We start from the raw sequence: 57,671 nt of genomic DNA, 5'->3' as shown, positions 1-57,671 counted from the left end.
TGGCATGCGCCCTACAGGAAAGCTTCATTTGGGACATTTAGCCGGGGCTCTTACTAATTGGGTTCGGCTACAGAATGAATATGAATGTCTTTATAGCATTGTAGATTGGCATGCTCTTATGTCAGATTATGCAGATAGTAGCAAAATAAGGGATAACAGTAAGGAAGCCCTTCTAGACTGGCTTGCGGCGGGCCTTGATCCAGAGAAAAGCATTATTTTTGTACAATCTCATGTCCCTCAGCATGCAGAGCTTCATCTAGCCCTGTCCATGGTGGCACCTCTCGGATGGCTTCAGAGAAATCCGACCTATAAAGAGCAAATTTTAAATATACAGAATAAAGATTTAAGCACGTATGCCTTCTTAGGCTATCCAGTGCTTATGGCAGCCGATATTCTGCTTTATAAAGCAGAAATGGTTCCAGTAGGTGAAGATCAAAATGCCCATCTTGAGCTTAGCCGAGAAATGGCACGGCGTTTCAATAATTTCTATGGCAACATTTTCCCAGAGCCACAAACACTTCTGACCCCAACCCCAAAGGTTCCTGGAGTTGATGGTCGTAAGATGAGCAAGTCTTATGGGAATGCCATTAATATTTCAGATACTGCAGAGGAAATGTGGGAGAAAATTCGTACCATGATAACCGATCCCGCGCGACAGAGACGTACGGACCCAGGCGATCCTGAAAAATGCCCCGTTTGGGATATTCATAAAGTGTTTAACAACGATATGGAACAGCGTCAGGAGATTATAAAAGGATGTAAAACTGCAGGGATTGGTTGCATACAATGCAAGAAAATGCTTATGGAACATATTAAGGAAATTATGGCTCCTATCCATGAGCGTCGACGTTACTATGAATCTCATGCAGAAAACCTTCGAGATATTGTTTTATCTGGTGCTGAAAAGGCTAAGGTAATTGCTCAGCAGACTATTGATGAAATAGTAGAAGCTATCGGGTTTGTTCCGAGAAAGTAGAGAACGTATATGGCAGGGAAAGGAACCTTTCCTCTCCAGGTAGAAGTAGAGGGGTTTTCAGGGCCCCTAGATTTGTTATGCTACTTGGTGGAGAGCCGTCAATTTCAAGCGACCCAGATTCGAGTTTCAGATTTAGTGCGGATCTATGGTAGTTACTTGGCTCGCTCACAAAAGACTTCTTTGTACGTTATTGCGGAGTTTCTTTCCCTTGCTGCAGGGCTTGTGTTAGAGAAAGTTTTGGCTCTCCTTCCGGAACAGGAGCAGGATGACTCTTTGTCGTGCAGTGAATCGGAAGAAGAGCCTCTATCAGAGGAAGAGCTTTTGCAACAGCTATCTCGATATCGCCCTTACAGACGAGTATCTTTTTGGCTTATGGAAAGAAAAGAGTATAGGGATCGTTTTTTTAGGAGAATGTTGCTTGAAGAAGCTCCAGTATATGATGTAGGTGATCTCTATAGCTTGTGTCGTTTGTGGTGGGAAATGCTCGCTTCTCATCAAAAAGAGGAGTCATTGCAGGCTGCTTTACGGGGAAGAATCGTTGAAGGTTGGCAGGGGATCCCTTCGGCTGTGCCGGAAGAGGTACAGATAGATAAAAAAATAGAGGAACTTTCTACGTATTTGAGGGATCATGCGAGCCTCTCTCTTTCAGTGGTTTTGGAAAAAACTTCTTCCGTGTCAGTGGTGGTAGTAACGTTGTTGGCTCTTCTGGAAATGTCTAGGACAGGGAAAATCGACCTGTTTCAAAAGGAGCTGTTTGGAGATGTTGTCATCTCTTGCCAAACAAATTGAAGCTCTTTTATTTGTAGCGACGACCCCTGTCTCTTCTGAAGAACTGGCTTGCTTTACACGTAGAGAACGAGGAGAAGTAGAGGGCGCGTTACAGGAGCTTTCATTTCATTATTCTGATGGTCATGGCCTCGTTCTGTGCAGAGTGGCGGAAGGCTGGGAGATATGTACAGCTCCAGATCTGGCCGGTATAGTTTCTGATTTTCGAGAGATAGTTTCTCATCAGAAGGTTCGTTTGAGCCGTGCAGCAGTGGAGTGTTTGGCGATTGTCGCTTACAATCAGCCTGTAACGCGAGCGGAGATAGAAGAGATTCGGGGAGTGCGCTGTGAAAGAGTACTAGAAACTCTTCTTTCTTGTGGGGTTATTCGTATTGCCGGGAGACGAAAAGGAACGGGCTCTCCTCTCTTGTACAGGACGACAGACGCTTTTCTAGAGCATTTTGGCCTATCGGCTATATCAGAACTTCCTACGCTAGAAGAAGTGGAAGAATTTGCCCCGCAAAAGGATGAAGGGGAATGAATAATAATGCGGTTAAATCGTTATCTTGCAGCGTGTGGGCTGACATCTCGCCGCAAGGCCGAGAATCTTATTCGTTCAGGGCGAGTGTCTATTAATGGTGAAATTGTTTGTGAGTTTTCCATAATCGTCAATGAGAATGACGTTGTTTGTGTAGATGGTACTCAAGTTGTGCCAGAGAAAAAAGTATATATTGTTATGAATAAGCCACGAGGGGTTGTTTGTGCGGTAGAAGACCCCTTCGATAGAACTGTTATAGAATTGTTGCCGAAAGAATATGAAGAGGTGAGGATCTTTCCTGTAGGGCGTCTCGACAAAGAGAGTGAAGGGCTTTTAGTATTGTCAAATGATGGGGATTTTGCTCATTTCCTAATGCACCCTTCGTCGAATATACCTAAAAGTTATGAGATTTTTTTGAATAAGAAGGTTTCTGAAAGAGATCTTGTATCTTGGAGAAAAGGGGTCACCATTGAGGGTGGTTTTGTTCGCCCGCTTCTCGTGAAAGTTTTAAAACGAGAACCGTTGGGGATGTGGCTTTTTATCCAGATCGGGGAAGGATTGAAACGAGAGATCCGATTAATGGCCGAAAAACTCGGATTCAGGGTAAGGGTGCTTATTCGTCGAAGAATTGGTAGAATGGAACTAAGAAACCTTAAAACAGGGCACATAGTTAAGCTGTCGCAAGATGTATTATTAAAAAAGATACAACAAGGTGGTTTTGTTTAAGCTCTTTCACATAGATACGGAGGGTGGAATTATGACCTATATGGACGATCGGTCCAGGGAATTGATCAAATCGCGAATAGTCAATCGTGTTAAAGAAATAAAATCATTCCCTCAGTTTGTTATAGAGACCCTCAGATTATTGAATGACCCTGAAAGCAACGCCAAAGATGTAGCGACAAGTCTGGCTCGTGATGAAGGGCTTGTAGTGCGTACTTTGCGTTTAGCGAACTCAGCAGCTTACGGTATGTCTCGAAGGATAAGCAGTGTTGCGGAAGCTATTTCTCTTCTAGGGTATAAAAATATAAGTAATATTGTACTTGCTGCTTCAGTATACTCTTTTATGGATAAAAGTCTTAACGGTTATGCTCTTAATCGGGGGGAATTGTGGCGGCACTCCCTTACTGTAGCTTATGCGTCTCGATATTTGGCCCAAAGGGCAGGAAAAACCACACCAGAAGAAGCGTATGTCGGCGGTTTACTTCATGATATAGGAAAGGTGGTTTTAAACGATTACGTTCGCTTTGGATATAGCCTTATCATGAAACTTATAGACGAAGAAAAAATATCGTTTCTTGACGCTGAAATTCAGGTGTTAGGTTTTGACCACGCTCTTGTAGGTTCGCTCTTGGTAGAGAAGTGGGGATTGCCTGAACAATATCAGTACGTTGCAGCCTGCCATCATACGCCGGATCGCCTTCCTGATGAAGTCAAGCAACATCAACCCCTTATAGATACTGTACATCTTGCCAATTCTTTATGCCTTATGTTAGGGGTTGGTATTGGAGCAGAAGGCCTTCAGTATCCTCTCTATCCGGATGTTTTTGATCGGCTTGGTATTTCTGATTACGAAGCATTACTTTCAGAGATAGTTGATTTTGTGACGGTTGCAACGCAAGAGCTGGAAGAGATGGGAGATTTGTAATCGATGAGAATGAAAAATCTGGTTGTTGCCATTGATGGGCCAGCGGGGGCTGGCAAAAGCACTGTAGCCAGACGGGTAGCGGAGGATCTTGGGCTGGATTATCTTGATACGGGCGCTATTTACAGGGCTCTTGCTTTTTACTTGAATACTATGGGGTTTGAGCCAACGGAAGGTGCAGAATTAGCCATCGTGCTTTCTAAAATTAAGGTTTCTTTAGGAGATGGCTGTGTCTATATTAATGGTGCCGACGTGACAGAACATATTCGGTCACCATGGGTAGATAGCATAGTATCGGGGTATGCGGCACTTCCCGCAGTGAGGGACTGTTTACTTGCCACGCAACGAGAACAAGCCGAAGAGACAGGACTCGTAGCTGATGGCAGGGATATGGGAACAGTTGTTTTTCCCGATGCTGCTGTAAAGATATTTTTAACGGCAAGTGACGTAGTTCGGGCAGAGCGACGCTATCAGCAACTTGTCGAACGAGGAGAGACAGTTACCTTCGAAGAAGTTCTTCGCCAGATTCGATGTCGTGATGAATTTGATACGAATCGTGCAACGGCTCCCCTTCGCAAAGCTCCAGACGCTGTGGTTATCGATACGTCTTATATGACTATTGAAGATGTTGTTGCTAAAATCATTCATATCGTGAAAGAACATACTCAACAGGTGGCTTTATGAACCATTTATTCTACAAGCTGGCAAAACTGTTTTGCTTCTTAGTGTTAAAAATATATAATAGACTTACTGTTATCTGGAAAAAATCTCTTATATCTACTTCGCCAGTAATAGTGGCGGCGAACCATTGCAGTAATCTAGACCCTGTGATTATCGGGGCTGTTTTCCCGAGGCGGCTGAGGTATTTGGCTAAATCCGAGCTTTTTACAATCCCAGGTTTAAGCCTACTTATTCGGATATTAGGAGCCATTCCAGTTGTAAAACAGAATAGTCAAAGTGCCGGTGCGGCATTAAAGGCTTTTTTAGAGCTCTTAGAACAAGGGGAAAATGTTCTTCTTTTCCCAGAGGGGGCTCGTTCCCGAGATGGGGGGCTTCAACCCTTAGAGGGTGGTGTCGCCTTGATAGCTATGAAGAGCGGTGCTCCTATCATACCAGCATATATCCAGGGGAGTTTTCAATCCATGCCTCCTGGCGCCCGTTTCGTTCGACCTACTCGAATTAAAGTAACGTTTGGGCCAGCTATAGTTCCAGCGGAGAGGACAATAGGACTCTCTTCCAAAGAGGGCCGACTCAAGTTATTAGAGGATGTTGAAGAGGCGCTGAAAAAACTTGAAGAAACTAATTGATACTCAGAAGAATCAAAGTTACAAGCGAGCTGTTGTGGCAGCTCTCGATTCTCCTGGAGCCCCTTTTGATTATCGAACTTTACTTGATGAACTTGCTATGCTTCTTAAGAACCTTGGGGTAATTGTTGTAGGAGAGATTGTTCAAAAAAAAGAGAAACCGGATCCAGCTTATATGCTGGGGAAGGGGAAGATTGAGGCTGCGGCTTTATTTTGCAAAGAAGTACAGGCCGATCTCTTTGTGTGTAATGAGCGGCTGACTCCAGGACAACGTTTTAATGTTCAGAAAATTCTAGGGCTGGATGTTTGGGACCGGCCTTTTGTTATCATGAAAATTTTTGAGAAAAGAGCTCGTACTACAGAAGCTCGTTTACAGGTGGAACTTGCTCTTTGTGAATATGAAATTCCACATTTGAAGGGGTTGGGCCGTCAAATGTCCCGACTGGGCGGGGGGATTGGAACTCGAGGGCCTGGAGAAACAGAGTTTGAACGGCATCGACGGAAGCTCGAAAGGCGTGTTCGAGGTATTAATGAGAGATTGGAACGTGTGCGTAAAAGACGAACGTTCCAACGGGATCGGAGGCAAAAGGCTGGGTTCCCTACTGTAGCGCTGGCTGGGTACACAAATAGTGGTAAATCTACCCTTTTGCGGCAGCTAAGTTCGAGTCGGGACCTTTTTGTAGCGGATCAGCTTTTTTCTACACTGGACACGTATGTTCGCAAAGTGTGGCTCCCTCAAGGCCATCAAATACTTTTTTCAGATACAGTTGGTTTTATTCGAGAGCTCCCTCCAGACTTAGTGGCAGCGTTCAGGACAACTCTTGAGGAAATATCTGCCTCGGCGTTGATTCTTCTTGTTCTTGATGGAAGCGCTCCAGATATAATGGAAACTCTTGATGTAGTTGAGGCCACTCTTGCTGAGATACAGTCGGGAGATATCCCTCGACTTATAGTGCTTAATAAAGTAGACAAGATGGATACAGATATAATTCCATATCTTCTGGCTCAGATCCAGGCACGAAGCTCCACCCCAGTGGTTCCTATTAGTGCTTTGAAAGGGGAGGGGCTTCCTCTTTTGCTTGAAGAGGTAGAGCGTTTGTTGTTTGATACGAACTAAAAAGGCAGAAAATGAAGGGGGATTCATCGTGCTCTTAAGCATGACAGGGTTCAGTAGAGAAAGTGAAAGTTTTAAGTGGGGGACGCTCTCTGTAGAGATATCCTCAATTAATCATCGGTACTTGGATGTTTCTATTCGTCTTCCCCGAGAATTATCTTTTTGTGAGCCTTCTATTAACGATCAAGTAAGAAGTTCCCTCAGACGTGGGAAAGTTCGTTTGTCTGTAGATGTCACATGGCCCTCTGATCTGTTGGCCGTGACCGTAAATTCTGATATCTTGAAAAATTATTATTATCAAATTCAAAAGATTCAAGAAGATCTCCACATATCTGATCCAATAAACATTGTTTCTTTGCTTCATCTTCCTGGAGTTACAGATTCTCCATCGAACAGACAAGATATGGAGAAAGAAGTAGAGCAAGCCCTTGAAGACATAGTGAGGAAGGCTGTGTCATCACTGCAAGTTATGCGTGAAAAAGAAGGAGCGCATCTGGAAGAGGATATAAATACGCACCTTTCTTCCTTTCATGGATTTCTAAATAATATTCAAAACAGATGGATAAATGCGCGAGATGAGGCTATGGTAGAAACTCGAGAGCGTATCAAAAAAATCTTAGAAGAAAACGGCCCAGATTTGGATGAAGGTCGCATAGCTCAAGAAATTGCTCTTATGGCGGATAAGTGGGATATATCTGAAGAGCTTACTCGAGCAGAGAGCCATATAAAAAAATTTCAATCTATACTGAAATCTTCAGAATCTGAGGGACGGAAGATGGATTTTCTTATCCAGGAGATGAATAGAGAAATTAACACTATAGGCTCTAAAGTAACGGATTCGGATATTCGTTGGCTAGTAGTAGAAGCAAAAACAGCTCTTGAAAGGATTCGAGAGCAAGTACAGAATGTGGAGTGATGGCCATGTCCTATCGATTAGTTCATATTGGGTTCGGAAACATGATTGTCGCTGAAAGGATCGTTGCGATTATTCATCCGAGTTCAGCTCCTATAAAACGTCTAAAAGAAGAGGCCAAAGATGAAGGGCGCCTTATAGATGCTACTCAAGGCCGAAAAACTCGGGCTATTCTCGTAACGGATAGCAACCACGTGGTCCTCTCCGCTATACAGCCGGAGACGATCGTTAACCGTTTTGAAGAAGAGCCAGACGATGAGGCAACAGAATAAGCGAGGAAGGCTCTTCGTCCTGTCAGGGCCAAGTGGAGCAGGAAAGGGGACAGTCCGCAAGAGGTTGTTTGAATCAATGCCGGACCTTATTTTTTCCATTTCATGCACAACACGAGATCCTCGGCCAGGTGAGGTGGATGGGGCGGATTATCGGTTCATAAGCGAGGGATATTTCAAAAGTCTAGTGGATCAAGGTCTTTTTCTTGAATGGGCTCATGTCCATGATCATCGTTATGGAACTCTGAAATCAGATGTGGATAAAGAGCTGTCCCAAGGAAGAGATGTCGTCCTTGAAATAGATGTGCAGGGAGCTCTTCAGGTTCGGTCCGCATGTCCTGAGTGTGTCCTTATCTTTATTATGCCCCCATCTATAGCGGAACTGGAGCGTCGACTTAAAAAGAGAGGGACGGAAGAGGATTCGGCAGTAGAATTACGGTTGCATAACGCAGTAGAAGAGATGAAGATGTCTGAGAAGTACGATTATGTAGTTGTAAATGATGAAGTAGAGCGGGCAGTTATGGAAATTCGAGAAATAATTTTAAATTACAGAATTAATCGTTAAAAGGAGGTTCCTCTATGAAATTTTATGACATAGATGACTTAGAGAAAAAAGTTGGAGTAAGTAACAAGTACCTCTTAACAGTCCTTGTAGCAAATTGGGCTCGCCGAGTAAGCGAACAGAAGAGCCGTGTACTTGAAGAAAACTCTGAGCAGTATCTTTCTCATGCAATTCGAGATTTTGAAAAAGCTAACATCAAAATTCATCTCCCTGAATCGCGCTCTGAGGGGTTTCTTTCAGGTGGTTCCAATGCTCAAATGGAAGGATAAGCGACGGATAGTATTAGGAGTTACAGGAGGTATAGCTGCATATAAAGCGCCAGAGATTCTTCGAGCCTTAGTAAAAGCTGGCTGTGAGGTAGAAGTTGTTTTGACAGAAAGCGCAGAAGCTTTTGTAAGCCCTATGGTGCTTTCAACCTTGGCAGGAAGACGAGTATGGAGACAAAGGGATTTCCTTTCAGATGAAAATGGTTGGAAGATCCCCCATATCCATCTTGCTGATTGGGCTGAAGTCGTTATTGTCGCCCCCTGTACAGCCGAAACCTTGGCACGTCTTATAGAGGGTAAGGGTGAAATGCTTCTTGATGCTCTCGTTTTGGCCTCAAAAGCTCCAATTCTTCTTTTTCCCGCCATGAATGTGCACATGTTAGAACATCCGGCTACGAAAAATAATGTAAAACGAGCGGCAGAATTAGGCTACAAAGTTATAGATCCGGAATCAGGAACGTTAGCCTGTGGTTATGAGGGGCAGGGGCGGCTGCCTGACACATCGGTTATAGTTGAAGAAGCATGGCGTGCCCTTTCTCCCCTCCGTGATTACGATGGAGTTTCTACTCTCATCACAGCTGGTCCGACATGGGAGTTTTTGGATCCTGTTCGCTTCATCAGTAATCCGAGCAGTGGGAAAATGGGGTTTGCTCTTGCTCGGACAGCTTGGTATAGAGGAGCACATGTACAACTTGTTTCTGGTCCTGTTTCCCTTCCACACCCTCACGGAATATCTTTTCGATCAGTGACGACTGCTCTTGAAATGCGTAATGCTGTAATAGAAGAGATGGAGAATATGGATGTAATCGTTAAAGCAGCTGCTGTAAGCGATTACAGAACAGCTCATACCTCTGAAGAAAAGATAAAAAGGGAGGGGAAGGATACTCTCAGTTTGGAGTTAGTTCAAAATCCCGATATTGCTGCAGAGGTGGGGAAGCGTAAAGGGCCACATCAGATTCTTGTGGGCTTTGCGGCAGAGAGTGGTCATTTAGTAGAACATGCCAGAGGAAAAATGGAAAGAAAGAATTTGGACCTCATCATAGCTAATGATATTACCGCTACAGATGCCGGTTTTGCCGCGGATACCAATCGAGTAAAAATCATTACTAGAGAGGGCGACATTACGGATTTTGAAGGCTCGAAAGAAGAAGTGGCATGGCATATCTGGAACATAGTGGCGGATCTTCGGCAGGGGAGACTGAGCCATTGACCTTAGTGGAGGTATCAGTTCCTGGTCCATGGTGGAACAGCCTTACTTATAGCAGTGAGAATGTGCTTCCAGAAGGAGTCCGTGTTTCTGTTCCCATGGGACCCTCAAAACGTATCGGTTTTTCGTTAGGCGTTGCTTCGGAACAAAAGAATTCTTCTAAGACGTATCGTATTCGTCCTCTCCATTCAGTGATAGATTCGGTTTCTCCTTTCCCCCAAGATCTTTGGCTTCTAAGTGAGTGGATTGGGGCTTATTTTTTTTGTGGGAGAGGAACTGCTCTTAAAGTAATGTCTCCATCTTTTCTCCTTAAAGGTGATTGTATAGACAGTAAGATTCTCGCGAATGGGGGGGGCATAAGACCTGTAAAACGTTATGCAGAAGAGTATTGTTATTTTCCGGAAGATGAGGGGCGTTATAAAAAATATATATCTCACCTCAAGGAAAACCCCGGTCCAGCCCTTCTCCTTTTCCCTGAAGGAAGAGTAGCCGAGCTTTTTTGTGCTCGTATGGAGGCTGAGGGATTCTCGAACGTCGTTTTTTGGCCCTCTAGTGGAGGGAAAAAACAGTGGGAAGCATGGCAGTTGGTTCGTAGCGGTGAAGTTAATACAGTGGTTGGGGGTCCTGGCGCTGTTTTTGCTCCCTTACCCCAGTTAAATACTATTCTAGTGGATGAAGAGAGCAGCCCTGTTTATCGCATGCAAGCTTACCCTCATCTTCATAGTCGTGCTGTGGCTATGCAGAGAGCTCGTATCGCTCAATGCTCTATATTTCTTGGAGGTCGTTTGCCCTCATCTAAAGTGTATCTTTACAAAAAGCTGGGGAGGAATAGCTACTCGCCAAAATCCAGACTTACTTTTGTTGATATGAAATGTTCCGGGCAAGCGGAAATTCCGGGTATTTCTCATTCGATACCTCTAAGTGAATCTTTGGTGAAGGGAACGTTAAACTGTGTTTCAGAGGGACATACGGCCCTTTGGATCCTTGACCGCAAAGGATATGCAGGGGAAATTTCCTGTGAGGAGTGCGGAGGAACACTGACATGTCATCACTGTGGAGTCCTTCTTCGTGCTGAAGAGAAAGCCTCTCGTCTTGTGTGTCCCTTGTGTGGGTATTCTGCGGCAGTGCCCGAGCGATGTCCTCGTTGTGGAAGCCTGCTGCTTATAGGTCGGCGTCCTGGGCTTGAGACCATAACGCCTATTGCTAAAGCCCTAGTTGGCGCCCATATCCCCGTGTTAGAATGGCATTCAGATAAGAATGTAAGCAAAAAGGCTCTTCGCGAAACGCTTTTAAAATTAAAAAAAGGTGGTATCGTTGTCGGTTCAAGGCTTGCTCTTTCTTTAAGTGATGAAGTAATGGTAGGTTTAATAGGCTGGATTGATGCAGATAGCGAATCACGAAAAGTAACGTACCGGTCCCGTTTTGATGCTTTTCGGCTTATATGGGAATCTTGTTGGAGGGGCATAGGAGCCGATGATCGTAAGGTTATTGTTCAGTCGCGCCGACCTGGTAAAGGTTGGCAGCGAGGGCTTATGAGGGGATGGGATATGTTTTGGCACAGGGAATTGAAAGAAAGAAAGGATTTTGATTTCCCCCCTTATAGCATGATGGCTGAGATAACAACTTCTTTGGCTATGAAAAAGCCATTGTTAGAATACATGCAAAACCACGAAGTACAAGTTATGGACCCAGGGGATAAAGATCCTTCTCTCTGGGTTTTTGTCCGTCACCCTAACGCGTTGATGGACATACTGAAACCTTGGTTTCATATTTCTCGATCTAAAGAGGGCTTTCCTAGCGTGGCTCTTTGGATTGACTAGGATATTTTTAAAGGAGGAGCGAGACTATGCCCATTGTTGCTATTGTGGGTCGCCCTAATGTAGGGAAATCATCGCTTTTCAATAGAATTCTTGGACGTCGAGAAGCTATTGTTGACGATATGCCCGGGGTGACTCGGGATCGAATTTATGGAGAAGTAGAGTGGAAAGGAAAAAATTTTTATATAGTTGATACGGGTGGTCTCCTTATTCGTGATGACCATCCACTAGTGGATGGAATTCGTAAACAGGTGACTTTAGCCATCCAGGAAAGCCAGGTTATACTTTTTGTTATTGATGGGATGGAAGGGCCAACGTGGATGGATGAAGATGTGGCGCAGATTCTTCGTCAGTCTGGCAAACCTGTTGTTGTAGTGGCTAATAAGCTCGATGATGGAGTGCATGAAGATCGTGTTTATGATGCCTATACCTTTGGCTTTGAACATGTAATAGGGATCAGCGCTCTTCATAAACGGTATATAGATGATCTTCTCGATATGGTTGCCTCTTTTTTACCAGCGGAAGAAAAAGAAATAGTGAACCCTGACGAAATTCGCGTTTCTATTGTTGGGAGGCCCAATGTAGGGAAATCGAGTATTATTAACGCTCTAGCTGGAGGCGAACGTGTTCTGGTCAGTGATATCCCGGGAACGACTCGAGATGCCACAGATACTGTTATAGAGACAGAGAAGGGAGACTTTCGTCTTATAGATACGGCAGGGCTTCGTAAAAAGAGCCGTTTTGATAGCGATCTTGAATATTATTCTTTTGTAAGAACTCTTCAGGCGGTAGATCGTAGTGATGTAGCTTTGCTTATTATGGATGCTTCCGAACCGGCTACTGATCAAGATAAAAAAATGGCAGCCCAGGTGATAGAAAAGGGGAAGGGAATTATTCTTGTAGTTAATAAGTGGGATACCCTTAAAGTGTCACCTAAACTTGGGGATGAAATGAAGAAAAAAATATATGAAGAGATGCCATTTTTAACATATGCACCTATTCTTTTTGTTTCAGCATTGACTAAACGTGGTCTTCACAAACTTTTAGAAGCTGTTGTTACTGTCCACGGGAATCGTAAGCGTCGCATAGGTACTACAGAATTGAATCGCCTTATGAGAGATGTTTTGGCCTTTCAATCGCTTCCTACCAATAAGCGTGGACGGGCCCTTAAAATTTATTATTGCACCCAAATAGAAATAGAACCTCCAACATTTGTTTTCTTTGTAAATGATCCAGAAATAGTTCCTCTATCTTTTAAGAGACATATAGAAAACAAAATAAGAGAAATGTCTACTTTTGATGGATCCCCACTGCGACTTTTTTGGCGTATAAGGCAATAAAATGAAATTCGGACTTGACCATATGCCATGTTACTGGTAATAATAAATCGTCGCAAAGCGTGTCTGTAACAAGACTTTATATTAAATCAAAAGAAAAGGAGGTAGTTTAGGGTGACAAAGACAGATCTTGTTAATGCGGTTGCCAAAGCAACAGGTTTGAATAAGCGGGAAGCTGGTGCCGCCGTGGGGGCAGTATTGGAGGCTATTGAGAATTCTCTTGCCAAGGGCGATAAAGTTCAACTTGTTGGTTTTGGAACCTTTGAAGTGCGAGAGAGAGCTGCCAGAGAGGGACGAAACCCTCAGGACCCCAAAAAGATTATTAAGATTCCTGCAAAGAAGGTTCCTGTTTTTAGACCGGGTAAGGCTCTTAAAGAAAAAGTGGAGTAGGAATTTTTAAATTTTTTTCGTAAAAATGGAGCCCTTTCTACAGAGAAAGGGCTCCATTTATTTATGTTATTTTTTTATAAAGAGATTTCCAAAGAGCAAGCCATTCTTCTCCTGTTAAATCCTCAGCTCTTAAAGTAGGTGGGAAATGAAGAGTGGAGAAACTTTCTATGAGACTTTCTTTATCAATGCCATTTCGAGCTGCTGAATTTATCAATGTCTTTCTTCTTTGTGCAAAAGAGGCGCGGAGAAGATTTCTCCAACTTTCTTGCCTGGGTAAATCAAAATTTTTCTCAACTTTTATATTTATAACGGCAGATTCCACATTAGGTTGAGGGAAAAATACCTGAGGCGGTACTTTTCGCAATATTTTTTGTACCCCCATCAATTCTAAGGTAATACCTAGCGGATATCTATCTTTAGTTTTAGGAGGAGCAATTAAACGTAAAGCAGCTTCTTTTTGAACCATAAAAAGCATAGACTGTAACCCCTTGCCTGAAAAAGCCTCAAGAAGACGCCATATAAGTGGAGTAGTAATGTGATAGGGGATATTTGCGACAACCTTATTAGGAATAGCCGGCAGATTTTTTTCGTAATCGAATGTTATGGCGTCCGCCCAAAATATGGAAAGGCGAGGTTTATATTGTTCTTCAAGTGGGTCGAGATATTCATGAAGTGTTTTATCTATTTCCAGAGCAAAAACAAACGCACAAGGGGACAACGCTAATTGTTGGGTTAAGACGCCTTGTCCAGCTCCAACCTCCAATATAATATCTGTCTCCTCAATAGAGGCCCACTTGACAATCTGAGCCAGAATGTTTTTGTCTTGTAGGAAATTTTGTCCTAAGCTTGATTTATGTTTAAACGTTTGGTCTTTCATTTTTCCTCCGCATCTATTTTCCTTATTCATCAACCGATTTCGTATTATGCCATAAATTATAGAGAGCGCAAACATTCTTAGAACAAAGAAGTAGGAAATATAGTAGACGCCATCTGCATCCTCCTGAAAAAGGGTCCTCAGAAGTATACTTTGCCTGTCGAATTTATTATCGCCGTTTTTATTGGTAACGGGAAAAAACGGAAAATTTTACCGCACTATTATCGAAAACAGATCTCCTGGTTCTCCTGCCAGGAACACTAGGCTTCCCCCAGGTACGAAGAGCTCGCTGCTGTCTATAATGCTGTCGTAAACTTTCTCCACCTGCCGTCCGGGAAAAACGATCACTCTGCCATTTGCAGGCTTTTCGATGGACATAATACCTCCCTGTTCGACCTTCCTCCATTCGTTTTCGCCTTCAGATCCGATCATTATGGTATTTTCCCCCGGTACTAGCGTTCCTGCGATATCCTCGCTTGAATAAACGAACTGGATTGCCTTCAAACGGATAGCTTCGTCTTTCTTATAGAGCTGGATATTGCACTGATCGCGGAAGCCTGTTGCGGCAATTGCCCCAAAGTCGGGGGTTTCCGCCCTGTTCACTCCAAAGAATTTCACATACCCGGGAAGATCGCCGTATACTTCGGATTTTACCAGCAAAACATCAGGAAGTTGCACATACTGAGAAGCGTTGCGTATCAGCCAAAACCTGCCGTCCATTTCCACTGACAGACTTTTTGTTTTTTCTACTGGATCGATCTTCTGGAACATGGGAATATCTGCCCCGTACCGCGGGATTTTTTCCGCGACAAGATAAACTGTCTTCTCTTTCGTTAGAAAGTAATATCGGTAACCAGTTGCAAAATCATGAAATAAGCCTCCGTTGTGAACCAGTGAAAGAATCGGCTTTTGTTTATTCTCTTTCGACTCTTCGTCTTCCGAAGGAGAAGCGAGGGAGTAGACGTTCAGCGTATGACTCTCATTGTCAAAGACCATGCGAACAGCTTGTTGTGTGTTTACATAGAATCCTTCGAGTTTCAAAAACTCATCGGGAATAGGCTCTGGCTTTTGAGGTTTGACGGGAAAAACCGGTTTCGGTTCGAGGAGCCCCCTGTCTTTCATGAGCGCCTCCATAATACGGAACGTAGCTTCCGCGGCGCTAGCTTGTCCGGAGTAAATCACTGCAACCGCCATCCGTTCCTGTGGAAGAATCTGGAGATTGGTTGAATAGAACAAGGTCCCGCCGCTTTTACCCAGAACCTGGTACCCATTCTCCCGATAGGCCGGAAGGAGTGCATAATCCCACCCAAAGGCGTCCAAAAGGGCATCCCCCTTCAGTAAAGAAGAAAAGGGGGTAGGCTGTCCCTTCAAAACATCCTTTAGCGAGGAATCTGAAAGAATGTTCTTTCCGCCGGGGGCAAAACTGTCCCCAAACCGGCAGAGGTCCTCCGGAGTGGAGGAGAGTCCGCCTGCGCCCAGCACCGTTACTACCTCGGGGGGATATTTATTCCCCTCTTCATCGTAGAATTCGGCAATCTTTCCTCCAGTAACGCCGACACTTTCACTCGAGTTCCACATCTCAAGGGGAGTAAATATTCTTTCGGTGACAAACGAGGCGAATGACTTCCCTGAAACCCGCTCAACGATCATCTCGGCCAGGGTGAAACCGTCATTGCAGTAAATACTCATTTCACCTGGGGTGTGCTTGAGATCCGCATTCTTCAGTGTTTCAAGCAATAGGGTCCGGTGATCCTTGTCAGCCTTGTACCCAAAAACAAATGTGGAGCCAGGCAGGCCTGAAGAATGATTGAAAAGCATCCGCACTGTAATGTCCCGGTATCGGGGATCTTTCATTACGAATTCAGGTATATGCTTTACCACAGGGTCTTCGAGGCTTAATTTACCCTCATCTGCCAGCAGCAGAATTGCCACGGCAGCGAACATTTTGCTCGTTGAGCCTATATTGAACCGAGTGTCTTTGTCCACGAGACGGTTAAGTGAGCGGTCTGCCGGTCCAAATCCCTCCGAATACACTATATTGCCCCTGTCCATCACTGCTACCGATGCGGAGTTTCCCCCTCCAGAGATAATAGTTTCCCATATTATTTCTCTTGCGGCCGAAACTGTGTTCGGGTAATTAGCGACATTGCCAGAACACGGCAGGATGAAGATGATAAGAATTAATATAACACACGGAAGACTCATAAGAACAGGCAACGCTTTACGGGTTCTCATTAATGTTTCCTCCCTTTCACACGTTTTACTGCTTCAAGTTTGAAATCCGGTGTGTAATATTTGCCCATCTTCTGCGGCACCTCTCTGATCTCCAGTATATCGTCTCTTTATACTGTCCATTAATTCGGGGGCGCTACGATCAGGTGTGCACGTAATCCGAGTTTTCGCATTGAGCGCTTTTTTGTGATAGGAAGTCTATAGTAAACGCACCTTGTTTTTTCTCCCAACGTTGACCACCCAACAACGAGGTGTATTACTATCGAGCAAATAACATAATTGTCAATATTGTTCAAACGATCATAGCACCTTCTTGCAGAAAATGTAAGATTTGTGTCTTGTTTGGGGGTGGATGGGAAGGCAAGCGATCAAAAGTAAGCGCAAACAAGCAAAGACGGAGATACAAATGATCGCGTTACCCTTGGGGATATGGCGTAATGTTGAGCTTCAGCGAAATGGGACTTTCCCCCGCCTTATGAGACACAGTATGAAAAAAAAGCGTAAGATCTTTAAACGGACATTGTATGCATTCCGCCAAGTTTTAGGCGGAAATGACTTAATGTTACCCACAGTGGCATATCCCATGTCATCAACCCCCTTGAATGTAAGGCTTTGACATTGAAAATCCGCTTGTTTTTGACCCCCTGCTGGGGGCTTTTTAGCCCTTGGAGAGAAAAAACTAGAGAATGGTTAAAAGACACAAAAAAGGGACGCCTACTAGATTTAGCGCCCCTTGTATATTCATGGTCGGGACGAGAGGATTCGAACCTCCGACCACCTGCACCCCATGCAGGTGCGCTAGCCAGGCTGCGCTACGTCCCGATGACTTGGGTATTGTACCTAATCTTCCTCTCGTGGTCAAGAGTTGAGAAGGTCTTTCTATTAGAAATTGTCCACGTGTTCTGGAGGATAAAAAAGAGGCAGTCTCTTAAGAAGACTGCCTCTCACGTTTCATTTACGTGAAGCTATTTACGCTTCAGTTTTTATTGTTTCCTTACCCATTTCAGCTAACTGCTTGTAGGTTTCATACCTCTCTCTTGCTTCTTTGGCTGCTTTGTCAAAGAGCTGGTCGGCAATGTCGGGGAAGGATTTCATCAAAGAAGAGTATCTGACCTCGCTCATCAAGAACTCTTTGAAATCGGCCTTAGGTTCTTTAGAGTCGAGGATAAAGGGGTTCTTACCCTCCTCAGCAAGAAGAGGATTATAGCGATAGAGATGCCAGTAACCAGCTTCTACAGCTTTCTTCTCCTGAGCCTGAGATTTGCCCATTCCTACTTTAATTCCGTGGTTGATACATGGAGCATAGGCAATGATCAGAGAAGGTCCTTTATAAGCTTCAGCTTCAGTTATAGCTTTCATAAGCTGGTTCTTATCAGCACCCATTGCTACCTGGGCTACATAAACGTAACCATAGGTCATGGCAATACGGCCAAGATCCTTCTTCTTAACTCTCTTGCCGGATGCAGCAAACTTCGCTACAGCAGCTGTAGGTGTGGACTTAGATGACTGCCCACCAGTATTGGAGTAAACTTCTGTATCGAACACAAAGACATTCACGTCTTCTCCAGAAGCCAACACATGGTCAAGGCCACCGAAACCAATATCATATGCCCAACCGTCTCCGCCGAAGATCCAGACAGACTTTTTCACAAGATAGTCTTTCTTTTCAGCTACTTTGGCGAGAAGCTCATTTGCTTCTTTGCTGCCAAGATCCTTATTGAGGATGGAATATATTTTCCCAGCAGCCACTTTAGATTTCTCTCCGTCGTCTTTGGAAATTAGCCACTCTTCAAAAATAGCCTTTATATTAGTAGGAATATCCAGAGCGAGAAGCTCTCGTACAACCGCTGTCAGCTGCTTTACTGTATTTTTCACAGAGAGATACATTCCAAAACCATGCTCAGCATTATCTTCGAAAAGCGAGTTAGCCCAAGCTGGCCCCTGGCCTTTCGCATTGGTGGTGTATGGCATGCTTGGAGCAGAGCCTCCCCAAATGGAAGAACAGCCTGTAGCATTAGAAATGAGCATTCTGTCTCCGTAAAGCTGGGTTATTAATTTTGCGTAAGGTGTTTCTCCACAGCCAGCACAAGCACCAGAGAACTCAAGAAGAGGCTGAGCAAACTGGCTGCCTTTCACCGTGTTTTTGTTTGTGAGATGGGATTTGTCAGATACTGTTATGGCAAAATCCCAATTAGGGACCTCTGCTTCAGTCTGAGAAGCGATAGGTTTCATCTCAAGAGCGCTTACAGGGCAGATATCTGCACAGTTCCCGCATCCTAAACAGTCAAGGGAGTTGACCTGCATACGGAACTTCAGCCCGGCAAACTCTTTCCCTTTAGCGTCTACTGTGACGAAAGTCTTGGGAGCTTTTGTTGCTTCTGCTTCGTCAAGAAGCACGGGACGAATGGCAGCATGAGGACAAACCATGGAGCACTGGTTGCACTGAATACATTTATCTTTCAGCCATTCAGGAACGTTGATGGCCACTCCTCGTTTTTCATAAGCAGCTGTGCCGGAGGGGAAGCTGCCGTCTTCTCTGCCAACGAATGCACTTACAGGAAGTTTATCTCCTTCCTGTTTGTTAATGACATCGCAGACATTTTTAATGAAGTCGGGTCTCTCTTCGCCACAGCAGCAACACTCATCTTCCGCATCTTTCCAGCTTGCAGGGATATCGATTTTTATAAGAGAGTCCTTACCCGCATCTACGGCTTTATTGTTCATCTGGACAATTTTTTCTCCCTTTAGACCGTAGGTTTTCTTGATAGCATCCTTCATATATTTTACTGCGTCATCAATAGGAATGACATTAGCGAGCGTAAAGAATGCGGACTGCATAATCATATTGATTCTGTTACCCAACCCTATTTCTACGCCAAGATCAACTCCATTGATAATGTAGAACTTAATATCATTCTGAGCAAGGAATCTCTTTACATTTCCAGGTAAATTTTTCTCCAGCTCATCTATAGTAGTCCACTGGGTGTTCAGAAGGAAGGTGCCTCCTTTTTTCAAACCCGCCAAGATGTCATAGAGATGTACGTACTCCTGCTTATGGCAAGCAATAAAGTCAGCTTCATCTATGAGATATGTAGAGCGGATGGGTTTTTTCCCGAATCGTAGGTGGGAGATGGTGACTCCACCAGACTTTTTCGAGTCATAGGCAAAATATCCCTGAGCGTACATATCTGTGTTGTCTCCAATGATCTTAATGGAGTTTTTATTAGCGCCAACAGTACCATCAGATCCAAGCCCCCAGAACTTGCAACGAATGGTTCCTTCTGGAGCTGTACTAATGTTCTCTTTTACCTCAAGAGAAGTGTGAGTTACATCGTCTACTATGCCAATAGTGAAATGATTTTTAGGTTCCTCATTCTTAAGATTATCGAATACAGCTTTAATCTGGGAAGGAGTGGTATCTTTAGAACCAAGACCATATCGGCCACCGACAATAATCGGTTGATGGTCTCTATCGTAGAAGAGTGTTCTTACATCTTCATAGAGAGGCTCACCAAGAGCACCTTGTTCTTTAGTACGGTCAAGAACAGCTATTTTCTTTACAGAAGCGGGCAGGGCCTTAAAGAAGTATTTAGCGGAGAAAGGACGATAAAGGTGAACTTCAATGACGCCTACCTTCTCTCCCTTGGCATTGAGATAGTCTACAACCTCTTCTGCCGCCTGACAGGCCGAACCCATAATGACTATGACGCGATCAGCATCGGGAGCTCCATAATAGTTGAAGGGATGGTACTCTCGACCAGTGACTTTTGTGATTTCCTGCATATATTCTTCCACCATGTCAGGAAGATCAGTGTAAAATTTGTTCGCTGCTTCTTTTGCCTGGAAATAAATATCAGGGTTTTGTGCCGTACCTTTCTGATAAGGCCGCTCGGGGTTTAAGCCGCGGGCTTTAAATCGTTTTACAGCATCCCAATCTACTAATTTAGCGAGATCTTCATACTCCATAACCTCTATTTTCTGGATTTCATGAGAAGTTCTGAATCCGTCGAAGAAGTTAACAAACGGGATGCTTGATTTAATAGCTGCAAGGTGAGCCACTCCGCTAAGGTCCATTACTTCCTGAACACTTCCAGAAGCAAGGAAAGCAAATCCAGTTGCTCTGCAAGCTGTTACGTCACTGTGGTCTCCGAAAATGGACAAGGCATGTCCGGCAACAGCTCGTGCAGATACATCAAAAACACCGGGCAACAGCTCTCCTGCTATTTTGTACATATTGGGGAGCATTAATAAAAGCCCCTGAGATGCAGTAAAGGTTGTAGTAAAAGAGCCTGCAGAAAGAGAGCCGTGAACTGCTCCCGATGCTCCGGCTTCTGACTGGAGCTCAACTACATCGACAGTTTGTCCGAAGATGTTTTTCCTTCCATGAGCTGCCCATTCATCGATAACCTCTGCCATAGGTGAAGAAGGCGTGATCGGATAAATTGCAGCAACTTCTGTGAACGCATAGGAAACGTGTGCAGCTGCTGTGTTTCCATCCATTGTTTTCCACTGCTTAGCCATTCATGTACCCCCTCTAAGTATTTTCAATCATGAGCTTTTTCACTACTGGTCCAACCAATAAGTATAAGCCCTTCTATTGAAATATAATAATAATTAAGTGCTAAAAAAGAAATAGGTATTGATAAAGGAAAAATTTTGACAAGAGATGGACATTTTTCACACAAGTGCATTGTTTTTGCATTTTTTACTCTAATCAATTTTTTCTAAATAGAGAGATAAAGGCTCCCTTCTTTGGGGTCATATTATCACAACGAAAGGAGCTGTCAATGTTATTATATTAACATTCTATTCGTGGTTTATCATTGTTATAATAACTAATTCCCAAGGGATTATGAAAGGCTGTTATAATCTATCTGCTTTATTTTTCACGGCGAAGAGAGATGTAAGAGGAGGAGGCGTTTTAGTGATTTCCTTGCCTTTGGAGAGCGTTATATTGCGTCCAGAAATAATGAGCATCCCTTTTGATCTTTCCTCTTTTGGGAAAGGGCAAAATGTTGTTGAAATAGGTTTTGGGAATGGAGAATTTCCTGTCCATATGGCTCGGACATATCCGGACGATACGTTTTTTGGTATTGAGGTTTCCCAAACATGCGTTTTGAAAGCGGCAAAGCGTGTACGACAGTTAGGACTTGAGAATGTATATCTTATGTGTGGAGATGCCCGATTTCTTATGAGGGAATGTTTTGAGAATGGATCTATCCATAAAATATATATGAATTTCCCTTGCCCGTGGCCGAAGTCTCGCCACTCTAAGCGAAGGGTTACTGCTCCGGGCTTTTCTGATGTGCTTGCAGGAGTCTTGGCTCCTAATGGAATTTTTGAGCTTGTTACCGATGAAGAGTGGTATGCTTTGGAAGTACGGGATGTTTTATCTGTTCACCCAGCATTGGTTCTTTATTCTTATGTTAAAAATCCTGTCCGGCCTGTTACTACAAAATACGAACGAAAATGGTTGGCGCAGGGGAAAGATATTTATAGGATACAGATTCGCAAGAAAGAAACATTTTTAATGGAGCGCCTGGTAAAAGAAGGTGAGAGGATGCATACTAAAGTTGATGTTATAGATTGGAGTCGCTCTTTTTTTCAAACAATAAAAGGAGAGAGCGAGAGTGAAAACGAGTGTCATTGGACATATCGAAATTCCTATTTTTCTCCCGAAGGAGTTATTTTACTCGAAACAATTGCTACGGACGGAAATTTTGAGCAAAAATTCTTTTTGAAAATAGTGAAAGAAGAGAAAGAAACTCTTATTAAGCTTGATGGAAGCTGCTTGGTGTATCGTACGCCAGCAGTCAAGAAATCTATATTTTACCTTGCCGAACGATTGCGTCGTGAGGGGTTGAGACAGTGAAGGGGTGTACTTTTTACCCTATAGGGGTTGTTCATTCGCCAGTGAAAGACCCGGTTCACCCTGATCTTTTGAAAGATGTAGAGGCTAAGATCGAGATTAAACCTTTTTATGAGCTGGGATTAGATGACCTTAGGGAGGGACAGGAGATCATAATAGTTTTTCGTTTTCATAGATCTTCGTCTTTCCACTTCCACGTTCATCCCAAAGGAGATCTGGCGCGTCCCTTAAAAGGGGTTTTTGCCACGTGTTCGCCTCGACGGCCTAATTTCCTTGGTGTCAGTCGATGTGTTTTAAAGCGCAAAGAGGGGTGTTGTCTTCACGTCTCTGGCCTTGATGCTATAGATGGAACGCCGGTACTCGACATTAAGCCTTTTGCTCTATATGGAGGAAGGGGATAATGAAAGATGTACGGCCCACATCTTCAAAGGTGCTCCAAGCGTTGTTTAATATCCTTGACTCCCTTAATGGAAAGGCTTTTCTTGACTTATTTGCTGGATCTGGCCGCGTAGGGCTTTATGCTTATGAAAAAGGTGCCAGACCTGTTGTAGAAGTAGAATTGCTGAGAAAAAGAGCAACTGCTATTAGACAAATGTTTCGAGGAGAGGATACAGATTTTATTGTTCTTTCTATGGACATCCGTCGAGCGCTTGGGTGGTTAGCGAGAAGAGAGTTTTCTTTTGATATTGTTTTTGCGGATCCACCTTATGAGGAGGGGTGGCCCTCTAAAATTATCGAACTTATGACCGAATACGAAAGATTATTGAAGGACGATGGAGTGTTAATTATAGAGCACTCAGTAAGAGAGTGTGTTGAAGTGCCATTACATTTATTTGTGCTTGATGACCGTCGTACGTACGGAGATACTGTCCTGACATTTTTAAAAAAGGAGAGGAAGGAGGACTCCCGATGAGGCGCCCTATTAGGGCTGTATACCCAGGGTCTTTTGATCCAATTACTAACGGGCATATTTATATCGCAGAGAGAGCGGCAGCCCTTTTTGATGAGTTGGTAGTCAGTGTTTTATTGAATCCTCAGAAACAGTCTGCTTTTACGGTGGAAGAGCGCCAAGCAATGGCTCGTGAAGCTTTGAGTCATCTCCCCAACGTGAAGATAAGCTCTTTTAATGGGCTGCTTGTTGATTTTTTGCGTCAGGAGCGGAGCCGCATTATTATTCGGGGACTTCGTGCCCTTTCTGATTTTGAGTATGAATTCCAACTTGCTTTAATGAATCGTCAGCTAGCCCCGGATATAGAAACGCTCTTTATTGTTACTGACGCTAAATATTCTTATCTTTCAAGCAGTGCCGTGAAAGAGATTTTCAATTTTGGGGGGCCAGTACAGGAGATGGTTCCACCTGGAGTTTACAGGAGGCTTCGAGAGCGGTTTCCTCGTCCCATCCAAAGTCAGAGGTAAAAAGGATACCCTAAAAGCGTAAAGGGGTGGCTTTGATTTCGTGGTTAACTATAGAGTTGGGAACTAGGTTTTCCCATAAAATCGAAGCTTTATTTTCTATCTGGAGGAGTTGGGCTGCTGGCCCTTTGGATGAAGGCATATGTCCCCTCGTTATAAGAGGGATGGAGCCGTGTTTCTTTATTTCTCGTAGTATATCCTGTCCACGATCTGAGAATCCTAATATTCTGATATATTGTGGCCCCAAACGTTGAAAAGCTCGATTTTCCCAATGAGTCAGCCCAAGAAGGAAATGAATGGCTAAGCGTTGCAGAGTACTTCTTGTGTAACGTCGAGATGTTGCCCTTGAGAAAAAATCATCCCAAGAGGAACTAGTGAAGGCCAGTTTGTAGAAGAGATTTTCCAGCCCTTCCCGCATCTCTGCGTATTTCGCTATTTCCTTAGGGGTAGATCTAATAAGGGATACTTGAAGAAAACGCCATAGGTTTTCGAAAGAAAGAAGACACCGGCCGCTTTTAAGAGACGTATTAATGATCTTTCTGGAGAATTCTGGAATTCCTTTCTCTCCCTGTTTGTAGTTACCGCTCCAGTAAGCTTTTCTGATAGCTGTTGCGCTGGCCCATGTTCCTGAATGGGGATCATGATAACCATACCCCACCCGTTCTATGGCGAGAGGATATAAAGGGTATTTTTGGGTTTTAATGCGGCGGAGATAGGCCAGAGCTAGAGAATTATTAGGTAGAGAAATGAATTGTCCGCCCCCGGCTACAATGCTATCCAGAGCCATAGCTCTAGCCTGGACATAAGAATATCCTTCATCCATGAGGTTGCGGAGTTCTCTCTTGAAAGGTTCGGGTTCGTGAATTAGAATGTCAAGGATTGTGGAGATATGGCAGTTGCTGTTTTCCATACCAAAAGCAAGGTGAGTTACGCACTTGCAAGCAGCGAGAATGTCTACAGCTCCTGCTGCAAAAATGCCGGCATTATGGCACGAAAAGAAAACTGGAAGTTCTATAACGACATCAGCTCCGGCTTCAAGAGCAGAAGCAGCTCTTTGCCACTTATCGATGAAAGCCGGTTCTCCTCGTTGTGTGAAATGAGAGGAGAGAACAACGACAACCCCTGAAGCTTCTGTTCGCTTCACGGCTTCTTTTAAATGGTAGAAGTGTCCATTATGGAACGGATTATATTCAGCGATGATTCCCACAATTTTGGGATTCATACGTCATCACGCTTTCTTTGATTATGATCCATTTAAGATACCTTGTAGAATACTATCAGGTCAAGAAGAGGGAGGAATCTAGAAATAATGAAAGTCTTAGTTATTAACTGCGGCAGTTCTTCGTTGAAGTACCAACTTTTTGATATGGAGACAGAGGACGTACTGGCTAAGGGGCTTGTAGAGCGTATAGGGATAGAGGGATCTCGTATTAAACATACGAAAGTTGGCATGGATCCCATCGTTCAGAACGTAGATATTCCCAACCACAAGGTTGGTATAAAGTTAGTTCTCGATGCCCTTCTCGATGAGAAACATGGTGTGCTCAAGAGCCTTGACGAGCTTGGAGCCGTAGGCCATAGAGTGGTACATGGTGGTGAAAAATTTGCAAGTTCTGTCTTGATCGATAAGGCTGTTGTTGATGCGTTGCAGGAATGCGTGCCTCTTGCGCCTCTTCACAACCCGGCTAACCTTATGGGAATTGAAGCGATGCAGGAAGTACTCCCCAACACGCCTCAGGTGGGGGTATTTGATACGGCCTTCCATCAGACGATGCCTGGCTATGCCTATATGTATGGTGTCCCCTATCATTACTATGAAAAATATAGAGTTCGCAGATATGGTTTCCACGGTACGAGCCACTATTACGTTTCTCGCAGAGCTGCTGAGTTCCTTGGGAAGAAAGTGGAAGATCTTAAAATAGTTACCTGTCATTTAGGTAACGGGAGCTCTATTGCGGCAGTAGATAAAGGTAAATCTATCGATACAAGTATGGGCTTTAGCCCTCTTCCTGGAGTTATAATGGGAACACGAGCTGGAGACGTTGATCCTCTTCTCTTGACGTTCCTTGCCGAACAGGAAAATATTGATCCTAAGGCAATGAGCCATATTCTCAACAAGGAAAGCGGCCTTCTTGGCATCTCTGGAGTGAGCAGTGATCTTCGTGATATTGAAGAAGAAGCTTCTAAGGGAAATAAGAGGGCAGAGCTTGCAGAGTCCATGCTTTACTATGGCATTAAGAAATATGTTGGTGCCTATGCAGCAGCTATGGGCGGTATAGATGTACTTGTATTTACTGCTGGAATTGGTGAAAATAGCGCAGCAGCCCGAGAAAAGGTTTGTAGTGGCTTGGACTTTTTGGGTATTTCTATTGACCCGGAAAAGAATAATGTTCGAGGGAAAGAAACTCTTATCAGCACCGATGACTCTCGGGTCAAAGTGCTTATTATTCCTACGAACGAAGAGTTGGTTATCGCCCGAGATACTCAAAGCATCGTAGAAACACTTAAATAAGGAGTATTTTAGGGGCTGTATGAGGAGGGTTTGCTGTGCCTATTAGTGATCTGCCATCTGACTGGTCGCTGCGAATGCAAATTCCAGAGCAGGATGTGCATCTCGGTACCACAGAAATGGATTGGGACGTGGCTATTCGAGATACAATCTCTTATGTGGGGGAGCTTTATTCTTTTAAAACGCCCCTTCATGTACACGCCGAGTCTCGTTGGGCTGATGAGTCGTTGATGGTGGATATATATTTAGATTCGACTATTTCAGTTCCCTGTATTCGATGTCTTGAGATGACAGATATTGCATTGAAGACACATTTCATGTATCTTTACTCTTTGCGAGATAAAGAAACTGCTGCTGGAAAAGATGACGAGCATCTTGTAAGGGTTGATATGCTGGAGAAGCAATTGGATATTACGCAACAAGTGTGGGAAAGCTTGATTTTAAGTCTCCCCACTAATCCTTTGTGCAAAGAGGACTGTCGAGGACTTTGTCCTATTTGCGGAGCTTCTCTGAACAAGGGCGATTGCGGTTGTCGCCAAAACAATATCGATCCACGTCTCGCGGACTTGCTGAAGTTTAAAGACGAAGATTCTGAAGTTTAAAGTAAAGGAGGGAACTGACATGGCAACACCTAAAAGAAAAGTATCACATGCGCGTACACATAAACGGAAGGCTGTTTGGCTTGGTTCTGCTACTGCTCCAGGGCTTACCACATGTCCTCATTGTGGGGAGATGATTATGAACTATCGTGCTTGCCCCGAGTGCGGATATTATCGTGGCCGCAAGGTTGTCTCTACATCTGAAGAAGTAACGGAAGAAGCATAAGTTTGCTACAGTAACGAATATAAAAGCAAAAATGATGGCGGAAGGCATTTATAGTGTAAGCCTTCCGCTTTATTCTTTTTCTGTCCTTGATAGTTGCTCATGGTGAGGTATATGCACGCTAACTGCGAGCTTTCGCTTTGTCCTTTTCTGCCCTCTATAGGCGAAAATCTTCTTGACCGGCAGGAAGAAAAATATTATACTGACCCAGTCATCAGATCAGATGTTGATACCTGGTCTTAAAACTGGAGGGAGTTTGTTATCCGTTCAAAAAAAAAGAAACTCAGGCAGGAAAAACTATTGAAACTCCTTGAACAAAATCCGCTTTATACAGACAAAGAACTGGCACAAGCCTTAAAGGCTAGTGTCAGCACTATTCGCCTTGACCGGGCATTGCTTGGCGTTCCAGAGTTGCGAGAGAGGACCAAGCATATGGCGCAGCGGGCAACAAGTAAGCTCCGTTCTTTAAAACAGAGTGAGGTTGTAGGCGATCTCCTCGAGCTCGAACCTAATAAATGGGCTCTATCTGTTCTTCAGACGAAAAAAGAAATGGCGTTCCGTCACACGGATTATGTTTGCGACCACTATGTCTACTCTCAAGCCAGCTCTATAGCTATAGCTGTAGTGGAAGCAGACATGGTTATAATCGACTCTATGAGAGGCGAGTATAAGAGGCATGCCAAAGTGGGCGATGTGTTAATTGCTCGGGCAAAAGTCGGTGTTCATAAAGACAATAAATATATAGTGAGCGTAAGAACTCGGGTTGGCGATCAGGAAATTTTTGTCGGCCGTTTTATTGCTGTTGCCATCGACTCCCTCGAGCCACAAGATTAGAGGGGAGGACTTTTTATAATGTTGCTAGCTCTCGATGCAATGGGGGGCGACAACGCTCCTCGTGAGCTTTGTAAAGGTGCTTTGTTAGCCTGTAAAGAATTTGAGGATCTTGAGATTATTCTGGTGGGGAATCAACGCCAAATTGAACCCTACGTTACTAACGCTGAAAATTCGGTACGGAAAAGAGTATCTATTGTTCATACTGAAGAGTATATTGCTATGGATGATCACCCTAGTCAAAGTATTCGCAAGAAGAGGCATTCTAGTTTGCGTCTTGCCATGGAAATGACGAGAAGTGGCGAAGTGGGTGGCTGTGTTTCTGCAGGAAATACAGGAGCCATAGTGGCTGGCGGTGTTCTTGTAGTAGGACGTATTTCTGGAATTGATAGGCCTGCTCTGGGTGTTGCTCTTCCCACTCTAAATAAATATACCTTTTTGCTTGATGTAGGCGCCACAGTGCGGGCAAAACCAGTAAATCTTTTCCAATTCGCTCTCATGGGAGATATTTATTCAAAATGTATTCTAGGTGTTACTTCTCCAGAAGTGGCGCTTCTCTCTAACGGATCAGAAGATATAAAGGGCGATGAAGTTATAGCAAGCGCAAGAGAAATGTTAAGAGCGAGCGCTTTAAATTTTACCGGCTATATAGAAGGAGACGAAATCCCCTTTAGTAAGGCCGATGTAGTTGTTTGCGATGGGTTTTCTGGAAATGTTGTCTTGAAATTTGCTGAAGGTGTTATCCAGGCAGTGTATTCCATCGCTAAAGATGAGATCGATCGGAGGATGTTGCCTAAAATAGGACTTCTTTTTATGGTTCCGATGTTAAAAGATCTCTGGAGTCGTTTTGATTATGAAAAGCATGGAGGGACACCCCTTCTAGGCGTAAATGGAGTTGTAGTGAAAGCCCATGGACGATCAAAAGCTCCGGCTGTGGCCAGTGCTATACGAGTTGCACGTAACTTTGTGCTTCAGAAAGGCGTTGATCTGATATCTAACGAGCTTAACAGGGAGGTATAACAAATGGGCCTGTTTAGTGGACGTGAGGTTTCAATTTTGGGGGCAGGCATGTATGTCCCAGAGCGTATTATGACTAACGACGATCTGTCGAAAATGGTGGAAACGAGTGACGAGTGGATACGAGAAAGAACTGGCATTCGGGAGCGTCGTATAGCAAGAGACGATGAACTAACAAGCGATCTGGCATATAATGCCTCCCTGGTGGCGTTAAAGGACAGTGGCGTCCTTCCATCAGAACTAGATATGGTTATTGTAGCTACCAATACTCCTGATACTCTTTTCCCTGGAGTAGCTCCTAAATTGCAGGGAAAACTTAAAGCATCTCGGGCCGGCGCTTTTGACGTGCAGTCGGGATGTACCGGATGTATTTATGCCATAACGGTGGCGGTTTCCGGGATAGCATGTGGACTTTGGAACAAAGTCCTTGTGGTAGGAGCAGAGGTGTTATCCCGTATTATAAACTGGCAGGATCGCAATACCTGTGTTCTTTTTGGGGATGGAGCAGGAGCTCTTGTCTTAGGCCCTTCTTTATCGGGGCAGGGGCATTTTATATCAGCAGAACTCCGTTCTGATGGTGCGAGGTCGGATCTTATAACTCTTCCAGGAGGTCTGATAGAACATCCTGCCTCAGAAGAGACTCTCCGTGAAGGGCTTCATTATGTTCATATGAAGGGGAATGACGTCTTTAAGTTCGTGAACAGACTGCTCCCTTCTTTTTTGAAGAAAATGGTACAGACTGCTGGTTATCAGTCCGATCAAATTGATTGGTGGCTTTTCCATCAAGCGAACCTCCGAATTGTAGAGGGCGTTTTGCGACGTCTGGATGTGGACATGGATAAAGCTTTCGTTAACCTTGATCGTTATGGAAATACATCAGCAGCATCTATATTTTTAGCATTGGCGGAGCTTTTTGATAGTGTAAATTTGGTAAAAGGCCAAAAATTAGTTTTATCGAGCTTCGGGGCAGGCATGACTTACGGAGCGATTTTGTACGAGATGTGAGGTGAACATATTTTGGTTTGGAATAACAGAGTAACTCAACTTCTCGGCACCAAATATCCTCTTATTCAGGGGGGGATGGCATGGGTTGCAAATTCTACCCTTGCCGCAGCGGTGAGTAATGCTGGCGGCTTGGGACTTATAGGGGCAGCCAATATGCCTCCTGAGATACTAGATCAAGAGCTCCAGAGAATAAAGACGTTAACTGATAAGCCTTTCGGCCTTAATATTATGCTGATGTCTCCTACGGCTGATGACGCAGTAGAATTAGCAGCTAAACATAAGGTTCCTATAGTCACTACAGGGGCTGGAAGTCCAGGTAAGGTAATAGAAAAGCTTAAACCCATGGGAACTGTAATTATACCGGTTATTGCTTCAGTAGCTCAGGCTAAAAGGGTAGAAAAGCAAGGTGCAGATGCTGTAGTGGCAGAAGGGACAGAGGCAGGTGGCCATATTGGTGATTTAACGACTATGGTGCTTGTCCCACAAATTGTGGATGCTGTGCAACTTCCCGTTATTGCGGCTGGTGGAATTGCAGACGGGAGAGGGATAACTGCGGCTTTTTGTCTTGGAGCAGAAGGAATTCAGATAGGGACTCGTATGGTGTGTTGCACTGAGTGTACGGTCCATCAAAACTACAAACAAGCAATTATCAATGCAAGAGATCGTAGCAATGTGGTTACCGGACGTAGCACGGGACATCCAGTTCGTTGCTTGCGCAATAAATTGACAGCTCGGTTTGAAGAACTAGAAACAAGCGGAGCTTCGGTTGAAGATATAGAAAAGCTGGGAACAGGGCGACTTCGCGCCGCAGTGGTAGATGGAGATATAGAGTGGGGATCTCTGATGGCTGGCCAAAGTTCAGCCCTTATTCATGATGTGAGGCCAGCTGCCGAAATTTTGCAGAATATGTTCGCAGAGGCAGCTGATGTTATTACTCGATTACCCCGTTTTGAGAGCTAGAGAGTCGAGGTGACCGTATATTGAAATATGCATTGGTTTTCCCAGGTCAGGGAGCGCAGGAAGTTGGTATGGGGAAATCCCTTTTCGATATGTTCCCAATAGCAAGAGAAATCTTTCAAAGGGCTGATAGTTCTTTGGGATTTCATTTAAGCCAGTTGATATTTGACGGACCTGAAGAGAAGTTGACACTGACAGCTTATACTCAGCCAGCTATTTTGACAGTAAGTGTGGCAGTCTATGAGATTCTTTCTCAAGAATTTGGGTTGCACTTTTCTCCAGCCTATATAGCGGGCCATAGTTTGGGAGAGTATACAGCTCTTGTTGTGGCAGGAGCTCTATCTTTAGAGGATGGAGTTCGTCTTGTCCATCTCCGAGGTTCTCTTATGCAAGAGGCGGTTCCGGAGGGAGAAGGAGCGATGGCTGCCTTGCTTGGTTTAGAGTCAGATATAGTAGAAGATCTGTGTAAAACTATCGCTCCTCATGGAGAATGCCAGGCTGCAAATTATAATTCCCCAGGGCAGGTTGTTATTTCTGGAGCAACGGCCTTTGTGGAAAAAGCGGTTGAGGAAGCGAAGGAAAGAGGTGCTCGTAAGGCAGTGCTGTTGAAAGTGAGTGCTCCTTTCCACAGCAAAATGATGAGGCCAGTGGCAAATAAATTGAAAGAGGCTTTTAACGGCTGCCAATGGGAAGCCCCCCAGTGGCCTGTTGTGGCTAATGTTTCCGCACAACCTGTTTCCACTGTGCGGGAAGTGCAGAATGCATTGTTCCATCAGACATATATGCCTGTTTTATGGGCAAAATCTGTTGAATATATGGCATCTCAAGGAGTTGATACTTATTTCGAACTCGGACCGGGAACGGTTCTAGCCGGTCTTATCAAGCGCTGCCAAAAAGGGTCTAAAACCTATTCTGTAGCTACAGAAGAAGATATAAAGACCATCACTTCTCTTTTTAAGGAGGTGGTAGAGTGATGGGTATGGGTCGAGTTGCTCTCGTCACTGGTGGGGGGAGAGGAATAGGCAAACATATTGCGCTGGAACTTGCTGCCCGCAGATATCATGTGGCTATTAGCTATAACAAGAGCGGCACAAGTGCTATGGATGTGTGCGATATGATGCAACATTTGGGAGTAGATGCTTTCGCTGTACAATGTGATGTAACGAATCCGGAGCAGGTAGCAGAGATGTTTGTGCAGATAGAGGGGAATCTCGGGGCGGTAGACATTTTGGTTAATAATGCAGGTATTACTCGAGACAACCTCCTCATGAGAATGAAAGATGAAGAATGGCAAGACGTTATAGCTGCTAACCTGACATCAGTTTTTTATTGTACAAAGCAAGCTATTAAGAAGATGGTAAAAGCACGATGGGGAAGGATTATTAACATCTCATCAGTGGTGGGGCTCATTGGCAATCCAGGACAGTCTAATTACTGTGCTTCTAAAGCGGGTATTGTAGGTTTCACGAAAGCTGTTGCCAGAGAGTATGGCGCTAGAGGGATCACTGCAAATGCCATTGCTCCTGGATTTATTGAATCTGATATGACTTCGGTCTTGAAAGATGAGATTAAACAGTCTATGCTGGCTCAGATTCCTCTTGGTCGGGCAGGGACTCCTGATGATGTGGCCAGAGTTGCGGCTTTTCTAGCTTCAGATGATTCTGCATATGTAACTGGTCAAGTTATTGCCGTAGATGGCGGAATGACCATGTGTTAAGAAGAGTAGTGGAAGGGGGTGAAGGAGAATGAAGAAAGAAGAAGTTGTTGCTCGCTTAAAAGAAATTATTATGGACAGACTTGATGTTGAAGATGGCCAGATTGTTCTCGAGGCTTCCTTCGTGGAGGATCTTGGTGCTGATTCTCTTGACATCGTTGAGCTCATTATGGGTATTGAAGAAGAATTTGATATTGAAATACCTGACGAGGATGCTGAGAAGCTCACTTCCGTAGGGGAAGCTATGAAGTATACCCTCGAAAAGCTTGGAGTAGAAGAGTAATTTGGAATAAAGGCATTTCTGGGCCGGAGGAATATAGATCCCCCGGCCTATTGCAACATCGCGGTGCCCTATCCCTGAACGGTGAGGAGTGACGTGATTTGAGAAGGGTAGTTATTACAGGGCTTGGAGTAGTGAGCCCAATCGCGAATGGAAGAGTAGATTTCTGGAAAGCTCTTGAAGAAGGACGAAATGGCGTCGGTCCTTTAACGACCTTTGATGCCTCTGACCTTCCTGTAACTTTCGGAGCTGAGGTCAGAGACTTTGACCCAACTCATTGGCTTGACAATAAAGAGGTAAAACGCTCCGATCGGGTGATCCATTTTGCTGTAGCTGCTTCAGATATGGCTCTTGAGGATGCCCATCTGGATGTAAAAAGCCTGGATTCTAATAAATTTGGTGTTTATATTGGAACTGGACAAGGCGGCATAGAGACGACTTTTAATAATTTTCAGACCCTTATTGAAAAGGGCCCAAGACGAATAAGCCCCTTTTTCATTCCTATGATGATCAGCAATATGTCTACGGCTTACGTAGCTATTCGGTACGGCGCAAAGGGGCCCAATCTATGCGTTGTCACAGCATGTGCTACAGGAACCAATAGTATAGGAGAAGCTTATTACGCCATACAGCGAGATGACGCAGATGTTATTTTAGCTGGGGGCACGGAAGCTGCTCTTCGTTCTATCAGCATAGCTGGCTTTGCTGCTATGAAAGCTCTTTCGACCCGCAATGATGAGCCTCAGCGAGCATCTCGTCCTTTCGATCTGGACCGAGATGGCTTCGTAATGGGCGAGGGTGCGGGCGTTCTCGTGCTGGAAGAACTGGACCATGCTCTTCGTCGTGGAGCCCATATATATGGCGAAGTTGTGGGATATGGATCTACGTGTGACGCTAGCCACATTACAGCGCCAGATCCAAAAGGCGAAGGGGCAGTACGAGCGATGCGCCAAGCAATAAGTCAGGCAAAATGGCTTCCAGAAGATGTGGAATATATTAACGCTCATGGAACCTCTACCGGTCTAAACGATAAAATGGAATCTATGGCGATTCGTACCGTCTTTGGAGAATATACACCCAAGATTTTGGTTAACTCTACAAAATCTATGATTGGACACTGTCTCGGTGCCGCTGGAGCTCTTGAGACGATAGCTGCAATTCAATCTATTGTAGAGAACGTTGTCCATCCTACTGTTAACTATGAAACGCCAGATCCGGAATGTGATATTCATGTGGTAGGGCCTCAAGCGGTGCATAAACCAGTTTCTCGAGTGCTCGTCAACAGTTTTGGTTTTGGTGGGCACAATGCTGTTGTTGCTGTCCAGAAGTACGAGAGGTAAGAGGTCCTGTGAAGAATAGTCCTGAAAAAGAACAATGGTGGAATCAGAGTCTTCTCTCTTTTCAGGAAAAATTAGGATACTCTTTTTTAAGAAGAGAACTTTTAGAAGAGGCCCTCACCCATGCTTCTTATGCTTATGAAGAGGGCCTCCCTTATTATAATGAGCGTCTTGAATTTTTAGGAGACGCTGTGTTAGAGCTTGTGGTTTCAGCAGAACTCTATGGTGAGTATCCTGATCTTGACGAGGGGAAGTTAACTCAATTTCGCTCAAATCTTGTTCGAAAAAAAGCTCTTTTTATATGGGGGAAAAGTATGGAATTACCCCGACTTATTCGGGTGGGGAAAGGAATAGAACATCAAGGCATTAACTCTTCTATTATTGCTGATGCAGTTGAGGCAGTGTTTGGTGCTGTTTTTTATGATGGTGGATTTCAGGTAGCACAAAAAGTAATACGCAGATATCTTTTTTTCCAGTCTACTGTTAATCCTTATGAAGAAAATCAGGATCCTAAATCTCTTCTGCAAGTTGAAACTCAAAAAAGAGGAATGGGACATCCTGACTATGTAGTGGCCTCCTCTGAAGGGCCTTCGCATTTACCTAAGTTCACCGTACATTTAAAAATAGATGGAGTTATCTTTGGATGTGGAACGGGGCACTCGCGAAAACTAGCGGAGATTCAAGCAGCTGCCCAGGGGTTGGGCAAAATATCCCTCCTCAAAAGAGAGGGTATAGAGGGGGGGGAGGAAAAGGAGATTGACCATGGATCTTATGCAAAAAGCAATTATAATGACCAAAGATGATATAAAAAGAGTGTTAAAGAGGATTGGCAATGAGATCATAGAGTGGAACAGGGGAACAGAAGGGATAGCATTACTCGGAATACAAAGGCGCGGAGTGTATTTAGCTAAGCGACTTCAGGATGTGTTACTCCAGCAAGAAAAAGTAAAAATTCCCACAGGAGAACTTGATATAACCTTGTATAGAGATGATTTAACGTTGCTTCACGAGCAACCTATGGTCCATAGCACTTCCATTCCTTTCGATGTCAGTGGCATGAATCTTATTTTAGTAGACGATGTGATCTATACGGGACGGACTGTGCGGGCGGCTTTGGATGCTCTTATGGATCTTGGGCGTCCTTCCTCTGTGCAACTTGCAGTATTAATAGACCGAGGACATCGTGAGCTGCCAATACACCCGGATTTTTGTGGTAAAAAGGTTCCAACTTCCTCTGATGAAATTGTGGAAGTAAGAGTGGAAGAGCTTGACGGCGTAGATGATGTGGTTATTTGCGAAAAACAAAGTGAATGAAAAATTCTCCCCCACGAGAAAAGTGAGGTTGTTTTTTGCCTTTTTGCTCCTATTGTTCCTCGTCCCTTGCAGAGCTTTAGCTATGGACTTGTGGGTATCATCTCCATGGTTGTCTGTTATGTCCAATTTTATGGGGGGCGTATATGTAACAGTCCATCCTATGGTAGTGTGGTCTGAAGATGGATTGGAAAAAAGAGTGGCGCCAAAAAAAATGTCAGAAGATCTCCCCTTACTGGTATTAGATTATTCAGACGCTCAAAAATATGGAATATCTGAAAAAAGGAAGAATCTGTATGTTCTTTATCGAAATCTTCCTTTCCCTAGAGAGAAGTTAGATAGCTATTTTGCCGATCCCTCAGTGCTTCCCTTTATTGCTCAACGAATTTTGAATGTTTTTTCCAGCCTCGACACAGAGCATTATTTTTTCTACCAACGGCGACTAGCGGAGTTTCAGGGGCGTTTAGAGAGCACAGTCCTTCTTGGGAGACAATTACTGCAAGGTAAAAAAGTCTACGACCTCTCAGCTTCATATGGGGAGCTTTTACGGGCAGCCCGATGTGAAATATTGCGTCCTTCGGGGGAGAATGTAACTCTTTGGAAAAATGGAGAGTCTTTGGATAGCTTCAAACAAAAAGTAGAGGAAATTATAAAACAAGGTATTCCAGTAGTTTACGATGCACAAACACCTCGATGTATGCAAGATACGTTGCTAAAGATCAAATCTTCTCAAATTATTCTCCTTAAGCGACCTACTATAGAGGAAGATCTTATTATTTCTTTATATGACCAATATCTGTCTATATGGAATATAGCAGCTTTTTCCGCTACATCTAATTAGCTTTTAACAGCGGATTCTTTACACCGTCTCGACTGTCTGTCCCTTTTATCTCACAGGATTTCTAGTTAACAGCAGATTCTTTACCGCTAGCTGTCTTTTTAGGGAAAAAGAGGAATGGAATTGTAGCAGAAAAGATCATAAAACTTAAAATATGAAAGGGACTAACTTTTAGCCCAGACTCTACTACAAATCCGTCAAGAATTGGGCCAGTCATCATTCCCAGACTAAAGAAAATATTAAAAATACTCATAGTTCTCCCACTTCCGAATTCAGCGCTGTTTTCTGCTGTGATGGCAGCTAAAGAAGGAGAGGAAAGAGCGTGTCCGACCCCGAAAATGATACTGGCTACTGTAAGCCCTAAAAAGCTGCGGAAATAGGGTATAACCAGGAAAACAACTCCAGATAAAATGCCACCAAATACAATCAGACGATGTCGTTCTATGGTATCGGAAAGAGGGCCGAAAAACCGCTGCAGAGCTCCAGTTGCTATGGAGTTAAGAGAAAGTATTATCCCAATTTGGGAAAAAGATAGAGAGTATCCTTGAGCTAGAAGAGGAATAAGCATAAGGATGGTTCCCCGGCACATGGCAAAACAGAATTGATAGTAAAAACAAATTCGGAGTGCCCAATTTCGTAGCATTCCTTTTATAGCAGGGAACATCGTTTGACCAGTAGCTTGGGCTCGAGTAGGTATCCTGTGAGGAAGTTTCCGTATAACCATAAACAGAGCAAGACTTGTTAGGACTGTCATGAAGTAAAAAGGGAGTTGCCATCCCCATCGATCGGTGAGTATGCCGCTGATGAGAGGACCAAAGCCTACTCCTAAAAAATGAGCTCCTTGCAAAGTCCCAAAAAGACGACCTTCATTTCCCTCTTCAGCAACGTCGGCGCCAATAGCCATAGCTATTGGTATAACAAAAGCGGAACCCAAGCCGTGAAAGAACCTTATGGCTACTAATGCTACTGTATTGTCGGCTCTTACGTAAGCGAGAGATGCTAAAGAGTAGACCAATAGGCCTGCACCAAGAAGGAGTTTTCGATCAAAGCGCTCAGCTAACTCACCAGAGATGAGCATCCCTCCGGTTCGGGCAAAAGAAAAGGTTCCAAAAACAAAGCCAAGAACAATACCACTGGCGCCAAGTTTGGAAGCATATATAGGTAAAATAGGACTAATGACGCCTACTCCAAGCATGGCGCAAAAGAGAGAAAGAGAAAGTGTTAACAGAATATAATTATGAGATGTTTGAGAATTTGTCATGAGTTGCCCCTTCAAAAGATCCCCTCGCATATGTGAGGGGATCTTTGGATAACTTTATTGTACTAAATATTATCAACGATTTCAATCATACCTTCTCCCGGTTTGAATCTACCTATACATATACTTCTTTCAAAACCAGCATTTTTTAAAGATTGTATTATCCCTTCTGCCTTGTCAGGGCTCACAGCCAACAAAAACCCACCAGATGTCTGAGCGTCATAGAGGATATCTACTTCCTCATCGGGGAAAGCCTGCATTCCATGAACCATATCTTCGTATTGAATGCGGTTATTGTATGTTCCTGCTGGAATCAACCCGCTCTCTGCCAGCTCTATTACACCTGGAAGTAAAGGAACATTGTGAAGTCCAAGAACTAAATTAAGATTCTTCAGGGAAAGCATATCCAATGCATGTCCGATCAGACCAAAGCCTGTGACGTCGGTACAGGCATGGATAGCTATTTTTTGGTCTTCTGAAAGAATCATAGGAACATTGTTAAGGGTTGACATCCATCGAATGGCCTCTGACGGGCCTTGAGGATCTTCAATCATGTCAGCTTTAATGCCAGTAGCTATAATTCCTGTCCCAACAGGTTTTGTAAGAATAAGAAGATCTCCAAGCTGAGCTCCTACAACTTGCCATGGGTGCTCTCGTGCCACTTCTCCATATACAGCGAGCCCATATTTAGGTTCTTCGTCTTCTACGCTGTGTCCTCCCACTAGAAAAGCACCGGCTTCTCTTACTTTAGAATACCCACCTTCTAAGATTTCCCTTAATATTTCTATATCGAGTTTTTTTACAGGGAATCCTACTATGTTCAAAGCTACTATTGGATGTCCTCCCATAGCAAAAACATCACTGATAGAGTTACATGCAGCTATTTCTCCCCACTTTCTCGGATTATCTACGATTGGCGTGATAAAATCCAAAGTGAGAATACCGAGTCGTTTTTCATCTATAATCCAGAGAGCAGCATCTTCACCAGAAGCCCAAGTAGAAATGATCCTTTCATCATGAACTGGAGGAAGATTTCGTAGTATTTTTTCCAGGTCCGCCGGACCTATTTTAGCAGCTCACCCACTTGTTCTTGATAGTTCAGTTAATCGCATGGTCGATCCTCCTTTTCTTCGAAAGAAATTATAACAAATTTCAATCGAAATTATTCGATGAAGCTATGAGATACCACAAATAATTTACAGCGGAATTATTAGTGTTTTCCCTTATTAGGTCGATGAGAGAAGGGCTCTGGATGATATAATGAAACACTTGAATAAGAAACTGAGGGTTGTATATTGATGAGGAGGCTCATTATTTATGGTTAATATCCCGAACTCTACAGTATTGGAGGAACTGCGTTCCCTTAAAGAAGAACTGCAGGAAAGCCTTTGACCTCGTTTTTTTGGAATTTCGTTTGCAAGAGCTTGAAAAAAAGACAGTTGCTCCTTCTTTTTGGGGGAGTGGAGAGGCACGAGGCATAACCCAGCAATTGTCTTGGATACGAGACAAACTAGGCTCATGGAGTCAGGTCGTCTCTGAGTTTCAGGATTTAGAAACATTGGAAGAGATGTTACGAGAGGGAGATGATAAGGAACTCCAGAGTGAATTTGATAGTCGGTCGGTGGCTTTGAAGAAAGAAATAGAAAGGATGCAACTTTTGGAGCTTCTTAACGAAGATTATGACCATGGTAATGCCATTCTTTCGATTCATGCTGGTTCAGGAGGGCTTGATTCTCAGGATTGGGCCGACATGCTTTATAGAATGTATGTTCGATGGATAGAACAAAAGGACTTCCACATAAAAATCTTGGATTTGTTGAAAGATGCGGAGGCTGGAATTAATAGCGTTACACTGCTTGTGGAAGGGAACTATGCCTATGGGTATTTAAAATCAGAAAAAGGGGTACATCGTTTAGTCCGTATATCTCCTTTTGATTCAGCGGGGAGACGACATACAAGTTTTGCTTCAGTAGATGTGGTTCCGGAGCTTCCAGAGGATGTGGATATAGAGATTCGCCCTGAGGATATTCGTATCGATACATTCAGATCTAGCGGGGCTGGTGGGCAATATGTGAATATGACCGATTCTGCAGTGCGAATAACTCACTTCCCATCTGGAATTGTGGTCAGCTGTCAAAATGAGCGTTCTCAACATATGAATCGAGCAGTAGCCATGCAAATTTTAAAAAGCAGGCTTTATCAGCGGGCTCTTGAAGAACGCCACAATGAATTAGAAACCATAGGAGGAGAAAAGAAGGAAATTAGCTGGGGAAGCCAAATTCGGTCATATGTGCTCCATCCATATACATTAGTTAAAGATCATAGAACTGGCTGCGAGACTGGAAATGTCCAGGCAGTTTTAGATGGGGAGTTGGAAGACTTCATTATGGCCTATCTACGCTGGAAGAAACAAAGCCGCAAATAAGTAAGAGGAGGATGGTTCCGATGGAGAGAAAATATAGTTGGCACATTTTATACGTTCCTATCCTAACCTTTTTAATTGTTTTTTATGCAACTGCGGGGATAGCCGCTTCGGCTCCTTTTCCTCCAAAAACTCCCATTCTTCCTTTACAAGAACTTCGTCCGGGTATGAAGGGTACAGCGTTGACGGTTGTACGTGGGGAAGAAGTAGTTTCTTTTCCCGTGGAGATTGTTAGCATTGTCCCCCAAATGGAAAGTCGGCCTCGCCACCTTATTATGGTTCGGGTCAGCGGTAACGTCATAGAGAAGACAGGTGGCATAGCCGCAGGTATGAGTGGAAGTCCGGTTTATATTAATGGGAAATTGATAGGAGCTATTGGTTACGGGTTTAATTTTAGTGAGCACAACATAGGATATGTGACTCCTATTAAAGATATGGAGTCTATCTGGGCGTGGCCGGAGGACCCCCCCTCTTTTCCTCAGCCTCTATCCTTGAAGGAAGATGGAAAAGATGCAGAAAAAGGGGTTGAAGAGGAGGAAGCAGAAAACAACGAGGAAACTGCGGAAGAGAATAGTGTTGAAAATGAAAATACGGAAGAGACTACAGAAGGAAACGCAGAAAATACGAATTTATCTTCAGGTAGTGAAAAACGAGCTCTTCCTCTCCAGGTAGGAGGAGTAAGCCAGAGGATAGCGAATCGGGTAGGGGAACGTCTGGGGGAAAAAGTGTTTTTGGCAGGTGGCCTCAACGGGAATGAGCAATTGGTGGATTATAAAGGGACCTTTGCGCCTGGAGAGGCCATAGGAGTTTTGTTAGCGTGGGGCGATGTTACCATAGGTTCCATTGGCACCATCACATCTGTTGATAAGGATGGTCGATTTCTTGCTTTTGGGCACCCTTTTCTGGGGAAAGGAGCTGTGGCGTTCCCTGCTGTGAAGGTGAAAGTCCATAATGTAGTACCCAGCTTAGAGTCTCCCTTTAAAGTGGGGAGTTTTTCTCATATTGTCGGAACAGTAACCCAAGATCGTGCTGAGGCCATAGGGGGGCGCTTAGGATATTTTGCTCCGTCCATTGAAGCATCCCTACGCTTTAAAGATATAGATAGAAATGAAAGAGATATGAAACGCTTCCATGTCGTACAAGATCCTTTCCTTGGCATGGATCTTGCCAGTACCCTTTTCACAGGACTTATTGACAGGTTATGGGGGCGAGTAGGGGAGGGGACGGCCCGGATTTCTCTCCAGGTAGAAGGGAAAGAAATTTATAAGGGCTGGACGAGAAGTAATATGTATTTCTCCGAAACTGACGTAGCTGATGAAGCCTTGCAAGAAGTGAGAGATTTAATGAAAAACATAGCCATGAATCCCTTTATGGAAATTTCTCCGATGGGAATCCATTTATCTGTGGAAATTACCCGCCAACCGAAGCTTATTTTTATAGAGGGATTGAAAATAGATGGAGAAATCTTTGTTCCCGGCCAGAAAGTACCTGTAGAAGTTACCATCAGGCCGTACCGAGGTAAGCAGTCGAAGAAGAAATTAGAGCTTACAGTACCCCAAGATGCTTCTGGGCCCGTAGAAATAGTTGTTCGAGGGGGAAATATAATGGCTCTTGAAGAGGATGCTATTGTACAGGGCTGGAAAACTATAGATAATTTTGATCAAATGTTGAAAGAAATGAGCTCTTTGGAAACAAATAATGAGGTTATAGTAGAACTAAACTATGCAAAAATTCCTGATAGTCCTGAGGATATGATACCCACCAAGGAAGACACGGAGCTTTTGAGCCAGGTTAAGGAGAGGCGCCTTAATGAAGGAACAATGCGTATCTTTAAGACTGATTCTGTGGTGGAAGGGCTCTTAAGGAAAATAATACAGGTTCAACCTTCTGATGGGCAAGAAGTGGCTGTAGAAAAGGAAGAAGGTTAGAAATGTTTATTACCCTGGAAGGCATCGATGGGTGTGGCAAAAGCACTCAGGCCGCCATTTTGAACGAGAAAATAGCAGCGTCTACGGGGAAAAATGTTTTTGGGACCCGAGAGCCTGGCGGATGGGCACAAGGAGGGCTTATTCGTTCTCTTTTACTCGAAGAGGATCTTTATCACCCCTTGAGCGAATTATTTCTTTTCGTAATTGACCGCTGCGAGCATGTGAGGCAGGAAATAGTACCGGCTCTTTCACGGGGAGATATAGTCGTATGTGAGCGTTACTCAGATTCAACGCGAGCTTATCAAATTTGGGGGAGAGGTATTCCGGAAGAAAAAGTAGAAACTCTTTTTTCTTGGTGTGAATTTCCTGAGCCAGACCTAACGTTATGGATGGATGTTCCTCTGGAAATGGCTTTTGCTAGGATAGAGTCTTCTAGAAGTTCTCTTGATCGCATAGAGTCAGGGACAAAAAGTTTTTTAGAGCGTGTATGCCGTGGGTACGAAGAATTGGCTCTTCGCTATCCTAAAAGAATTGTTCGCATTGATGGAACGCAATCGTTAGAAAATGTTGCCAATCAGATTTGGAACTCTCTGGAGGTGTTTCTGAACCAGTGAAAGTACGAAGGAGTTCTGATAGGAAATTAGATACAGGGATAGATAAATCTTTGACAGGCCACTATAAGGTGGAACGGCGGGCAGATGAAGTTTTCCCTTGCTTTGACGAATCTTTAGAAGACGCAGAAATTCAGGAACTTTTTGATCGTTTAGAGAAGCTGGGGGAACAGCTATCTCGTTTCCCTGCGGAAAGGCTATTAAGCACCTACAGAACTGTTGTTAAAGAACTGCTTCGCCGGGCTACTGGTCGACTACGATTGAAGAAAGATCTTCGCTGGAGACGATATGATAAAAATATTTTTGTTTTGATGGAAAAAACAGAAACAGATTTACAGGAGCTCTCTGCGGTTTTAAGCAGAGAGGGAAATCGTATGAGAGCTTTACGATTAGTGGAGGAGATTAAAGGATGTCTCATCTCCCTTTTTTTATAATATCAAGTATTATGTGGGCAGAACTATCAAGGGCTCTTGAGGCAAACCGATTCCCTCAAAGTTTGGCTTTACGTGTACCCCAACAGTATCATTTTACGGTGGCGACCGAACTTGCCCATTTGATTTTATGTGAGAAGAGATGTAACTGTGGAGTATGTGATGCATGTTTAGCTTGGCATGAAGGCGTCCATCCAGACCTTCTTTTGGCTGGGACAACGGATAAAGCGCCTCGCATTGAGGCTTGTCGGCAATTGACAGAGGAGCTTACCCTTCGTCCCGTGGCTTCCCCCCGTCGTTTAGCTGTTGTTTTTGCTGCTGATACCCTTCCGTTAGGTGCAGCTAACAGCTTGTTAAAAGTGGTAGAGGAGCCTCCGAGTTATGCTGTCATTCTTTTTATACATGAAGGAGAAGGGCTGCTACCCACACTCAAAAGCCGGTGCTGGAACCTTTCAACTATACATGAATCAGTGCCTGAACAAGAAGTCATGCCAAACTCTGAAGAGTCTTGGTTTGCCTGGGTTCGAAATAGCGGGAAAATTTCGGTAGAAGAGTTAGAAATGCAACTTGGTCGGTGGGGTTCTTGGGCTTTGGCAGAGGGGCATTTTCATCTTATAGAACCTATTGAACGTCTTCGTCTTTTAAGCCAGACAGGGCGTCTTTCTCAGTCCATGCTTTTGGATTATATAGTATTAGTACTCAAGGAGGGTTTTGCGTTTGAGCATATATTTGACGATTTTCGGTAAGCCTAGATATTTAGGACTTGTAGAGATTGAGACCCCTTCTCCCGAAAGAGGATCCCGTATAGTTGCCGAAACCATGCGAGGGCTTGAGTTGGCCGTTGTTGGAGGGCCGCTCTCATTGGAACAAGAAGATCGTTATAGGAACACGTGTACGGAAGATACTTCAGAGGGCCAGCCTAAGGGCGGAGAGCCTATGCTTCAGAATATAACTTTTGTCCGTATGGTTACAGTTGAAGATTTAGAAATAGATCGGAACCAGAGGGTTGAGGAAGAGCTCGTGCTTATAAAAGCCAGAGAGATTCTTTCGCAACACGATCTTCCTATGAAGCTTGTAGATGTCGAGTACCTTCTTGATCGAAAGAAACTTTTCTTTTATTTTACGTCTGAGCAGCGAGTAGATTTCAGGGCCTATGTTCGAGATCTTGCCCGTGAATTCAAAACAAGAATCGAATTGCGTCAGATAGGAGTACGTGACGAAGCCAAAACAGTAAGAGGGCTTGGTCCCTGTGGTAAAGAATGTTGCTGTGGATACTGGCTCCATAAATTTGATCCTATTTGTATCAAAATGGTAAAGGAACAGAATTTAGCTCTGAACCCTACAAAAATATCAGGGATTTGTGGGCGTCTTATGTGCTGTATGGCCTATGAGCATGAGACGTATGGTTCTATTTGGAAAGACCTTCCAAACCCAGGCTCGAAAATTAAGACCCCTACTGGTAACTACGTTATTCTTGGCGTTGATTTGCAGCATGAGGCTTTTCGGGCTAAGACTCCTGAGGGGACGGAAATACTAGTTCTAGCCCGAAATTTTGAAGCTTTTAAAGAGACGGTAATGAGAGGGGAAGTATGGGATAGTACCATTGGTGAGAGCGGTATACCGGCCCTTCCTGTCTTGGGAGAGGACGAATCTGGCGAGTCCCTTGTTTTCTCTGAGAACGATGTTATGGCAACAGCCATAACGGATGTCTCGTCAATTGGGATATTGAAAATTGAAGGAGAAAATGATCATTCTGTCTTAGAAAATTTGGAAGATGTTCCATGCCCGCCTTATCGTGAATCGGAAGAAAAGAAAGGCGACAATAGGAAGGGAACGGGAGCTGTTTCTAAATCAGGAGGAATAAAACGTCGGCGGCGACGTAAAAAGAAACCCCAAAATAATAAGTTAGCGACTCCAGATCGTGAAGGAACAAGATCGGAGGAACAGAGCACTGAAAATAGCGTAGCTAAACGAAATAGGCCTGTGCGGAAGAAAGGACGGCGTCCTTTTCGAAGGGGAAAAAACTCCAAAAACGAGAGCTCTTCTAGCGAAAAAGAAGGGCCCAACGGTGAATAGCTTAGGATAGGGGGGATATCATGTTTCTTTGGGATAAACTTAAGAATGGGCTTAAAGGAGTAAAAAATCGTTGGAGTGGGGGGCTCATTTCTCTCTTTTCTGGAACCTCTATCGATGATGAGTTTTGGGAGCAAATGGAAGAACTTCTCATTTCCGGGGATGTAGGTTTAGATTTGACGGAAGAGCTCATAGAGTCTCTTCAAAAAGTAGTAAAAAAAGAAGGGCTCAAGACATCGGATCAATTAATAGATTATTTTATAGATATGCTTACAAGCCATCTTGAAAAAATAGAAGGCATGGGGAAGGAAATTGTTCTTGATGTAAAGCCTAAAGTAGTAGTGCTTGTTGGCGTAAACGGAAGTGGCAAGACCACGACAGCTGCTAAATTAGCAGAACAATTTCGGCGCCAAGAGAAAAAGGTAGTGTTGGGAGCAGCAGATACCTTTAGAGCAGGCGCTATAGAACAGCTGAAAATTTGGGGAGAGCGAACAGGAAGTCGAGTTATAGCCCAACAACAAGGGAGTGATTCTGCTGCAGTAGCGTATGATGCGTTACTGGCAGCTCGGGCATCCTCGTCAGATCTCCTGATAGTGGATACAGCTGGTCGTCTTCATTCGAAGCATAATCTTATGGAGGAACTATCTAAAGTTATACGAGTTTTAGCCCGGGAAGTGGATCAAGAAAATATAGAGATTCTTCTCGTCTTGGACGCAGTTATGGGACAGAATGGCTTTGCACAAGCACAGGCTTTCCATGAAGCCCTTCACTTAACTGGCGTCATCTTATCTAAATATGATAACACGGCAAAGGGAGGCATTATTCTAGCTATAGCCCATCACTTAGGCCTTCCAATTCGGTACGTGGGACTGGGCGAAGGAGTTGATGATCTACGTCGTTTTGAGCCTAAGCTTTTTGTATCTGCTTTGCTGGAGAGAAATAGTGATGAAAACTGAGGAAGAGCAGCTTCTTAATAGTCTCTCTTTTTCGTCTCCTCTTTCCATCGTTTTGAGGGCACTCTTTTGCTTCTCTCTTACAAGAATAGTGCTGCATAAGAAAAATCGCTATAAATATTTTCTGCAAGAGGATCTCGTTGCATTTTTACATAAGACGGGAAAGGATAGTCACGTTTCCAGCTTATTTCGTAGCTTTGAAAAAGAAGAGGATCCATCTCACACTCCTTTTTATACATTGCCCAATAAAGAAACAGTGTTGTTTTTATCAGCAGAGGGAGGAGCGTCTATCTCTACTGTAGGGGAGCTTAAACTAATGGTTACTTCCCAAACAGGGGATCTTCCTGAATGGTGGAGTGTTCCTATCCCTTTATTAGCCATTCAGAAAAAGAAAGTGATTCTCAATGAAAAAGCTTGTTCTCATTTAAAGGGGTACACTTTTTCTTATGATGAAGTAGAATCTGCGTTGCAGTCTGAGGAACCCATGTTGGCTATAGATAACGCAGAGGGGAGAATGGTCATATGCCCCATAGAAATAGCTCCCCATGTTTTTATGCTTGATGATGTCACTTGCGATTTGGATACTGCTGAAAATATGATTTGGTGGGCCGCAGTTGGTCAGGCGTGGGCTCAGAAGAAACGTAGAGCAGGGTATCGAATTCTTCGCGTCGATGAAGAAATAAAAGAGCCGTCTCCCCTTGATCTTCTTGGCGCCGATGAATATATGACGTGTATATGGGATGGTAAGGTAGTAGGGCACTTATGTCTCAGAAAGGAAAAGGAGTCTTCAGAATGATATATCCTGTGAAATTGATTACAGGCGTTCTTTATCCAGATGAATGGTGGTGGCAGTGGGTTTTGCAGGCGTTATCCCCTATTTGGGGAGAGCCTGAGCGAATTAGCGATGCCTTCCCCTTCGATAAAACAGACTATTATCATGATATTGCACCTGTCTTGTATCGGCGCTTTATTTCCTTCCCAGGTCTTCGTAATGGGGATGAATTGGTTCGTTGGAAAAAGGAGAGTGGCCTCGTAGAACAGCGGAGTAGCCTCGCTCGAGAAGAAAGAGACATACGAGCCGTAAATATTGATCCAGGATATATTAATGGGGCTCGATTAGTTCTGGCTTCAACTAAAGATCATGCCCATCGGATATACCTGACAGAAGGTATTTTCGCGGAAGTAACAATGCGCTATCGTTTCAAGCAATGGGTTGCGTTTGATTACACTTTCCCCGATTTTGCTAGTGGCAGGTATAATCCCTTCCTATCGGCAGTGCGGGAGGATTGGCATAGAGATATGGCTATGAGGAGGCATGAGGAATGATAGAAAGATACGAAACAGAAGAAATGAAACGTATGTGGAGCGACCACAACAAGTATCAGACGTGGCTTCAAGTCGAGCTGGCAGTGTGCAAGGCTTGGACAGAAGAGGGGCTTATTCCAGAAGAGGCTTTGAAAGATATTGAAGAGAAAGCTGATTTTGATATAGAGAGGATCTACGAAATAGAGAGCCAGGTACATCATGATGTCATTGCTTTTGTGTCTGCTGTAGCTGAAAAGGTGGGGGCCAATGGGCGATATATCCATCTTGGCTTAACAAGCAGTGATGTGCTCGATACAGCTTCTTCCCTTATGTTACGAAAATCTCTCGACGTAGTTTTGGAAAAGGTCAATAAGCTTGCTGGTCTTATATGGGAAAAAGCGAAAGAATATAAGTATACCCCCTGTGTTGGACGCACTCATGGTATTCACGCAGAACCCATGACCTTCGGGCTCAAACTTCTCAACTGGTATTACGAGCTTATTCGAGATCGAGAGAGAATTCTTCAGGCGCGAGAACAAATTAATTATGGGAAAATATCTGGAGCGGTGGGAACATACGCTCATTGCCCTACTAAAATAGAAAAACGGGTGTGTGAGCTCCTTGGTCTTCATCCAGCTGCGGTCTCCACTCAAATCTTGCAGCGCGATCGTCATGCTCATATCATGAATGTTCTGGCACTTCTCGGAGCTGGCATAGAGAGAATGGCAGTGGAGATTCGACACCTTCAGAAAACGGAGGTCCTTGAAGCCATGGAGCCTTTTGGGAAGAAACAAAAAGGTTCCTCGGCTATGCCTCATAAAAGAAACCCCATTCTTTGTGAACGCCTAACAGGGATGGCTCGTCTTTTAAGGGGATATGCTTCTACAGCTATGGAGAATGTGGCACTTTGGCATGAGAGAGATATAAGCCATTCTTCTGTGGAACGAATTATTTGGCCTGATGCGTTCCATCTCGTGACGTATATGCTGAAGAAAATGTCTCAAATAGTAGAAGGCATGGATATCAGTCCGGAGAATATGGAAAAAAATCTGTATCTGACCCAAGGTCTTGTCTTTAGTCAGAGAGTTTTGCTTGAACTCGTAGAAAAGTTCAAGCTTAGCAGAGAAGATGCATATGCAGTGGTGCAAGAGAACGCTATGAAATGTTGGCACGGAGAAGGATCTTTTGCCGACCTCCTTTGGTCGGACTCACGGGTGAATCGCTATCTTTCCAGAGATGAACTCGACAAGCTGTTTGATATTGATTACTATTTTAAGGCAATAGATGAAATATTTTTAAGATTTTCTGAATAGGAGGGGCCATAATGTCAGTGCCGGAACGTAACTTGGCTCTCGAGCTTGTCCGTGGAACAGAAGCTGCAGCTATGGCAGCTGGTCGCTGGATGGGGAGAGGAGATAAAAATGCCGCCGATGGTGCAGCGGTAACGGCTATGCGATATATGCTCAATACCATTGCGATGAACGGCGTTGTAGTGATTGGCGAAGGGGAGAAAGACGAAGCTCCCATGTTATTTAATGGGGAGCGCTTAGGAACAGGAGTATCTCCTGAGGTGGACATCGCTGTAGATCCTATTGATGGAACTCGGCTTACCGCTTTGGGCTTACCAGGGGCTATAAGTGTTGTGGCTTTATCGGAAAAGGGAACGATGTTTAATCCTAAAAATATTTTTTATATGAACAAATTGGCAACTGGCCCTGATGCGGCAGATGTTATTGATATAGACGCTCCTATCGGAGAAAATATCAAGAGGGTTGCTGCAAAAAAGTCGAAATCCGTGGGAGATATTACAGTTGTAGTGCTTGATCGCCCCCGCCATGACGAAGTTAAAGAGCAGATACGAGAAGTAGGGGCTCGGATTAAATTAATCCCTGACGGAGATGTAGCAGGTGCTCTTTTAACATGTAAAGAGCAGGGAGGGGCCGATCTCCTCGTAGGTATTGGAGGTTCTCCTGAAGCGGTAATTACGGCGTGTGCTATTAAATGTTTAGGTGGGAATATGCAGTGCAAGCTTTGGCCTAGAAATGAGGCAGAAGCGGAAGAGAGCCGGGCCAGAGGGCTTGATCTCAATCAGGTGTTAACTCTTGAAGATCTTGTTACGGGAGATAATGTTTTCTTTGCTGCTACTGGCGTAACAGACGGAGACTTCCTTAAGGGTGTTCGGTACGAAGGGCGGCGGATACGAACATTTTCCATGGTTATGCGTTCGAAGAGTGGCACTGTTCGTTACGTAGAAGCCATCCATCACCCCAAGAAACTATGTAAAATCAGTGGTATCGACTACGCTCCCGAGAGTGTCGATAGATAAATTAATATTTTATGTTTTATAGGAGGGCCTTTCTCTACTGAGAAGGGCCCTCACACCAATATTCTAGCCCTATCGCAGCTTGTCCAACTGAAACGCTTTCATCATTAGGAGATAAAAGGTGATGAGTAAGGGGCAGTAACCCTCTTCGGCGTAATTGAGAGAGGGTGAGCACGAGAAGGCGCCTGTTTTGCCATACCCCTCCGGATAGAGCTACATATTTAACCCCATTGTTGTCAGCAATGGAGCGGCATATTTCAGCTGTAGCCGCAGCCAATCCTCCGTGGATTGCAGCAGCTTTCTCTTCAACAGAGAAGGAAGCGCTCCTTTCCACAAGCCACTGTATAGTGGGGCGCCAATCGAGAAAGAACTGGTGTCCTTTTTCCATTATGGAGAAGGGGGCGAGAGCGGATCCTTTTGCACATCCTTCTAACTCCATAGCGGCTTGTCCATCGTAGGAAATGATAGGGCATATCCCTAATAAAGCGGAAACGCCATCAAAGAAACGGCCACATGAAGTGGTGATGGGAGAGTGTTTCATAATAGCCTTAAGGGAGTCTAAATAACGGGCAGCCCAAGGCCAGAGATTTTGTGCTATATGGCAAGCTTCTTCTCCGTATACAGAGAGAAGCATGGCAAAAGCGTAACGCCAGGGCTCTAAAACGGCTCGTTCTCCTCCGGGAAGAGGGCATGGAAGAAAAGAACCTTGACGCTGGAAATCACGAGTATTTCCTACAAGAAATTCTCCGCCCCAAATTGTTCCGTCGGCACCATATCCAGTCCCATCAAAAATAGCACCTATGGCTGTACCATTAAAACGGTTCTCAAGAAGACAGGCTGCCATATGGGCATGATGGTGTTGTACAGCCATAGAGCGAGAAGAGCTTATTCCAGAGATTTCCTGTGCTACAGACCGAGAAATATATTGAGGATGACGATCATAAACAAGGTATTCAGGATGAAGGTTGTATAACTTCAAGAAATGACGGAGAGCCTTTCTGTAATACTCTATGGTCCCTATCTGTTTTAAGTCGCCAAGATATTGGCCAGGGAAGATAGTTCGATCTTGTGTGAGTGTAAAAGTGGATTTCATTTCAGCTCCAGCAGCAAGAATTACCGGGCCTTTCCGAGGAGATGCTAAGGGAAGGGGAACAAATCCTCTTGCTCTTCGTATAACCACATACTCTCGTCCCTGAGCGGCTATAACAGAGTCATCTATAGCCATATGTATGTCTCTATTATGCATTAAAAAAACTTGAGCAAGAGGCGCAAGAGAAATCAATGCATCTTTGTTGTTAGAGATAATGGGCGCATCGCTCATATTAGCACTAGTCATAACGAGAGCGTCAAAATTTTGTAACAGCAGGTGATGAAGTGGCGTGTAAGGAAGCATAATACCTAAAGAATTTTGTCCTGGCGCTACGAGTGGAGAGAGCATTGTGTCTTGTCTCATAGGACAAATGACAACAGGTCTCTTGGTCGATGAGAGAATTTTAGCTGCGGTATTCGTGATATACACAAGTTGTTGCGCTTGTTTGAGATCAGGAACCATGAGGGCGAACGGCTTATCCTTTCGATGTTTCGATTCTCTCAGTTTTTTAACGGCTTCGTGTTGAAAAGGATCACAAGCGAGATGAAACCCTCCAAGTCCCTTAATGGCGGCAGTATCCCCTTGTTGAAGTCTTTTACAACAGAGAGAAAGCGCTTCTTCACCTCTAGCTATTATATTCCCTTTATTATTTGTAAGCCATAATGAGGGGCCACACTGAGAACACGCATTAGGTTGGGCATGATAACGTCGGTTAAGTGGGGCGTCATATTCTCTCTGACACTCTTCGCACATAGTAAAACTGCTCATTGTCGTGAGTGGGCGATCATATGGAAGATCTTGAATAATAGTATATCGAGGGCCGCAATTCGTGCAATTAATGAAAGGGTAATGATATCGTCGGTTTGATGGGTCGTTCATTTCCCGCAAACAGTCATCGCAAGTTGCTATATCTGGTGGGATGAGGACCCGCTGATGTTCAAGGCGAAGGCTTTTTTCTATAGTAAAATTCCCATTATCCTCTTCTGAACATGTCTTATCTGAGAGGAATTCTATAGACGCTATATACGAAGGGCCGGGTTTTTCGTCTTGTAAGCGCTGAAGATAGCTTTCGATGGTTTCTGAAGTTCCTCGCAAGGTGATAAGCACACCATCGGAAGTGTTTTTAACACTTCCCCCTAAAGCCATTTCTTGAGCTAATCGGGCGCAGAAAGGCCTAAAACCTACCCCTTGTACAATGCCTGTCACTAAAAAAGTTGTGATCTTGAGCATTGACAAACCTCCATTCTCAGGGCATTTTAAATCAAGATGGGCAGAGACTCAAGAATAAAAATAAAGAAGAAATGAGGAATCCCTATATGACGAGAGAACACTCCGAAGAGCTAGGTTTAGTTCAGATTTATATGGGAGATGGGAAAGGAAAAACTACTGCGGCTCTTGGTCTCGCTCTACGAGCAGCAGGATGGGGCTTTACAGTAGGGATTGTTCAATTTATGAAAGGATGGCCGCACTACGGGGAACTCGTAAGTTTATCACGTATTCCTGAAATTAAAATTATCCAGACTGGTCGTCCTGATTTTGTTGACAAGTCTGCTCCTCTCCAGGTGGATTTTCTTGAGGCCCAGCGAGGTTTGGAGATTGCGGAAAAATGGATTATGGGAGGGCAGTTCAATATAGTAATATTGGATGAGATCAATGTTGCTCTTGACTATGGGCTCTTGAAAGCAGAGAGACTTCTTGCTCTTTTGAAGAAACGCGCCTCTCATGTAGAAGTTGTTCTTACGGGACGGAATCCGCCTCAAATACTTATAGACTATGCTGATCTCGTTACGGAGATGAAAGAGATCCGTCACCCTTTCCAGAAAGGGATCTATGGCCGTAAGGGGGTCGAGTATTAATTGAAAAGCCAAGAGAACGGGAAACCCTCCGCTCCTTACGCTTTAGCTGCCGGAGATTTCTTGGAACGTATGGGCGTGGATATTGAACAGGGGCTCGGTGATGAAGCAGTGGAGGCTGCAAGGAAGGAATATGGGGGCAACGTTCTTTCTCAAGAGGAAATTCTTCCTTGGTGGCGTTTTTTTCTCAGACAGTTTGCTTCCCCCATGGTTTACCTTCTCTTTGTAGCCGCTCTTATAAGTTTTATGATGGGAGAACTTCTCGATAGTATCGCTATTTTGGTTGTTATTTTTATGAACAGCCTTATTGGATTCTTTACAGAATTTCGAGCAGAAAAGGCTCTACAGGCATTGAAATCCATGACCTCCCTCCATTGTCGAGTCTTACGGAACGGGAACATATCCCTAATCTCTTCTGCGGATGTGGTTCCAGGGGATATTATGGTACTGGAAGCTGGAGATGTGATCCCAGCTGACGGGCGTATTTTCAAAGAAGCGAATTGCACGGTAAATGAGGCCTCTTTAACAGGAGAATCTTTACCAGTAGAGAAAATCATAGAGTCTCTTCCCATTGAAACACTATTGCCTGACCGCGCTAATTGTGTTTATGCAGGTACGAATATGGTTAAGGGGACAGCAAGGGCTACAGTTTTTGCTACGGGAATGGAGACGGAGATTGGACGAATAGGTCGAATGCTTCAACAGGTCTCTTCTCAGGAAACGCCTCTAGAAGAACGTTTAGCTAAATTTAGCCAGTTCCTTATATGGGCAACAATAGCTATTGCGGGAATTGTTATTGGAGCAGGGATTTTTCAAGGACGCGGTCTTTTAATGATGCTTAGTACCGGCATAGCCCTCGCTGTAGCTGCTGTTCCAGAAGGGCTACCTTTTGTGGCTACTATGACGTTGGCTCTTGGAGTTCACAGGATGGCAAAAATAAATGCCCTGGTGCGGAATTTGGCTTCTGTTGAAACGTTGGGGTCTACAACTGTTATTTGTACTGATAAAACAGGAACGCTGACAATGAACGATATGACTGTTCGTGCAGTTAATTTGTCTCAACCTGAGGCGGAGGAGCTTTTTATTCGTGTTGCTGTCCTCTGTAATGATGCAACTATAAACGACACGAAATCGGTGGGGGATCCTATGGAAGTAGCGCTTCTTCGTTATGCTGGGGAAAACAAACTATCTTTGCGAAACAAATTTCCTCGTATTGCAGAAGAGCCTTTCGACTCACAAACGATGCGAATGGTTACATGGCACAATGAAGGCGTGGCAATGAAAGGGGCCCCAGAAAGGGTTTTCCATGATTGCCCATTTATACTCACGTCGCAGGGGCCGGCCCCTTTTTTAGAGGAAACCAAGATAGCGTGGCATAAGAACGTACAAGTCTTGGCTCAAAGAGGCATGCGAACTATAGCTTTAGCTTGGGGTGATTCCCTTGAAAGCCTTATGTTTTTAGGAGTGGCTGGCATAGACGATCCCCCGAGACCTGAGGTTAACGAGTCTGTAACTCTTTGTCATAAAGCAGGAATACATGTGATTATGGTTACTGGCGATCACTTAGTGACAGCTGAGGCAATTGCCAAGGAGGTTGGTATATACAAAGAACCTTACTCTCTATCTATGATGGGTTCAGAACTTGAATCTTTGTCAGAGGAAGATGTAGTTGCACGAGCGAAAAAACTATCTGTAGTAGCCAGAGTGGCTCCAGAGCATAAAATGAGAATTGTAAAAGGCCTTCAAAAAGCTGGGGAAGTCGTAGCTATGACTGGTGACGGAGTTAATGATGCCGTAGCTTTAAAACAGGCCGATGTAGGGATAGCTATGGGTATACAGGGTACTGAGGTTAGTAAAGAAGCTTCAGACATTATTCTTCAAGATGATCGTTTCAGTACTATCGTTGAAGCTGTGCGGGAAGGCCGGCGAATTTTTGATAATATTCGTAAAGCAGTATTATTCCTTTTATGTTGTAATCTGAGCGAAATCCTCACTGTTTTTTTAGGGATACTTCTCAAGTTGCCTACGATCCTTATCCCTTTGCAAATTCTGTGGATCAATTTGGTTACAGACGTATTGCCTGCACTCGCGTTGTCTCTTGACCCGGCAGAACCTGATGTAATGCTTTGTAGTCCTAAAAGGAGAGACGAAAATATTGTTACGAGGTCCCATAAACTGCTTATATTTTTCTATGGAGCAGCTATCACGAGTGGAGTTTTTGCCGCATATTATTGGTCTCTCTGGTATCATAAGGGAGATTTCTTGCGAGCTACGGAATTGAGTTTTCATACACTTGTGTTAGCTCAGCTTTTCTTTGTGTTAAACGTGCGTAAAAATAGTCTTTTAAGTCATCCAGAGCGGTTCTGGGAGAACCCGTGGCTTTTGTTGGGTATAGGGGGTTCTGTCTTATTGCAAGTTGTCATTACGTATATTCCTGTATTCCAGAATGTTTTGGATATAGTTCCTCTTGGAGCGCTAGAATGGGGAGTTGTAGTAGGATCCGCCTTGCTTCCTACAGGACTTGCTCAGTTGAGAAAAATATTGTTTGGTCTTTAGGTGGTTTTATTCGTGGAGAAAAAAATTTTAGTGGGCATGAGTGGAGGAGTTGATAGTGCGGCGACAGCCCTCCTGCTTAAAAGAGACGGGTATGATGTATATGGGCTTTACCTCCATCTCTCAGGCCCCGAAAATAGCTTAGCTCAGCAGCAAGCTTGCGAGCTTGCTCAAAAACTCCATATCCCTTTTATTACTCTTGACGGGCGAGATATTTTTACCCAGCGAGTGCTATCTTTGGTGGTTTCTGAATATGCCAGAGGGTTGACGCCGAACCCCTGTATTCTATGTAATCCTGCCGTCAAGTTCAGGCTTCTCTTCAAAGTTGCAGAAGAAAAAAATATACCTCTTGTAGCTACAGGCCACTATGCTCGTATCCTCTCTAATAATGACGATTTTGTTTTAGCTAGAGGAAGGGATATAAAAAAAGATCAAAGCTACATGTTATATCGTCTTCCCATGGAATGGCTTCGTAGTATTCGTTTCCCTTTAGGAAATATGACGAAAGCTGAAGTGAGAGAAATAGCTTCATCAAAGCTTCCACTGTGGGTTGTAAAAAAAGAGGAAAGCCAAGATGTTTGCTTCGCCCCCCAGGGATTGATGCTCTTCTTGCGAAAGTATATACGGGAGGAAACTTCTCTTCCTGGGTCTATAGTTGATGGAGATGGACACGTTCTAGGGAAACATCAGGGACTTTGGCGCTATACTATAGGGCAAAGGAAAGGTTTGGGGCTTTCTGGGGGGCCATGGTTTGTTGTGGGGAAAAACCTGGCGCATAATATTTTGTATGTCAGCAATACCAGAGAACACCATCCTGGCTTTGTTCAGTGTGTTCACCCGGTCATTTCTCCTTTGTTAAAGCTAGGGGAGGTATATATGGCCCAGCATCGGTATAGAACCACCCCTTTCCCCGTAAAAGTGGTATCGATAGGAGAGGATTCTCTTCGCGTTCAGGTTGTATCTGAAAGTCCTATGGTAGCACCGGGGCAATCGTTAGTTTTGTACAATAGGGATGTTGTCTGTGGAGGAGGCATTATAATTTCATCTGAGGAGGTGTTCCCGTGCCTAACATAACGGAAGAATGTAAATTACCTTTAGAGAAGCTCAGAAAACGAGCAGATATAAATGCTCTTAACTTTCAAACGACTGAAGAACTTCCATGCCTTGAAAAATTTATTGGGCAAGAGCGGGCTGTAAAAGCCTTTTCTTTTGGACTTGCTGTAGAGAGTAAGGGATACAATATTTTTGTCCTAGGGAATCCAGGAAGTGGACGCACAACCTATTCTCTGGAGCGGCTTCGTGAAACGGCCCTTGAAAGAAAGGCCCCTGACGACTGGATTTATGTTTATAACTTTGATGATCCGAGTCGTCCCCTGGCTATCAATCTCTCTGCTGGAAAAGGTAAAGAGATGGGAGCAGCTTTCGAAGATCTCCTTGAGGAGCTGAAAATTGCCATAAGCAAAGCCTTTGAAAAGAGTCAGTATGAAGATGCCAAGGCTCAACTGGTAAAAAAGTTTCAGGAACAGGTTAACTCTTTAATGGAAGAGGTACGGGCCTGGGCGGGAGAAAAAGGTTTTGCTTTAAAAAGGACGCCTCAAGGATTTGTCAATATTCCTCTCACTGAAGAAGTCAGTGAATCTGGAGAAACTTCACGGCGGGAGCTACAACAGGACGAGTTTGAATCTCTTCCAGAGGAAAAGCAGAAAGAGCTCCAGGTCAAATCGGAGGAAATTTCTCAAAAAACTCTTGATACATTGAGAAAAATTCGAGATCTAGAGAAAGCGTTAAAAGAGGAAATTAACAAATTGGAGGCTGAAATTTGCCGCTCAGCAATTACTCCATATCTGCAAGACATTAAAGATAAGTATGGTACAACAGAGATATTATGCAAATGGATAGACAACTTAACGGAAGACATTATCAGTAATTTTAATATTTTTGTGGCTGCAGCAAAAGATGAGTCTGCGGAGATAGACTTTAGTCGATATACCATTAATGTTTTTGTGGCCAATGACCCCGAGAATGGGGCGCCTGTTATTTGGGAGACAAATCCTACGTATTACAATCTTACAGGGAAAGTAGAATACGAAAGCAGACAGGGGTATCTTTACACAGACTTCCATAAAATTGTTCCTGGCGCTTTCCAAAAAGCAAATGGAGGGTATTTGATCCTTGACGCAGAAAAAGTTCTCTTGAATTTTATGTCATGGGAAGCTTTAAAACGTGCCCTCCGAACGGGAGAAGCCAATATAGAAAACTTGGGAGAACAATATGGAGCTATACCAGTTTCTTCTTTGCGCCCTCAGCCGATCCCCATCAAAATGAAGGTTGTAATGGTTGGTACTCCGTACTTATATGCACTGCTTCAGTATTACGATCCTGAGTTTTTAAAGATGTTTAAAATAAAAGCAGATTTTGATAGTGACATGCCGCGAAATTTGGAAACAGAGCAGCAAATGGCTCAATTCATCTGCAGTTTTGTAAGGAGGGAGGGGAAAATTCCCTTTACTGTTGACGCTGTGGCTGAAGTTATTGAATGGGCCAGTCGTTTAGCTGATCACCAAGATCGTATTACCACGGAATTTAATAAAATTATTGAAATAATAGTGGAATCTACGGCGTGGGCTGTTGCTGAGAATGCAAAGCTTGTAGAAGCTAAACATGTTCACAAAGCCATAGAAGAAAAGAGATTTAGAAGCAATTTAATTCAGGAACGGATACAAAGGGCCTTTGAAGAGGGAGTTATTCATATACAAACA

The 57,671-nt window shown here is 44.0% G+C and carries 56 protein-coding genes and 1 tRNA gene (1 of these 57 running past the window's edge); 49 read left to right on the top strand and 8 right to left on the bottom strand.

Annotation, left to right across the window (positions count from 1 at the left end; genetic code table 11):
* The 16 genes from trpS to B3L97_RS06710 all read left to right on the top strand — a co-directional run.
* Positions 1–976: the 3' portion of a tryptophan--tRNA ligase gene (gene trpS, locus B3L97_RS06785; protein ID WP_286934640.1), read on the top strand. The gene continues 20 nt to the left of window position 1, outside the view; the window shows 976 of its 996 coding nt (coding positions 21–996); its start codon lies off the left edge, out of view; it ends in the stop codon at positions 974–976.
* Positions 977–985: 9 nt separating this feature from the next.
* Complete coding sequence (locus tag B3L97_RS06780; protein WP_286934639.1) at positions 986–1,765, top strand: segregation and condensation protein A; 780 nt, start codon at positions 986–988, stop codon at positions 1,763–1,765.
* Positions 1,737–2,282, top strand: coding sequence for an SMC-Scp complex subunit ScpB (gene scpB / locus B3L97_RS06775; RefSeq protein WP_024822117.1), 546 nt, complete (start codon positions 1,737–1,739; stop codon positions 2,280–2,282). The genes B3L97_RS06780 and scpB overlap by 29 nt, the downstream gene beginning before the upstream one ends.
* 6 nt (positions 2,283–2,288) lie before the next feature.
* On the top strand, positions 2,289–3,005 hold the full coding sequence (locus B3L97_RS06770; RefSeq protein WP_024822118.1) for a pseudouridine synthase: 717 nt from the start codon (positions 2,289–2,291) through the stop codon (positions 3,003–3,005).
* Between the two features lie 31 nt (positions 3,006–3,036).
* Entirely contained in the window at positions 3,037–3,927 is an 891-nt protein-coding gene (locus B3L97_RS06765) for an HDOD domain-containing protein (protein ID WP_024822119.1), read from the top strand.
* 3 nt (positions 3,928–3,930) lie between these two features.
* The gene (gene cmk / locus B3L97_RS06760) at positions 3,931–4,608 is read left to right on the top strand and encodes a (d)CMP kinase (protein WP_024822120.1); all 678 of its coding nucleotides are present in this window, start codon (positions 3,931–3,933) and stop codon (positions 4,606–4,608) included.
* On the top strand, positions 4,605–5,231 hold the full coding sequence (locus tag B3L97_RS06755; protein WP_024822121.1) for a lysophospholipid acyltransferase family protein: 627 nt from the start codon (positions 4,605–4,607) through the stop codon (positions 5,229–5,231). The genes cmk and B3L97_RS06755 overlap by 4 nt, the downstream gene beginning before the upstream one ends.
* The gene (gene hflX, locus B3L97_RS06750; RefSeq protein WP_024822122.1) at positions 5,215–6,345 is read left to right on the top strand and encodes a GTPase HflX; all 1,131 of its coding nucleotides are present in this window, start codon (positions 5,215–5,217) and stop codon (positions 6,343–6,345) included. Before B3L97_RS06755 ends, hflX begins: the two co-directional genes overlap by 17 nt.
* Before the next feature lie 28 nt (positions 6,346–6,373).
* On the top strand, positions 6,374–7,258 hold the full coding sequence (locus tag B3L97_RS06745; protein ID WP_024822123.1) for a YicC/YloC family endoribonuclease: 885 nt from the start codon (positions 6,374–6,376) through the stop codon (positions 7,256–7,258).
* Positions 7,259–7,263: 5 nt separating this feature from the next.
* Positions 7,264–7,527, top strand: a complete 264-nt coding sequence (locus B3L97_RS06740; RefSeq protein WP_024822124.1) for a DUF370 domain-containing protein — start codon at positions 7,264–7,266, stop codon at positions 7,525–7,527.
* Entirely contained in the window at positions 7,511–8,089 is a 579-nt protein-coding gene (gene gmk, locus B3L97_RS06735) for a guanylate kinase (protein ID WP_024822125.1), read from the top strand. Before B3L97_RS06740 ends, gmk begins: the two co-directional genes overlap by 17 nt.
* 14 nt (positions 8,090–8,103) lie before the next feature.
* Entirely contained in the window at positions 8,104–8,355 is a 252-nt protein-coding gene (locus B3L97_RS06730; RefSeq protein WP_024822126.1) for a DNA-directed RNA polymerase subunit omega, read from the top strand.
* Positions 8,336–9,562 carry a bifunctional phosphopantothenoylcysteine decarboxylase/phosphopantothenate--cysteine ligase CoaBC gene (gene coaBC / locus B3L97_RS06725; RefSeq protein ID WP_024822127.1) on the top strand — a complete coding sequence of 409 codons (1,227 nt, stop codon included), beginning with the start codon at positions 8,336–8,338 and terminating at the stop codon, positions 9,560–9,562. Before B3L97_RS06730 ends, coaBC begins: the two co-directional genes overlap by 20 nt.
* Positions 9,508–11,379 carry a prephenate dehydrogenase gene (locus B3L97_RS06720; protein WP_156923349.1) on the top strand — a complete coding sequence of 624 codons (1,872 nt, stop codon included), beginning with the start codon at positions 9,508–9,510 and terminating at the stop codon, positions 11,377–11,379. Before coaBC ends, B3L97_RS06720 begins: the two co-directional genes overlap by 55 nt.
* Positions 11,380–11,405: 26 nt before the next feature.
* Positions 11,406–12,716, top strand: coding sequence for a ribosome biogenesis GTPase Der (gene der, locus B3L97_RS06715; protein ID WP_024822129.1), 1,311 nt, complete (start codon positions 11,406–11,408; stop codon positions 12,714–12,716).
* 111 nt (positions 12,717–12,827) lie between these two features.
* Positions 12,828–13,103, top strand: coding sequence for an HU family DNA-binding protein (locus tag B3L97_RS06710; protein WP_024822130.1), 276 nt, complete (start codon positions 12,828–12,830; stop codon positions 13,101–13,103).
* 61 nt (positions 13,104–13,164) lie between these two features.
* On the opposite strand, the gene rsmA is transcribed toward B3L97_RS06710, so the two are convergent.
* The 4 genes from rsmA to nifJ all read right to left on the bottom strand — a co-directional run bounded on the left by rsmA (position 13,165) and on the right by nifJ (position 20,730).
* Positions 13,165–13,980, bottom strand: coding sequence for a 16S rRNA (adenine(1518)-N(6)/adenine(1519)-N(6))-dimethyltransferase RsmA (rsmA, locus tag B3L97_RS06705; protein ID WP_024822131.1), 816 nt, complete (start codon positions 13,978–13,980; stop codon positions 13,165–13,167).
* 207 nt (positions 13,981–14,187) lie between these two features.
* Positions 14,188–16,212: a serine hydrolase domain-containing protein gene (locus B3L97_RS06700; RefSeq protein ID WP_286847653.1), complete on the bottom strand. Its 2,025-nt coding sequence runs from the start codon at positions 16,210–16,212 to the stop codon at positions 14,188–14,190.
* Positions 16,213–16,953: 741 nt separating this feature from the next.
* Positions 16,954–17,031 (bottom strand) — tRNA-Pro (locus tag B3L97_RS06695).
* A 147-nt stretch (positions 17,032–17,178) separates the two neighbouring features.
* Positions 17,179–20,730, bottom strand: a complete 3,552-nt coding sequence (gene nifJ, locus B3L97_RS06690; RefSeq protein ID WP_286934638.1) for a pyruvate:ferredoxin (flavodoxin) oxidoreductase — start codon at positions 20,728–20,730, stop codon at positions 17,179–17,181.
* A 403-nt stretch (positions 20,731–21,133) separates the two neighbouring features.
* Here nifJ and trmB point away from each other — a divergent pair, with 403 nt between their 5' ends.
* The 4 genes from trmB to coaD are packed head-to-tail and all read left to right on the top strand — an operon-like array spanning position 21,134 to position 23,494.
* The gene (gene trmB, locus B3L97_RS06685) at positions 21,134–22,081 is read left to right on the top strand and encodes a tRNA (guanosine(46)-N7)-methyltransferase TrmB (RefSeq protein ID WP_051461106.1); all 948 of its coding nucleotides are present in this window, start codon (positions 21,134–21,136) and stop codon (positions 22,079–22,081) included.
* Positions 22,078–22,479 (top strand): tRNA (N6-threonylcarbamoyladenosine(37)-N6)-methyltransferase TrmO, encoded by a 402-nt coding sequence (gene tsaA / locus B3L97_RS06680; protein ID WP_024822136.1) that lies wholly within the window; start codon positions 22,078–22,080, stop codon positions 22,477–22,479. Before trmB ends, tsaA begins: the two co-directional genes overlap by 4 nt.
* A complete protein-coding gene (locus B3L97_RS06675) occupies positions 22,479–22,991 on the top strand; it encodes an RsmD family RNA methyltransferase (protein WP_024822137.1) in 513 nt (170 codons plus the stop codon). The genes tsaA and B3L97_RS06675 overlap by 1 nt, the downstream gene beginning before the upstream one ends.
* A complete protein-coding gene (coaD, locus tag B3L97_RS06670) occupies positions 22,988–23,494 on the top strand; it encodes a pantetheine-phosphate adenylyltransferase (protein ID WP_024822138.1) in 507 nt (168 codons plus the stop codon). The genes B3L97_RS06675 and coaD overlap by 4 nt, the downstream gene beginning before the upstream one ends.
* Positions 23,495–23,504: 10 nt before the next feature.
* Here the strand turns inward: coaD and B3L97_RS06665 are convergent, their stop codons facing one another.
* Complete coding sequence (locus B3L97_RS06665) at positions 23,505–24,713, bottom strand: tRNA(Met) cytidine acetate ligase (RefSeq protein ID WP_024822139.1); 1,209 nt, start codon at positions 24,711–24,713, stop codon at positions 23,505–23,507.
* An 87-nt stretch (positions 24,714–24,800) separates the two neighbouring features.
* Between B3L97_RS06665 and B3L97_RS06660 the strand changes: the two genes are divergently transcribed.
* From B3L97_RS06660 to B3L97_RS06595, 14 genes are all read left to right on the top strand, one after another.
* Positions 24,801–26,003: an acetate/propionate family kinase gene (locus tag B3L97_RS06660; protein ID WP_024822140.1), complete on the top strand. Its 1,203-nt coding sequence runs from the start codon at positions 24,801–24,803 to the stop codon at positions 26,001–26,003.
* A gap of 35 nt (positions 26,004–26,038) precedes the next feature.
* Positions 26,039–26,602, top strand: coding sequence for a YceD family protein (locus B3L97_RS06655; protein ID WP_286934637.1), 564 nt, complete (start codon positions 26,039–26,041; stop codon positions 26,600–26,602).
* Between the two features lie 19 nt (positions 26,603–26,621).
* Positions 26,622–26,825 (top strand): 50S ribosomal protein L32, encoded by a 204-nt coding sequence (gene rpmF, locus B3L97_RS06650; protein WP_024822142.1) that lies wholly within the window; start codon positions 26,622–26,624, stop codon positions 26,823–26,825.
* Positions 26,826–27,122: 297 nt separating this feature from the next.
* Positions 27,123–27,656, top strand: coding sequence for a transcription factor FapR (fapR, locus tag B3L97_RS06645; protein ID WP_245587083.1), 534 nt, complete (start codon positions 27,123–27,125; stop codon positions 27,654–27,656).
* Positions 27,657–27,674: 18 nt separating this feature from the next.
* Entirely contained in the window at positions 27,675–28,673 is a 999-nt protein-coding gene (gene plsX, locus B3L97_RS06640) for a phosphate acyltransferase PlsX (RefSeq protein ID WP_286934635.1), read from the top strand.
* 3 nt (positions 28,674–28,676) lie between these two features.
* A complete protein-coding gene (locus B3L97_RS06635; RefSeq protein WP_286934634.1) occupies positions 28,677–29,675 on the top strand; it encodes a beta-ketoacyl-ACP synthase III in 999 nt (332 codons plus the stop codon).
* Positions 29,676–29,687: 12 nt separating this feature from the next.
* Positions 29,688–30,635 (top strand): enoyl-[acyl-carrier-protein] reductase FabK, encoded by a 948-nt coding sequence (fabK, locus tag B3L97_RS06630; RefSeq protein ID WP_286934633.1) that lies wholly within the window; start codon positions 29,688–29,690, stop codon positions 30,633–30,635.
* Between the two features lie 20 nt (positions 30,636–30,655).
* On the top strand, positions 30,656–31,606 hold the full coding sequence (gene fabD, locus B3L97_RS06625) for an ACP S-malonyltransferase (protein ID WP_286934631.1): 951 nt from the start codon (positions 30,656–30,658) through the stop codon (positions 31,604–31,606).
* A 5-nt stretch (positions 31,607–31,611) separates the two neighbouring features.
* A complete protein-coding gene (gene fabG / locus B3L97_RS06620; protein ID WP_286934922.1) occupies positions 31,612–32,349 on the top strand; it encodes a 3-oxoacyl-[acyl-carrier-protein] reductase in 738 nt (245 codons plus the stop codon).
* Positions 32,350–32,377: 28 nt separating this feature from the next.
* The gene (acpP, locus tag B3L97_RS06615) at positions 32,378–32,629 is read left to right on the top strand and encodes an acyl carrier protein (RefSeq protein WP_024822149.1); all 252 of its coding nucleotides are present in this window, start codon (positions 32,378–32,380) and stop codon (positions 32,627–32,629) included.
* A gap of 98 nt (positions 32,630–32,727) precedes the next feature.
* Complete coding sequence (gene fabF / locus B3L97_RS06610) at positions 32,728–33,966, top strand: beta-ketoacyl-ACP synthase II (RefSeq protein WP_286934630.1); 1,239 nt, start codon at positions 32,728–32,730, stop codon at positions 33,964–33,966.
* A gap of 8 nt (positions 33,967–33,974) precedes the next feature.
* Positions 33,975–34,766 (top strand): ribonuclease III, encoded by a 792-nt coding sequence (rnc, locus tag B3L97_RS06605; protein ID WP_286934628.1) that lies wholly within the window; start codon positions 33,975–33,977, stop codon positions 34,764–34,766.
* On the top strand, positions 34,726–35,277 hold the full coding sequence (gene pyrR / locus B3L97_RS06600) for a bifunctional pyr operon transcriptional regulator/uracil phosphoribosyltransferase PyrR (protein ID WP_034326657.1): 552 nt from the start codon (positions 34,726–34,728) through the stop codon (positions 35,275–35,277). Before rnc ends, pyrR begins: the two co-directional genes overlap by 41 nt.
* An 82-nt stretch (positions 35,278–35,359) precedes the next feature.
* A complete protein-coding gene (locus tag B3L97_RS06595; RefSeq protein WP_286934627.1) occupies positions 35,360–36,115 on the top strand; it encodes a hypothetical protein in 756 nt (251 codons plus the stop codon).
* 61 nt (positions 36,116–36,176) lie between these two features.
* Here B3L97_RS06595 and B3L97_RS06590 read toward each other — a convergent pair whose 3' ends face one another.
* Both B3L97_RS06590 and selD read right to left on the bottom strand, forming a co-directional pair.
* Positions 36,177–37,373, bottom strand: coding sequence for an MFS transporter (locus B3L97_RS06590; RefSeq protein WP_286934626.1), 1,197 nt, complete (start codon positions 37,371–37,373; stop codon positions 36,177–36,179).
* A 62-nt stretch (positions 37,374–37,435) separates the two neighbouring features.
* Entirely contained in the window at positions 37,436–38,482 is a 1,047-nt protein-coding gene (gene selD / locus B3L97_RS06585; protein WP_084043884.1) for a selenide, water dikinase SelD, read from the bottom strand.
* Between the two features lie 205 nt (positions 38,483–38,687).
* Here selD and prfB point away from each other — a divergent pair.
* The 11 genes from prfB (at position 38,688) to glpX (ending at position 49,419) form a co-directional block, all read left to right on the top strand.
* Positions 38,688–39,795, top strand: a protein-coding gene (gene prfB / locus B3L97_RS06580) for a peptide chain release factor 2 (protein ID WP_286934625.1) whose coding sequence is annotated in 2 segments (ribosomal slippage) — positions 38,688–38,759 and positions 38,761–39,795 — 1,107 coding nt in all. Because the reading frame shifts where the segments join, the coding sequence is not laid out codon by codon here.
* 20 nt (positions 39,796–39,815) lie between these two features.
* Positions 39,816–41,720, top strand: a complete 1,905-nt coding sequence (locus tag B3L97_RS06575) for a SpoIVB peptidase S55 domain-containing protein (protein ID WP_286934624.1) — start codon at positions 39,816–39,818, stop codon at positions 41,718–41,720.
* 2 nt (positions 41,721–41,722) lie between these two features.
* Entirely contained in the window at positions 41,723–42,334 is a 612-nt protein-coding gene (gene tmk, locus B3L97_RS06570) for a dTMP kinase (protein WP_286934623.1), read from the top strand.
* Entirely contained in the window at positions 42,331–42,765 is a 435-nt protein-coding gene (locus tag B3L97_RS06565; RefSeq protein ID WP_286847646.1) for a DUF327 family protein, read from the top strand. Before tmk ends, B3L97_RS06565 begins: the two co-directional genes overlap by 4 nt.
* A complete protein-coding gene (locus B3L97_RS06560; protein ID WP_024822158.1) occupies positions 42,741–43,508 on the top strand; it encodes a hypothetical protein in 768 nt (255 codons plus the stop codon). The genes B3L97_RS06565 and B3L97_RS06560 overlap by 25 nt, the downstream gene beginning before the upstream one ends.
* A complete protein-coding gene (locus tag B3L97_RS06555) occupies positions 43,480–44,838 on the top strand; it encodes a PSP1 domain-containing protein (protein WP_286934622.1) in 1,359 nt (452 codons plus the stop codon). The genes B3L97_RS06560 and B3L97_RS06555 overlap by 29 nt, the downstream gene beginning before the upstream one ends.
* Positions 44,839–44,858: 20 nt before the next feature.
* Positions 44,859–45,791: a signal recognition particle-docking protein FtsY gene (ftsY, locus tag B3L97_RS06550; RefSeq protein WP_024822160.1), complete on the top strand. Its 933-nt coding sequence runs from the start codon at positions 44,859–44,861 to the stop codon at positions 45,789–45,791.
* The gene (locus tag B3L97_RS06545; protein WP_024822161.1) at positions 45,781–46,584 is read left to right on the top strand and encodes a hypothetical protein; all 804 of its coding nucleotides are present in this window, start codon (positions 45,781–45,783) and stop codon (positions 46,582–46,584) included. The genes ftsY and B3L97_RS06545 overlap by 11 nt, the downstream gene beginning before the upstream one ends.
* Positions 46,581–47,114: a DUF4416 family protein gene (locus tag B3L97_RS06540; protein ID WP_286847644.1), complete on the top strand. Its 534-nt coding sequence runs from the start codon at positions 46,581–46,583 to the stop codon at positions 47,112–47,114. Before B3L97_RS06545 ends, B3L97_RS06540 begins: the two co-directional genes overlap by 4 nt.
* Positions 47,111–48,406 (top strand): adenylosuccinate lyase, encoded by a 1,296-nt coding sequence (purB, locus tag B3L97_RS06535; protein WP_024822163.1) that lies wholly within the window; start codon positions 47,111–47,113, stop codon positions 48,404–48,406. Before B3L97_RS06540 ends, purB begins: the two co-directional genes overlap by 4 nt.
* A gap of 11 nt (positions 48,407–48,417) precedes the next feature.
* Positions 48,418–49,419, top strand: a complete 1,002-nt coding sequence (gene glpX / locus B3L97_RS06530) for a class II fructose-bisphosphatase (RefSeq protein ID WP_286847643.1) — start codon at positions 48,418–48,420, stop codon at positions 49,417–49,419.
* Positions 49,420–49,453: 34 nt separating this feature from the next.
* Here the strand turns inward: glpX and hypF are convergent, their stop codons facing one another.
* Entirely contained in the window at positions 49,454–51,736 is a 2,283-nt protein-coding gene (hypF, locus tag B3L97_RS06525) for a carbamoyltransferase HypF (RefSeq protein ID WP_286934621.1), read from the bottom strand.
* Between hypF and B3L97_RS06520 the strand changes: the two genes are divergently transcribed.
* The 4 genes from B3L97_RS06520 to B3L97_RS06505 form a co-directional block, all read left to right on the top strand.
* The gene (locus B3L97_RS06520) at positions 51,736–52,362 is read left to right on the top strand and encodes a cob(I)yrinic acid a,c-diamide adenosyltransferase (RefSeq protein WP_286847641.1); all 627 of its coding nucleotides are present in this window, start codon (positions 51,736–51,738) and stop codon (positions 52,360–52,362) included. The genes hypF and B3L97_RS06520 overlap by 1 nt on opposite strands.
* Positions 52,363–54,915: a cation-translocating P-type ATPase gene (locus B3L97_RS06515; protein WP_286934620.1), complete on the top strand. Its 2,553-nt coding sequence runs from the start codon at positions 52,363–52,365 to the stop codon at positions 54,913–54,915.
* A gap of 12 nt (positions 54,916–54,927) precedes the next feature.
* Positions 54,928–55,986 carry a tRNA 2-thiouridine(34) synthase MnmA gene (gene mnmA, locus B3L97_RS06510; RefSeq protein WP_286847639.1) on the top strand — a complete coding sequence of 353 codons (1,059 nt, stop codon included), beginning with the start codon at positions 54,928–54,930 and terminating at the stop codon, positions 55,984–55,986.
* The coding region (locus B3L97_RS06505) for an AAA family ATPase (protein ID WP_286934619.1) at positions 55,974–57,671 on the top strand (1,698 nt) is incomplete at its 3' end. The genes mnmA and B3L97_RS06505, both read left to right, overlap by 13 nt.

The organism is Aminobacterium sp. UBA4834 (assembly GCF_002400205.1).
Lineage (GTDB): Bacteria > Synergistota > Synergistia > Synergistales > Aminobacteriaceae > Aminobacterium > Aminobacterium mobile.
This window is presented reverse-complemented; position numbering and strand designations above follow the sequence as displayed.

Excerpts from the sequence above, each read along its gene's own strand:
- B3L97_RS06765 (WP_024822119.1), top strand. The coding sequence starts at position 3,037 with ATGACCTATATGGACGATCGGTCCAGGGAATTGATCAAATCGCGAATA.
- cmk (WP_024822120.1), top strand. The coding sequence starts at position 3,931 with ATGAGAATGAAAAATCTGGTTGTTGCCATTGATGGGCCAGCGGGGGCT.
- acpP (WP_024822149.1), top strand. The coding sequence starts at position 32,378 with ATGAAGAAAGAAGAAGTTGTTGCTCGCTTAAAAGAAATTATTATGGAC.
- glpX (WP_286847643.1), top strand. The coding sequence starts at position 48,418 with ATGTCAGTGCCGGAACGTAACTTGGCTCTCGAGCTTGTCCGTGGAACA.
- nifJ (WP_286934638.1), bottom strand. The coding sequence starts at position 20,730 with ATGGCTAAGCAGTGGAAAACAATGGATGGAAACACAGCAGCTGCACAC.
- rsmA (WP_024822131.1), bottom strand. The coding sequence starts at position 13,980 with ATGAAAGACCAAACGTTTAAACATAAATCAAGCTTAGGACAAAATTTC.
- fabG (WP_286934922.1), top strand. The coding sequence starts at position 31,612 with ATGGGTCGAGTTGCTCTCGTCACTGGTGGGGGGAGAGGAATAGGCAAA.
- rpmF (WP_024822142.1), top strand. The coding sequence starts at position 26,622 with ATGGCAACACCTAAAAGAAAAGTATCACATGCGCGTACACATAAACGG.
- B3L97_RS06590 (WP_286934626.1), bottom strand. The coding sequence starts at position 37,373 with ATGACAAATTCTCAAACATCTCATAATTATATTCTGTTAACACTTTCT.
- B3L97_RS06635 (WP_286934634.1), top strand. The coding sequence starts at position 28,677 with ATGGGCCTGTTTAGTGGACGTGAGGTTTCAATTTTGGGGGCAGGCATG.
- scpB (WP_024822117.1), top strand. The coding sequence starts at position 1,737 with ATGTTGTCATCTCTTGCCAAACAAATTGAAGCTCTTTTATTTGTAGCG.
- B3L97_RS06560 (WP_024822158.1), top strand. The coding sequence starts at position 42,741 with ATGTCTCATCTCCCTTTTTTTATAATATCAAGTATTATGTGGGCAGAA.
- B3L97_RS06700 (WP_286847653.1), bottom strand. The coding sequence starts at position 16,212 with ATGAGAACCCGTAAAGCGTTGCCTGTTCTTATGAGTCTTCCGTGTGTT.
- gmk (WP_024822125.1), top strand. The coding sequence starts at position 7,511 with ATGAGGCAACAGAATAAGCGAGGAAGGCTCTTCGTCCTGTCAGGGCCA.
- B3L97_RS06665 (WP_024822139.1), bottom strand. The coding sequence starts at position 24,713 with ATGAATCCCAAAATTGTGGGAATCATCGCTGAATATAATCCGTTCCAT.
- pyrR (WP_034326657.1), top strand. The coding sequence starts at position 34,726 with ATGGATCTTATGCAAAAAGCAATTATAATGACCAAAGATGATATAAAA.
- B3L97_RS06720 (WP_156923349.1), top strand. The coding sequence starts at position 9,508 with ATGGCATATCTGGAACATAGTGGCGGATCTTCGGCAGGGGAGACTGAG.
- hypF (WP_286934621.1), bottom strand. The coding sequence starts at position 51,736 with ATGCTCAAGATCACAACTTTTTTAGTGACAGGCATTGTACAAGGGGTA.
- B3L97_RS06545 (WP_024822161.1), top strand. The coding sequence starts at position 45,781 with ATGAAAACTGAGGAAGAGCAGCTTCTTAATAGTCTCTCTTTTTCGTCT.
- B3L97_RS06575 (WP_286934624.1), top strand. The coding sequence starts at position 39,816 with ATGGAGAGAAAATATAGTTGGCACATTTTATACGTTCCTATCCTAACC.
- B3L97_RS06755 (WP_024822121.1), top strand. The coding sequence starts at position 4,605 with ATGAACCATTTATTCTACAAGCTGGCAAAACTGTTTTGCTTCTTAGTG.
- B3L97_RS06675 (WP_024822137.1), top strand. The coding sequence starts at position 22,479 with ATGAAAGATGTACGGCCCACATCTTCAAAGGTGCTCCAAGCGTTGTTT.
- B3L97_RS06770 (WP_024822118.1), top strand. The coding sequence starts at position 2,289 with ATGCGGTTAAATCGTTATCTTGCAGCGTGTGGGCTGACATCTCGCCGC.
- coaD (WP_024822138.1), top strand. The coding sequence starts at position 22,988 with ATGAGGCGCCCTATTAGGGCTGTATACCCAGGGTCTTTTGATCCAATT.
- B3L97_RS06740 (WP_024822124.1), top strand. The coding sequence starts at position 7,264 with ATGTCCTATCGATTAGTTCATATTGGGTTCGGAAACATGATTGTCGCT.
- tmk (WP_286934623.1), top strand. The coding sequence starts at position 41,723 with ATGTTTATTACCCTGGAAGGCATCGATGGGTGTGGCAAAAGCACTCAG.
- ftsY (WP_024822160.1), top strand. The coding sequence starts at position 44,859 with ATGTTTCTTTGGGATAAACTTAAGAATGGGCTTAAAGGAGTAAAAAAT.
- B3L97_RS06540 (WP_286847644.1), top strand. The coding sequence starts at position 46,581 with ATGATATATCCTGTGAAATTGATTACAGGCGTTCTTTATCCAGATGAA.
- purB (WP_024822163.1), top strand. The coding sequence starts at position 47,111 with ATGATAGAAAGATACGAAACAGAAGAAATGAAACGTATGTGGAGCGAC.
- B3L97_RS06780 (WP_286934639.1), top strand. The coding sequence starts at position 986 with ATGGCAGGGAAAGGAACCTTTCCTCTCCAGGTAGAAGTAGAGGGGTTT.
- B3L97_RS06595 (WP_286934627.1), top strand. The coding sequence starts at position 35,360 with ATGGACTTGTGGGTATCATCTCCATGGTTGTCTGTTATGTCCAATTTT.
- der (WP_024822129.1), top strand. The coding sequence starts at position 11,406 with ATGCCCATTGTTGCTATTGTGGGTCGCCCTAATGTAGGGAAATCATCG.
- plsX (WP_286934635.1), top strand. The coding sequence starts at position 27,675 with ATGTTGCTAGCTCTCGATGCAATGGGGGGCGACAACGCTCCTCGTGAG.
- B3L97_RS06660 (WP_024822140.1), top strand. The coding sequence starts at position 24,801 with ATGAAAGTCTTAGTTATTAACTGCGGCAGTTCTTCGTTGAAGTACCAA.
- B3L97_RS06730 (WP_024822126.1), top strand. The coding sequence starts at position 8,104 with ATGAAATTTTATGACATAGATGACTTAGAGAAAAAAGTTGGAGTAAGT.
- coaBC (WP_024822127.1), top strand. The coding sequence starts at position 8,336 with ATGCTCAAATGGAAGGATAAGCGACGGATAGTATTAGGAGTTACAGGA.